Source organism: Vibrio sp. 99-70-13A1 (genome assembly GCF_013114625.1).
Lineage (GTDB): Bacteria > Pseudomonadota > Gammaproteobacteria > Enterobacterales > Vibrionaceae > Vibrio.
In genome coordinates this window covers 1-51161 of the sequence record NZ_VTXD01000036.1, presented here as the reverse complement: position 1 = coordinate 51161, position 51161 = coordinate 1, and the positions used below count along the sequence as shown (strand labels likewise).

The 51161-nt window shown below is 41.3% G+C and carries 48 protein-coding genes and 5 tRNA genes; 34 read left to right on the top strand and 19 right to left on the bottom strand.

Going from position 1 to position 51161, the window contains the following annotated elements; all coding sequences use genetic code 11:
* Positions 1-259: 259 nt before the first annotated feature.
* Together flgP and F0226_RS18735 are read right to left on the bottom strand one after the other, a co-directional pair.
* Positions 260-691 (bottom strand): flagellar assembly lipoprotein FlgP, encoded by a 432-nt coding sequence (flgP, locus tag F0226_RS18740; RefSeq protein WP_171737058.1) that lies wholly within the window; start codon positions 689-691, stop codon positions 260-262.
* A 9-nt stretch (positions 692-700) separates the two neighbouring features.
* On the bottom strand, positions 701-1336 hold the full coding sequence (locus F0226_RS18735; RefSeq protein ID WP_137374818.1) for a FlgO family outer membrane protein: 636 nt from the start codon (positions 1334-1336) through the stop codon (positions 701-703).
* A gap of 193 nt (positions 1337-1529) precedes the next feature.
* On the opposite strand from F0226_RS18735, the gene F0226_RS18730 reads away from it, so the two are divergent.
* Positions 1530-2663 (top strand): flagellar assembly protein FlgT, encoded by a 1134-nt coding sequence (locus tag F0226_RS18730; RefSeq protein ID WP_171737057.1) that lies wholly within the window; start codon positions 1530-1532, stop codon positions 2661-2663.
* 175 nt (positions 2664-2838) lie between these two features.
* Positions 2839-3345, top strand: coding sequence for a Fe3+-citrate ABC transporter substrate-binding protein (locus F0226_RS18725; protein ID WP_137374820.1), 507 nt, complete (start codon positions 2839-2841; stop codon positions 3343-3345).
* Positions 3346-3500: 155 nt separating this feature from the next.
* Here F0226_RS18725 and F0226_RS18720 read toward each other — a convergent pair whose 3' ends face one another.
* The 3 genes from F0226_RS18720 to F0226_RS18710 all read right to left on the bottom strand — a co-directional run bounded on the left by F0226_RS18720 (position 3501) and on the right by F0226_RS18710 (position 6305).
* A complete protein-coding gene (locus F0226_RS18720; RefSeq protein WP_171737056.1) occupies positions 3501-4751 on the bottom strand; it encodes an NAD(P)/FAD-dependent oxidoreductase in 1251 nt (416 codons plus the stop codon).
* Between the two features lie 61 nt (positions 4752-4812).
* Positions 4813-5892: a methyltransferase gene (locus F0226_RS18715; RefSeq protein WP_171737062.1), complete on the bottom strand. Its 1080-nt coding sequence runs from the start codon at positions 5890-5892 to the stop codon at positions 4813-4815.
* 23 nt (positions 5893-5915) lie between these two features.
* On the bottom strand, positions 5916-6305 hold the full coding sequence (locus F0226_RS18710) for a hypothetical protein (protein WP_171737055.1): 390 nt from the start codon (positions 6303-6305) through the stop codon (positions 5916-5918).
* 70 nt (positions 6306-6375) lie between these two features.
* Between F0226_RS18710 and F0226_RS18705 the strand changes: the two genes are divergently transcribed.
* The 17 genes from F0226_RS18705 to F0226_RS18625 all read left to right on the top strand — a co-directional run bounded on the left by F0226_RS18705 (position 6376) and on the right by F0226_RS18625 (position 22227).
* The gene (locus tag F0226_RS18705) at positions 6376-7227 is read left to right on the top strand and encodes a beta-ketoacyl synthase chain length factor (RefSeq protein WP_171737054.1); all 852 of its coding nucleotides are present in this window, start codon (positions 6376-6378) and stop codon (positions 7225-7227) included.
* Positions 7227-8045 (top strand): lysophospholipid acyltransferase family protein, encoded by an 819-nt coding sequence (locus F0226_RS18700; protein ID WP_171737053.1) that lies wholly within the window; start codon positions 7227-7229, stop codon positions 8043-8045. The genes F0226_RS18705 and F0226_RS18700 overlap by 1 nt, the downstream gene beginning before the upstream one ends.
* A 65-nt stretch (positions 8046-8110) precedes the next feature.
* Positions 8111-8371 carry a phosphopantetheine-binding protein gene (locus F0226_RS18695; protein WP_137374826.1) on the top strand — a complete coding sequence of 87 codons (261 nt, stop codon included), beginning with the start codon at positions 8111-8113 and terminating at the stop codon, positions 8369-8371.
* Positions 8372-8383: 12 nt separating this feature from the next.
* Complete coding sequence (locus tag F0226_RS18690) at positions 8384-8641, top strand: acyl carrier protein (protein WP_171737052.1); 258 nt, start codon at positions 8384-8386, stop codon at positions 8639-8641.
* Entirely contained in the window at positions 8642-9199 is a 558-nt protein-coding gene (locus F0226_RS18685) for a septation protein IspZ (protein WP_171737051.1), read from the top strand.
* 6 nt (positions 9200-9205) lie between these two features.
* On the top strand, positions 9206-10600 hold the full coding sequence (locus tag F0226_RS18680; protein ID WP_171737050.1) for an AMP-binding protein: 1395 nt from the start codon (positions 9206-9208) through the stop codon (positions 10598-10600).
* 72 nt (positions 10601-10672) lie between these two features.
* Positions 10673-11035, top strand: coding sequence for a 3-hydroxyacyl-ACP dehydratase (locus F0226_RS18675; RefSeq protein WP_171737049.1), 363 nt, complete (start codon positions 10673-10675; stop codon positions 11033-11035).
* A 25-nt stretch (positions 11036-11060) separates the two neighbouring features.
* The gene (locus F0226_RS18670; protein WP_171737061.1) at positions 11061-12878 is read left to right on the top strand and encodes a glycosyltransferase family 2 protein; all 1818 of its coding nucleotides are present in this window, start codon (positions 11061-11063) and stop codon (positions 12876-12878) included.
* Entirely contained in the window at positions 12856-14400 is a 1545-nt protein-coding gene (locus F0226_RS18665; RefSeq protein ID WP_171737048.1) for an aromatic amino acid ammonia-lyase, read from the top strand. Before F0226_RS18670 ends, F0226_RS18665 begins: the two co-directional genes overlap by 23 nt.
* A gap of 86 nt (positions 14401-14486) precedes the next feature.
* Positions 14487-14951 (top strand): acyl-CoA thioesterase, encoded by a 465-nt coding sequence (locus F0226_RS18660; RefSeq protein ID WP_171737047.1) that lies wholly within the window; start codon positions 14487-14489, stop codon positions 14949-14951.
* Position 14952: 1 nt separating this feature from the next.
* Positions 14953-15615 (top strand): outer membrane lipoprotein carrier protein LolA, encoded by a 663-nt coding sequence (locus F0226_RS18655; protein ID WP_171737060.1) that lies wholly within the window; start codon positions 14953-14955, stop codon positions 15613-15615.
* On the top strand, positions 15587-17944 hold the full coding sequence (locus F0226_RS18650; RefSeq protein ID WP_171737046.1) for an MMPL family transporter: 2358 nt from the start codon (positions 15587-15589) through the stop codon (positions 17942-17944). Before F0226_RS18655 ends, F0226_RS18650 begins: the two co-directional genes overlap by 29 nt.
* 74 nt (positions 17945-18018) lie before the next feature.
* Positions 18019-18627, top strand: a complete 609-nt coding sequence (locus F0226_RS18645; RefSeq protein WP_171737059.1) for a DUF3261 domain-containing protein — start codon at positions 18019-18021, stop codon at positions 18625-18627.
* 13 nt (positions 18628-18640) lie between these two features.
* The gene (locus tag F0226_RS18640) at positions 18641-19828 is read left to right on the top strand and encodes a beta-ketoacyl-[acyl-carrier-protein] synthase family protein (RefSeq protein ID WP_171737045.1); all 1188 of its coding nucleotides are present in this window, start codon (positions 18641-18643) and stop codon (positions 19826-19828) included.
* Positions 19821-20285: a hotdog family protein gene (locus F0226_RS18635; RefSeq protein WP_171737044.1), complete on the top strand. Its 465-nt coding sequence runs from the start codon at positions 19821-19823 to the stop codon at positions 20283-20285. The genes F0226_RS18640 and F0226_RS18635 overlap by 8 nt, the downstream gene beginning before the upstream one ends.
* On the top strand, positions 20282-21007 hold the full coding sequence (locus F0226_RS18630; RefSeq protein ID WP_171737043.1) for a 3-ketoacyl-ACP reductase FabG2: 726 nt from the start codon (positions 20282-20284) through the stop codon (positions 21005-21007). Before F0226_RS18635 ends, F0226_RS18630 begins: the two co-directional genes overlap by 4 nt.
* Complete coding sequence (locus F0226_RS18625; RefSeq protein WP_171737042.1) at positions 21004-22227, top strand: beta-ketoacyl-ACP synthase; 1224 nt, start codon at positions 21004-21006, stop codon at positions 22225-22227. The genes F0226_RS18630 and F0226_RS18625 overlap by 4 nt, the downstream gene beginning before the upstream one ends.
* A 146-nt stretch (positions 22228-22373) precedes the next feature.
* Here F0226_RS18625 and gltX read toward each other — a convergent pair whose 3' ends face one another.
* From gltX to chiP, 3 genes are all read right to left on the bottom strand, one after another.
* Positions 22374-23801, bottom strand: a complete 1428-nt coding sequence (gene gltX / locus F0226_RS18620) for a glutamate--tRNA ligase (RefSeq protein WP_171737041.1) — start codon at positions 23799-23801, stop codon at positions 22374-22376.
* A 110-nt stretch (positions 23802-23911) separates the two neighbouring features.
* On the bottom strand, positions 23912-24526 hold the full coding sequence (locus tag F0226_RS18615; protein WP_171737040.1) for a DUF2057 domain-containing protein: 615 nt from the start codon (positions 24524-24526) through the stop codon (positions 23912-23914).
* Positions 24527-24626: 100 nt separating this feature from the next.
* Positions 24627-25742 (bottom strand): chitoporin, encoded by a 1116-nt coding sequence (gene chiP / locus F0226_RS18610; protein WP_171737039.1) that lies wholly within the window; start codon positions 25740-25742, stop codon positions 24627-24629.
* Positions 25743-26203: 461 nt separating this feature from the next.
* Between chiP and F0226_RS18605 the strand changes: the two genes are divergently transcribed.
* Positions 26204-28975 (top strand): heavy metal translocating P-type ATPase, encoded by a 2772-nt coding sequence (locus tag F0226_RS18605; RefSeq protein WP_171737038.1) that lies wholly within the window; start codon positions 26204-26206, stop codon positions 28973-28975.
* Positions 28976-29019: 44 nt separating this feature from the next.
* Positions 29020-29472: a DUF411 domain-containing protein gene (locus tag F0226_RS18600; RefSeq protein WP_171737037.1), complete on the top strand. Its 453-nt coding sequence runs from the start codon at positions 29020-29022 to the stop codon at positions 29470-29472.
* 167 nt (positions 29473-29639) lie between these two features.
* Here F0226_RS18600 and F0226_RS18595 read toward each other — a convergent pair whose 3' ends face one another.
* Both F0226_RS18595 and F0226_RS18590 read right to left on the bottom strand, forming a co-directional pair.
* Positions 29640-30296: an oligogalacturonate-specific porin KdgM family protein gene (locus tag F0226_RS18595; protein WP_171737036.1), complete on the bottom strand. Its 657-nt coding sequence runs from the start codon at positions 30294-30296 to the stop codon at positions 29640-29642.
* 451 nt (positions 30297-30747) lie between these two features.
* Positions 30748-33402 carry a beta-N-acetylhexosaminidase gene (locus tag F0226_RS18590; protein WP_171737035.1) on the bottom strand — a complete coding sequence of 885 codons (2655 nt, stop codon included), beginning with the start codon at positions 33400-33402 and terminating at the stop codon, positions 30748-30750.
* A 410-nt stretch (positions 33403-33812) separates the two neighbouring features.
* On the opposite strand from F0226_RS18590, the gene F0226_RS18585 reads away from it, so the two are divergent.
* Positions 33813-34691, top strand: a complete 879-nt coding sequence (locus F0226_RS18585; protein ID WP_345776532.1) for a TraB/GumN family protein — start codon at positions 33813-33815, stop codon at positions 34689-34691.
* Between the two features lie 298 nt (positions 34692-34989).
* Here the strand turns inward: F0226_RS18585 and F0226_RS18580 are convergent.
* Positions 34990-35066 (bottom strand) — tRNA-Pro (locus F0226_RS18580).
* A gap of 253 nt (positions 35067-35319) precedes the next feature.
* Between F0226_RS18580 and F0226_RS18575 the strand changes: the two genes are divergently transcribed.
* The 3 genes from F0226_RS18575 to rluF all read left to right on the top strand — a co-directional run bounded on the left by F0226_RS18575 (position 35320) and on the right by rluF (position 37473).
* On the top strand, positions 35320-35457 hold the full coding sequence (locus tag F0226_RS18575; protein ID WP_171737033.1) for a DUF3149 domain-containing protein: 138 nt from the start codon (positions 35320-35322) through the stop codon (positions 35455-35457).
* A gap of 200 nt (positions 35458-35657) precedes the next feature.
* Positions 35658-36242: a DNA endonuclease SmrA gene (gene smrA, locus F0226_RS18570; RefSeq protein WP_171737032.1), complete on the top strand. Its 585-nt coding sequence runs from the start codon at positions 35658-35660 to the stop codon at positions 36240-36242.
* A 178-nt stretch (positions 36243-36420) separates the two neighbouring features.
* On the top strand, positions 36421-37473 hold the full coding sequence (rluF, locus tag F0226_RS18565) for a 23S rRNA pseudouridine(2604) synthase RluF (RefSeq protein WP_171737031.1): 1053 nt from the start codon (positions 36421-36423) through the stop codon (positions 37471-37473).
* A 152-nt stretch (positions 37474-37625) separates the two neighbouring features.
* Here rluF and ybaK read toward each other — a convergent pair whose 3' ends face one another.
* The 8 genes from ybaK to hemA all read right to left on the bottom strand — a co-directional run bounded on the left by ybaK (position 37626) and on the right by hemA (position 45690).
* Entirely contained in the window at positions 37626-38099 is a 474-nt protein-coding gene (gene ybaK, locus F0226_RS18560; protein WP_171737030.1) for a Cys-tRNA(Pro) deacylase, read from the bottom strand.
* A gap of 175 nt (positions 38100-38274) precedes the next feature.
* A complete protein-coding gene (ushA, locus tag F0226_RS18555; RefSeq protein ID WP_171737029.1) occupies positions 38275-39936 on the bottom strand; it encodes a bifunctional UDP-sugar hydrolase/5'-nucleotidase UshA in 1662 nt (553 codons plus the stop codon).
* Between the two features lie 353 nt (positions 39937-40289).
* Complete coding sequence (gene kdsA / locus F0226_RS18550) at positions 40290-41141, bottom strand: 3-deoxy-8-phosphooctulonate synthase (protein ID WP_137374853.1); 852 nt, start codon at positions 41139-41141, stop codon at positions 40290-40292.
* A 25-nt stretch (positions 41142-41166) separates the two neighbouring features.
* Positions 41167-41976 (bottom strand): SirB1 family protein, encoded by an 810-nt coding sequence (locus F0226_RS18545; RefSeq protein ID WP_171737028.1) that lies wholly within the window; start codon positions 41974-41976, stop codon positions 41167-41169.
* 6 nt (positions 41977-41982) lie between these two features.
* Positions 41983-42366 carry a SirB2 family protein gene (locus F0226_RS18540; RefSeq protein ID WP_137374855.1) on the bottom strand — a complete coding sequence of 128 codons (384 nt, stop codon included), beginning with the start codon at positions 42364-42366 and terminating at the stop codon, positions 41983-41985.
* A gap of 68 nt (positions 42367-42434) precedes the next feature.
* A complete protein-coding gene (gene prmC, locus F0226_RS18535; protein WP_171737027.1) occupies positions 42435-43307 on the bottom strand; it encodes a peptide chain release factor N(5)-glutamine methyltransferase in 873 nt (290 codons plus the stop codon).
* A gap of 4 nt (positions 43308-43311) precedes the next feature.
* Entirely contained in the window at positions 43312-44400 is a 1089-nt protein-coding gene (gene prfA, locus F0226_RS18530) for a peptide chain release factor 1 (protein WP_171737026.1), read from the bottom strand.
* Positions 44401-44430: 30 nt separating this feature from the next.
* A complete protein-coding gene (gene hemA, locus F0226_RS18525) occupies positions 44431-45690 on the bottom strand; it encodes a glutamyl-tRNA reductase (protein ID WP_171737025.1) in 1260 nt (419 codons plus the stop codon).
* Positions 45691-45850: 160 nt separating this feature from the next.
* Here hemA and lolB point away from each other — a divergent pair, with 160 nt between their 5' ends.
* The 9 genes from lolB to F0226_RS18480 all read left to right on the top strand — a co-directional run bounded on the left by lolB (position 45851) and on the right by F0226_RS18480 (position 51046).
* Complete coding sequence (gene lolB / locus F0226_RS18520; RefSeq protein WP_171737024.1) at positions 45851-46507, top strand: lipoprotein insertase outer membrane protein LolB; 657 nt, start codon at positions 45851-45853, stop codon at positions 46505-46507.
* Positions 46504-47406 carry a 4-(cytidine 5'-diphospho)-2-C-methyl-D-erythritol kinase gene (gene ispE / locus F0226_RS18515; protein ID WP_171737023.1) on the top strand — a complete coding sequence of 301 codons (903 nt, stop codon included), beginning with the start codon at positions 46504-46506 and terminating at the stop codon, positions 47404-47406. The genes lolB and ispE overlap by 4 nt, the downstream gene beginning before the upstream one ends.
* A gap of 27 nt (positions 47407-47433) precedes the next feature.
* A complete protein-coding gene (locus F0226_RS18510; protein WP_012603389.1) occupies positions 47434-48378 on the top strand; it encodes a ribose-phosphate pyrophosphokinase in 945 nt (314 codons plus the stop codon).
* Between the two features lie 203 nt (positions 48379-48581).
* Positions 48582-49172 (top strand): aminoacyl-tRNA hydrolase, encoded by a 591-nt coding sequence (pth, locus tag F0226_RS18505; protein WP_171737022.1) that lies wholly within the window; start codon positions 48582-48584, stop codon positions 49170-49172.
* A gap of 10 nt (positions 49173-49182) precedes the next feature.
* Positions 49183-50274 carry a redox-regulated ATPase YchF gene (gene ychF, locus F0226_RS18500; protein ID WP_137374862.1) on the top strand — a complete coding sequence of 364 codons (1092 nt, stop codon included), beginning with the start codon at positions 49183-49185 and terminating at the stop codon, positions 50272-50274.
* A gap of 284 nt (positions 50275-50558) precedes the next feature.
* A tRNA-Met gene (locus F0226_RS18495) sits at positions 50559-50635 on the top strand.
* Between the two features lie 68 nt (positions 50636-50703).
* Positions 50704-50788: transfer RNA gene (locus F0226_RS18490), tRNA-Leu, on the top strand.
* A gap of 29 nt (positions 50789-50817) precedes the next feature.
* Positions 50818-50892 (top strand) — tRNA-Gln (locus F0226_RS18485).
* 77 nt (positions 50893-50969) lie between these two features.
* Positions 50970-51046, top strand: a tRNA-Met gene (locus F0226_RS18480).
* The last annotated feature ends 115 nt before the right edge of the window (positions 51047-51161 follow it).

Here is a 51161-nt window from a genome sequence, read left to right as displayed (position 1 = left end):
TATCTTCTTATCTTCTTATCTTCTTATCTTCTTATCTTCTTATCTTCTTATCTTCTTATCTTCTTATCTTCTTATCTTCTTATCTTCTTATCTTCTTATCTTCTAGAGAAAGCCTAACCCTATTTTTACCACCATCAACGTATCACACATAAAAAAGCGGCAAGTATGTGAAATACTTGCCGCTTAATATCAAATCAATACTTAAATGAATATCTATAGGGCTCAATACCTGGAAACCAAACCCCATCAGATTAACGCTTTAAAATAGAGTTTGTTGTCTTTTCTCTGGTACAGGTTGAACTTCACCGTAATCGCGTAGTTTTTCCATCTTACGGATATCTAGCTGCAATTCAGTTACATAACTATCACCAACAGGGTAACTACGAACCACTTCAGCACCACGAATCACACCATCAACTGCGCCAGAAGTTCGTTCTGTACCAAGGCGTTGATCTTCTAACTCAGCACGTCCACTGACACGCATACCATAAACTTGCTCAGCAAGCTCTCGGTAAGCATCTATCTTTGATGCACGCATCGCTCGAATTCGTTTCTCTTCATCGTTGCGTCCAGCTTGCTCACTAATACTTGCATAGCCCACTGCAACTAAGAAATCGTCAGATCTCATGCTTTGTAATGGCTGGCAGCCTACTAATAATAATGCCGCTAAAGCAAATATAACCGTCTTCATTGTGAGCTCCTAAGGACGAAGAATTACAGTATAAGGTTGAGTCATCGTTGGATCAGAACGGATAATAACGCCATCTTGAGTTCGAATGCTATTCAATGTATCCAAATCGCGACCTATACGGTCTGCAGGTAAGAAGCCTTGAGCAGACGCGACAACAACACGAGTTTGCATGCCAACCACACGAGCATTAACTAGCACCCCCCCCTCTTGGCGAAGCATCGTCCCTGTTAATACGTATTGAACATCTTGCTCTTGAGCGAGGTCTTTCCAATCACGGCTAATTGCAAAGTCACCTTGTTGAGTAACTTGAATTGAGCCCGTCGTTTTAAAATCAATAACCTTGAAGCCACGGCGTTGGAATTGATGAATAAAACCTTCCGAAACTGAATTACCAAGCCAGTTTGTGGCATCCATATTCTGTAGGTCAACAAATGATGTCACTGCAATCGGTGTTCTTGCTGACACACTGGTATTAGAGATCATAAGGTCTTCAGTCATACTCTCGACAAAAAAGTCCATAGTATGGCGAGGGCTATCCATCAGCATAAACTGGCTGCCAGAATACTCAGACTTACCATTATAGATGGGTGAATAGGCGCATGATGTCAGTAACATCACACTCATCGCTACAAGCCATTTTTTCATTGTCTTAATCTCCAGGTATATTTAGTGCTTACTACGCCAACTTGTTCTCTACATTACTTTCGTTGATGGATTACAATGTTGGAACGGTCCTTGCTTTTCGTTAATTGTTTAGATTTGAAAAGCAGCGCCTAAATTAGCTTTATGCTTATGGATTATTTATAAGCAATATTTATACCCAACTGGTAACAATCAAATGAAAAAAATAATTTCTATTTTATTTTCAATAAGTTTATTGATAACGGCATCTTTCAATGCTCATGCGTCTTGGTATGAGGTTACCGGGGTTGCCACTATTGTTTCGTCAGAAGATACCGCCAGAGTACATGCGCTTGAAGACGCCGTTTATAAAGCGGTTCAATTCTCAGGAGCAGACATTGGTAGCATTAGTAACTTAAGACCTTACTTAGAGTCTTCAAAAAAAGAATACCAATTCACCAACCACGAAGTGCGTTATATCTTGATAGATAAAGAGCGAACTCGTGGAAATAATATGATGATCACCGCTCGTGTCGACATCTACCCTTCGGCAAATGCTTGCCATGAAAGCCAATATAAAAAGACATTTTTGGTCGGTAACATTGATGTTGCCTCCCCTCAGCAAGCTGTTATGGGGAAAATATACAAAATTGGTGATGACTTCAGCCACGTAGTGAACAGACAATTATCGCAAGAGTCTCGTAGCTTTGTTTCCGTAGGTACTACTGACTATGAAATCGATAAACGTCGACCTGAAATGTTAAAGATGATTGCTCAAGATACAGGCGCTCAATACATTATCGGCGGAGTTATTTCTGATTTAACGGCAACAATCGAATCTAAACTTCTCAGAGATGACATCATCAACCGACAATTCGCTCTAGAGATGCAAGTGTTTGACGGTAAAACAGGGCACGAAGTCTACAGCCGCAGTTACCGAGAAGTGGCTAAATGGCCATTCCCTAAAACCAGTGAGGTAGATACTCGCAGTGCCCGGTTCTGGGCTTCTACATACGGCAGTATGATGCTACGTGTAAGCCGAAATATCATGCTCGACTTAGAATCAGAAGTGTCATGTAAAATCACGTTACCTGAAGTAGCGGCTGTTTTCGGAAATACGGTCACTATGGATCTTGGACGTTTGCATGGCGTGCAAGAAGGCGATAAACTTCAGTTATGGCACACCGGCTCGTTTATCGACCAAAACGGTCTGCCTCGTAATAAAGTCTCCCAAAGTGAAATGACACTGACAGTTTCTCGCGTTTATGAAAATGAAGCAGAGCTAACAGTCGATCAACCCAACCTTGCCAACAGTATTCAAATTGGCGATGTAATGAATAAAATTTTATAGCCAAAATAGTCTACTCTAAGTAATAGAGCCTTGGCATTTGGCTAAGGCTTTACCTCTTTTATCAACAAACACGTATCTTCAAAGCACTTCTTTATCATTTTTTAGCACTGTGTGTTTTAGTTTTTTGATAATTGTCGTAATCTTACTATTAACATAACTATCATTTATCAAACTTATGAGTCAGAACAATTTAATTGGTGCAACTGGCCACCGTTTTATCTCCAAAGGTAAAACTGCTTTCAAAATCCATATACACACACCTGACGATACGGTGATTCACCGTTCAGTTGGTTTTGTTCGTATGGGTGAAGAAAAGGCTCTCAAAAAAACACTGAAGTTACGCAATGAATTAGGCAAACAGTTGTGGGGAAAATTTTGGGGGAAAATCCTTAAAGATCCGTACTTGATGACACGTCTGCCACACAGTTTAGAACCAAAGATTGTTTTCAAACCTAACCCCACTCTTGCGGATCCTGAGCATAGAGATGAATGTTATATAGCTAAATGGCGAGTATTCTCAGAAACAGGGGAATATAAATACAAGACGAAAGTATGTTCCATAAAAAGACATGGAAGACTTTCAGCCTATACTCAAACCAAGCGAGTTCTTTTAGATGCGCATAAAGATGTAATAGACATACTTATCTTTATGGGAAGATTGAACAGCATCGACCTGAAGTAACGCTGTTTTGATTAAATAATTCTACTTTTGGCTTAAGCCGTTGTTGTCGTGCTTTCATTACTTCTGATTAAAATAAGCTATGCAAACGATTCGTTGTTTACATAGCTTTTTATTTGCGTAATTTATTTAACGTTTAACACTATATCAACGCTTTATTAATCTGCATCTATCCTGCAAATTTCAGCCAATGTAGACAGCCTTCTTTGCGACTCTTTTACATATGGGTTAGTCGTATCCCATGCGTATCCAGCTAAAATCGAACACACCATCTGTTTTATCTTAGGGTTTGGGGACTGATGAAAAATCACATCTTGAAGCTCACCTGAATACCAAGCCTCAACATATGTTCTAAATGTATCCACTCCCACCATCAGTGGCTTTTCATACTCTTCCTGCCAATCGACAAGGTTGTTATTCAATTTCTTTTCAATACATTCCACGGCGAATTGTGCTGACTTCATCGCAATAGTCACACCAGAAGAAAACACAGGGTCTAAAAACTCACCAGCGTTTCCTAATAAAGCATAACGATCGGTTGCTAAATGCTTCACGTTTGCCGAATACCCGCCAATTTCACCAGCAGGTTTTGAGAACATCGCTTGGCTCAAAATCTTAGCTAAGCCCGGCTCTTCGCTAGAAAGTTGTTTAAGTAATACAATTTTATCTTCAGGGTAGCCATCAAAAAAGTCAGGCTCTCCCACCACACCGAAAGAAGATGTCCCATTACTAAAAGGAATCAACCAATACCACACATCTGGATTAGTGGGATGGACAGAAATTAGAATCTTACTTCTGTCGTATTCACAATCATGATTCGAGGCTGAAATATTGTCTTCGATATGGGTGAATATCGCCTTTCTTGGTGGAAGACATGAAGGCTCTTCAAGGTTAAGCATTTTAGGCAAAACTCGACCAAACCCACTCCCATCTAGTACAAAGTCAGCCTCAATTTGATACTTTTCTCCACCATCAATTTGTACATCTAAAATAGATGAATGTTCAGTGAACTGAATCGCCGTTAATTCATGCTTATAATAAATATTCACGCCCTGCTGCTCAGCTGAATCAGCTAAAACTTTATCAAAGCTTCCTCTCTGAACTTGAAAAGTTGTTCCGGGGCCTGTGGAAAATTTGTCTTCAAAATCGAATGCTGTATACACTCCATTTTTACGAAAGGCTGCTCCATCTTTGTACTGAAAATGGCTATCCTGAACCGCATCAAGCATTCCAGCTTGCTCGACCACTTCCATACAAGCTGGAAGTAAACTTTCACCAATTGAAAATCGAGGAAATTCACTCTTCTCAATAACCAGTACATCAATGCCTTTACTGTGCAGTAAAGAAGCAGCGATTGAACCCGAAGGACCAGCACCAATGACAACAACTTGAGTTGATAGTTTTTTCATTTATTTAAGCCACACTGCTCTTTATTACTACTCAATTTTATTACCACTTAAAGTGGGCTAATTATCCAGCTTTCAGCTCTAGTAACGTATGCCCAAGCCCAATATCATCGGTTCGAGTCACGACTTCAAATCCAGCTTCTTCGACAATTTCTAAGAAATCTTCACTGCGATAAAATCGGCTATTGCCATTAGCTAAACACGTGAAGTACAAAGACGTCGCATTCAAGCTATAAGATGCTGCATCATACTTTTGAGAATCCCAAAACAGTTCTAAAATATACACCGTCGCATCTTCAGACATATGAGAACGAACACGCTTCAAAATACTTAGGATTTCCATTGGTGAAAAACAATCTAGGAATTGGCTCATCCACCAAACATCCGCGCCTTGAGGCAGTGATTGGTTCTTATCCAGCATATTTGCAGGGAAAGGGGTGACACGGCTTTCGAAGCCATGTTCTTGAGCGTTCTTCATCGCCATTTCAAGTTGCTGAGGTAAATCGACAATAGTGACTTGCACATCATTATCATAACCACAACATTGCATTGCCCACTTACCGGTATTGCCACCAATATCGACTAATGTTTTAGGTTTCTTTTGAAAAACTCTTTCCAACAGAACAGGAAATGAACGGTCTGAATAGAAGTGATCGAAATTAAACCAGCTTTGCTTTGCTTGCTCAGGTAATTGGGACAAACCTTGATAGATCGTCTCCCAATCTCCAAGCTCTTTTAATCCAGCAGGAGTGCCTTCTTTAATCGCTTCCGTTAAGTGCATCATCGCGGCGTAGCAAACATCGGCTGTAAAATCTAAATTCGCCTTTGTCATGCCATCATGCTGTAGGAAAAAACCTAAATTAGCTAATCGATAATTAGGTTTGTCCCATAAAACAATATTGGCACTTAATGCCATATCAAGCAGTACTTTCACCCCGTACTCTGAAACACCAGTCACTTTAGATATTTCTTCCGCGGATAAGCCAGTACTTCCAGCATCATCCAATGCTTTCAAAATGTCGAGATCACGTAATGTTCTTGCTGTGTGGAAAACGATTGGAGCAAACGAAAGCTTTTGAGCTTCTGTCTTTGCCTCTAACGCATTAAACGGGTCGATATTATATTGCAAAACAAAAAACCTAATTTATTGAATGTGTAAGTGACTTATTACTGAGCAGCCATGACCGCAAGCTTTCGCTTGATATCTACATTGAGATTATTGATCCAGCGGTTATAGTTACGATGAATTTTCCCATCGGAATATTTCAGATTATCTGACTCAACATACAAAATTGAATAAAATTTATCACTGTATGGAATTTCGATTACTGCGTGGTGAGAACGAACATAAAGTTCAGCGCGAAGAAGACCTGGTTTAATCTCAGACACTAACCAACCACGGTCAGTAGCCGAATCGTAAATAGCTGTTTTAACCTGTTTACTTTGAAGATTTAAAGCAACTGGAGTATCCTCGACATTCATCACTGGCTGAACTCGTCCACAACCTGCAAGAATTAAGACAAATAATAGTGAGATGACTATTTTTAGTGATTTCATGGAAAATTCCTTATTCATGTTTGGAAAATGCCCTTAGTATTTAGTGAGACCCAACGCAAATCAATACTCTATGTCAAATCCATCTAAAATAATGTCGTTTAATATTGAGAAATGGGCTGCACACGCACCTGGGCTCAACACACAGGAAGAGTGGCAATGTTGGGCTACCGCTATAAATAGCTCAAACAATGACGAAAGTTGCTCGGATAATGACGAATGTAGCCAGAACAAGAGTGTGACAGAATTCAAAGCCATTCCAGCGATGATGCGCCGAAGAATGAGCGTTCAAAGCAAACTTGCCGTTCAAACAGCCCTTTCCCTTTTACAAACACCTTCGTCAACTAGTGCTGATGAGAATTCTTCAACTAATAATGGTATTGATTACCTTATTTTTGCTAGTCGCCATGGGGAGCTTCACAGAACAGTCGGTCTCATTCAAAGTATTTTAGAAGGTGAAGATGCCTCACCAATGGCTTTTTCTCAGTCTGTTCACAATACAGCTGCAGGCTTAACGACCATTGCCGCCAAAGCGCCTATCCCCCTGACTTCTATATCGTCAGGGCAAGATACTTTTCATAATGCGCTTATTGAAGCCGCCATTTATTTACACGAACAACCAAACCATAAGATTCTGGTTATCGACTTTGACCAACCATTACCCGCCATCTATTCAGAGTTTGAAGATCAAGAATTTTCTGATTACGCATTCGGGTTAATACTCTCTTCTGGCGAACAGTTTCATTTATCTCGCTCTGTAAATCGGTCGATTAAACACTCGAACATCGACTCTAAAATCCAAAGTGCACCCGAAGAGGCGAAGCCAAAACCTCAAGGCATTCAGGTACTGCAGAAAATTCTATCTAATAGCGAGGGTTGGAGTATCTCAGGTAAAGATCAAGCTTGGTATTGGACAAAGAATTAATGAGTATCCGCTCTTCAAACACAAAAAAAACTAACCATGAATCACTACCCTCACGGTTTTTAAAAAGAACAAACCAATATTGGCGAGTCTTTGCTACTGGTCTCTGCTTCACTATTTTCGGACTTGGAGGGCTTCTCCTTAGCTTTTTAATCGTCCCTATTATCGCGACTACCTCTTCAAGTATCACCGAAAGAGAATTAAAAGTTCAGCGGCTTATTCGCTTTTCTTTCAATAGTTTTTGCCGAGTGATGAAGTTCACAGGTGCGATTGATTACGAGTTCGTCGGCACAGAGTTACTGCAACAAGACAGAAATTGTTTGATCGTTGCCAACCACCCAAGTCTAATCGACTATGTTCTGATAGCTTCTCAACTTCCACAATGCGACTGCCTTGTCAAAGCTGCGGTTTGGGCAAACCCATTCATGAAAAGAATCGTTCGAGCCGCAGGTTATATACCAAACCATTCACCAGAAGATCTACTTGAACGATGTGAAGAACGTTTTCAACGTGGTAATGTGCTGCTGGTTTTCCCTGAAGGAACACGCACAACCCCCGGTATAGAGCCATCACTTCAACGTGGCGCAGCTCAAATTGCAACGAGAACTCAAACAGATTTACGGGTAATACACATTACCGTTTCACCAAGCTTCTTAACGAAAGAAAAAAAATGGTATCACGTACCGGACACGAAACCCTTTTTTCATGTTGAAGTGAAAGGTAAAATAGAAATTACTCCTTTTATTGAGGATGCGAACAACCTGACATCTTCGGCTAGGCAACTTAACCGACACTTGTCAGAAACAATATTCCCTCAATAAAACATTTTTAGAAGTTCAGTATTGAATTAAATATTATAACGATTAAATAAAAGAAGTAGGCAAAAGTGGAAACATTACACAACGAACTCAAACAGTTGATTATTGATGCGCTAAACCTTGAAGATATGAGCATTGATGAAATTGAAACACAAGCACCTTTGTTTGGTGATGGTCTAGGGTTAGATTCCATTGATGCATTAGAACTAGGTCTAGCGATCAAGAAAAAGTACAACATCATGATCGATGCTGATGACACAAATACTCGCCAGCACTTTGCTTCTGTAGAAAACTTAGCAAACTACATTTCATCTCAAGCAAACAACTAGACAGAATTTGTTATGACAGAAATAAACAAACAAGAAGTCTTTGCCCAAGTAAAAGACGCACTCATTGAGTTATTCGAATTAGAAGCCGATGACATTACAGGTGAAGCGCACCTTTACCAAGATTTAGACTTAGACAGCATTGATGCCGTTGATCTTGTTGTGCACTTACAAAAAGTGACAGGCAAAAAAATCAAGCCAGAAGAGTTCAAAGCCGTACGTACTGTAAACGATGTGGTTGAATCTGTAGCTAATCTATTAAAGGACGCATAAATGCGTTCTGTGCTGACTGCTCTGTCGGCAATTATTCTATTTACCTATCCAATTGCTGTGTATTTCGGACTCAATAAGTTTGGTTTACAGGCTGTTGGATTGGTTTTAGTCGTTATGTTTGTATTGCGGATAGCAACAGGAAGCCAAGCAAAAATCAAAGAGCTAAAACATTTAGCTTGGATAAGCGGTTGTGCCGGTATTGCCCTACTCTCTCTTGGTGTTCTGTTCAAACAACATGGCTGGCTGACCTTCTACCCAGTTATTGTCAATATCTGTATGTTAGTGGTATTTGCTCTTAGCCTTTGGCAACCGCAAACCATTATTGAACGTCTAGCAAGATTGCAAGAGCCTGACTTGCCTCAAAGTGGTATTGATTACACTCGTAACGTGACCAAAATTTGGTGCTTGTTCTTTGTAGTCAATGGATCGATCGCACTTTATACCTGCTTCCAACCTCTCGAAGTATGGACACTGTATAACGGTTTAATCAGTTACCTACTTGCTGGGTCTTTATTCGCTATAGAGTTTTTTATTCGACAACGTCTTCGCAAGAGTTAACCTGTTATGCCAACTTCTTCTCATTACTGCTCTTTGAGTGAACTTGCTCGAACTTCCAGAGCGCCTGATTTCGCTGTCTGTTTTGATGATAACCACACTCAGACTTGGCAAGATCTAACTCAAGATACTCAAGCTTTGATTGGCTTTCTTAAGCAAACTCACTATCAAAAAATTGCCATTTGCACACAAGATAGTTACCTATTCACGTGCATGTTTTTAGCAAGTGTCGTCACTCAAAAACACGTTATTTTGCCGGGAAATGTTCAACCTTCAGCTCTAGACGAACTATCCGATCAGTTCGATTGCTTGATGGTAGATCAAAGTATTACCACGTTATCGAACAAGAAATTAGGCATCTTCAATATTTCATCCCTACTGGAAGAAAAAGCATTCGCTAATACAGAATCTTTTCCACTCAACAGGGAGATGGAGCTGGATTCAGTTAAACTGACTTTATTTACCTCAGGCTCTAGTGGTACGCCCAAAGCCATCCAGAAAACGTTGGAACACATTGAAAACGAGATCAATGAGCTAGAGACAACTTGGGGAAAGCTTCTCGATAATTCCAAAGTCCATAGTACCGTTTCACATCAGCATATTTATGGCTTATTGTTTCGCGTACTTTGGCCCTTATGTGCAGGAAGAGCGTTTGCCCGTCATAATTTGGACTATCCAGAACAAATCATGACTCACGCAACCAAGGAAACCACTTTAATTAGTAGCCCTGCACTTTTAAAGCGCATGACAACTGAGTATTCTCCAAAACATATTCGTTGCGTATTTTCTTCAGGTGGTCCATTAAGCTTTGATTCTGCTCAGCAATCTAATCAGCTTTTAGGCTCGTTACCTGTTGAAGTCTATGGCAGTACAGAAACCGGCGGCATTGCCTTTCGTCAGCAATGGGACACCTCCACACCATGGCAGCTTTTTGATTGTATTGAAGCGACTTTAAACAGTGAGAAGTGCATAAAATTACTCTCGCCTTATATCGATAAGTTTAATTGGTACCAAACCGCCGATGAGTGTGAAATGGTGAGTGATAACCAATTTATTCTGAAAGGCAGAACCGATAGAGTCATTAAGATTGAAGAAAAGAGAGTTTCTTTAGTTGAAGTCGAAAAACGATTAGAACAATTACCTTGGATCGACGAATGCGTTGTGATCCCTTTTGAAGAACCAGAGCGTTTAATTTTAGCTTCGGTTATCGTACTTTCTAATGAAGGACGAGCAAAACTTGATACAATAAGCAAAGGCAAGTTCTGGTTGTTGTTACGCTCTGAGCTAAGAAATTGGTTAGAACCCATTGCCATTCCTAGGCGTTATAGAATCCTCGATGAGATTCCACTTAATAGCCAAGGAAAGCGTTTAATATCAGAAATAGAACAACACATAAAACAGTAAACAGTAAACTGACTCAGCTTTACCGAACTCGCTCAGTATCAACATCAGCTTCAAAGGCATAACAGCAAAATTATGGATAAAAGAAAGCCGGCAATCATTGCCACTAACACTGCAGACCAACAATCAACATTAACTCTGCATGTTGCCCATGATCTTCAAGACTTTGAAGGTCACTTCAAGCACTTCCCTATTTTGCCTGGCGTTACCCAAATCGACTGGGCGCTTTTTTATGCCATTCAAGAATTAGACGTTCCACCTAAATTCAAAGGTATGGAAGTCATTAAATTTCAAGAGCCTATTCTACCTGATTCAACCATCACTTTGTCTTTGTCTTGGGATACCAGTAAGCAGAAGTTGGCTTTTCGCTACACTTCCAATAATGGTGAACAGACTCATTCATCAGGAAAAATGAAGCTTGGTGAGAAAAGTGAATAACTCTACTCCCAATGGCGAAGCTGCCATACCAAGTGACCAAGCTACTATAATAGATACTTTAGAGTCTTACCGAGCCTGCTTTCTGATTCCTTGTTATAACCATGGCTCAACTGTTTCTGGCGTGTTGGAATCCTTAGGTGGCTTTAATCTGCCCGTTATTCTTGTTGATGATGGAAGCGAAGTTCACACCAAAAACATTCTGCAAGAAGCTTCCCAACCAGCACATATTTCTCTTGTTACTTTAAGCGAGAACCAAGGGAAAGGCGGAGCTGTAAAAGCTGGGATCCAAAAAGCGCATGAATTAGGGTTTACTCATGCCATCCAAATCGATGCTGATGGTCAACATGATCTGGATGCTTTGCCCAAGCTACTGCAATTATCACAAGCCCACCCTGAGCATTTGATCTCAGGTAAACCGATTTATGATGATACTGTACCTAAAGCCCGTTTATACGGCCGTTACATGACCCACATCTGGGTATGGATAGAAACCCTATCTCTATCAATCAAAGACAGCATGTGTGGCTTTCGAGCCTACCCAATAGAAAAAACTCAGCACGTTCTAAGTAAGTACGATATCGGTTCAAGAATGGATTTCGATATCGAGATCTTAGTGCGTTTGTATTGGGAAGACTGCGAAATAGACTTCATCGATACCAAAGTCATTTATCCTGAAGGCGGAGTTTCTCATTTTGATGCCTTGTGGGATAACGTCAAAATTAGCTGGATGCACACTCGCCTATTCTTTGGCATGCTTCCACGTGCACCAAAGCTTATTGCTCGCCACTTTAAGAAGCCATCGACATCTAGCGCTACTGCAAATAAACATAAGACGAGCAATACTAACACTGCAATTTCTTCTGAAGACTCGAAAGGCAACGAGCCTCATTGGTCAAGAACACAAGAACGTGGAACTGTGCTTGGTATTAAGCTATTGCTTGCCATTTATACCCTACTAGGTCGTAAAGTATTTAACGTCATTCTGCGTTTAGTCATGCGTTATTACCACCTAACTGGCACGCGCGCACGTACTGCTTCTGAGCAATATCTATTTCAGTTAAAAGCGTACGCTGAACAACAAAATATAGAGCTTCCAAAAGATCTGACTAGCTACAACCATCTGCTGTCTTTCGGTCATACCATGCTTGATAAATTAGCGGCATGGAAAGGTGATTTCTCTGTCGATAACTTATCTATCCATGGACAAGATCAGTTTGAATCCATGGTTGAAAATAAGCAGGGAGTTCTGATTTTAGGATCTCACCTAGGCAATATTGAATTGTGTCGCGCTCTGGGTAGAAGGCATTCAGATATAAAGATCAATGCTCTTGTCTTTACTGAACATGCCGAGCGCTTCAATTCTGTAATGAAAGCCGTCAATCCTAGCTCTGACTTAAACCTTATCCAAGTCAGTTCTATGGGACCAGATACCGCCATTATCTTGCAGCAGAAACTTGAGCAAGGAGAATGGATTGTAATTGTCGGTGACAGAACATCCACCAGCAAAGAAAGCCGTTCTGTTTGGGCTAATTTCTTAGGCAAAGAGGCCCCTTTCCCACAAGGTCCTTTCATGCTGGCTTCCGTACTCAAAGCGCCTGTTTTTCTGCTCTTTGGGTTACGTGATGACAATAAAACAAAACCTCACTTCAACGTCTATTTTGAGCATTTTAGCGATAAGATCGTATTGCCGAGAAAGACTCGAGAACAATCATTGCAAGAAGTGGTTCAGCAATATGCAAACCGACTTCAACACTACACTTTAAAAGCCCCATTGCAGTGGTATAACTTTTTTAACTTTTGGACATTAAGCAGCCAGCACCATGACAACAAAGACACCAAATAACATCATTTTCGGTGCAGAGCGCCTGACTATTGAAGACGTTGTAGCAATCTCTCAAGGCGCTACCGCGAGCATGAACAACAGCCAAGAATTCACTTCAAAGATCGACCGAGGTGTGGCTTTTCTTGAGCGTCTGCTAAAAGAAGAGGGCGTGATTTATGGCGTAACAACGGGCTATGGTGATTCTTGCACTGTTGCTATACCACCTAACTTAGTTGATGAACTGCCATTGCACCTGACTCGCTTTCACGGCTGCGGTTTAGGTGAAATACTCAGCCATGAACAAGCTCGTGCAGTACTGGCAACTCGCTTATGCTCACTATCTCAAGGTGTATCCGGAGTCACTCACGACTTGCTGAACCAGATAGTCACTTTGATTAATAAAGACATTTCACCGCGCATCCCTCAAGAAGGATCTGTTGGTGCCAGTGGCGACTTAACGCCTCTTTCTTATTTAGCTGCTGCTTTAATTGGCGAGCGTGACGTGATTTACAAAGGGGAAGTTCGCCCAACAAATGACGTTTACCTCGAACTGGGCATCTCACCAATTAAGCTCAAGCCAAAAGAAGGCTTAGCGCTAATGAACGGCACTTCAGTGATGACAGCTCTCGCTTGTATCGCTTATAAACGTGCTGAATACCTTGCCCAGTTGTCTACCAAGATCACGGCAATGGTTTCTGTTGGTATGCAAGGTAATGATTTCCACTTTGATGAAGCTTTATTCGCGGTAAAACCACACCCAGGGCAACAGCAAGTTGCGGCTTGGTTACGTGATGATTTACAAGCTGAACGCCCACCAAGAAACAGTGACCGCTTACAAGATCGCTATTCACTTCGTTGTGCTCCTCATGTCATTGGTGTCGTACAAGACTCTCTGCCGTGGTTACGTCAGATGATTGAAAACGAATTAAACAGCGCGAATGACAACCCAATTATTGATGGCGATAATGAACGTGTACTGCACGGTGGTCACTTCTATGGCGGCCACATTGCAATGGCAATGGATACCCTAAAAACAGCAGTAGCTAACCTTGCCGATTTACTAGATCGTCAAATGGCGCAATTAATGGATTACAAATTCAACAATGGGCTACCTTTCAACCTAACGGGTGCAGAAGGCGAAAGAAAGCCGATTAACCATGGTTTTAAAGCGGTACAAATCGGTATTTCTGCTTGGACAGCTGAAGCTTTAAAACACACGATGCCCGCGAGCGTTTTCTCACGCTCTACTGAGTGCCATAACCAAGATAAAGTCAGCATGGGCACCATTGCAGCTCGTGATTGTTTACGTGTTTTAGAGTTAACAGAGCAAGTTGCTGCCGCCTCTTTATTAGCGGGTACTCAAGCGCTTGAACTGCGTAAGCGTCATAATGAATTAGATGAGCATCACATGAGTGAAAACCTAAAGCACATTCGAGATGAAGTGTTAAAAGAGTTTTCATTTGTTGTGGAAGATCGACCACTTGAAGGTGATCTTCGCCACTTTATTGGGCGAATCCAAAGCCAACATTGGTCGCTGTATTAAGCTAACGTACTATTTATGAATATTCCATTAGCCAATATTTCATTAATGAACATTCTATTAACGAGCCTTAGGAATTGAGAGTTCATATGTCTGAGATCCTTCATCCACTTGAAGCTGAAGTGACCATAGTGACATCTTTTCAAGATGCGGACCCTATGGGCGTTATCTACCATGGTAATTACTTTCGATTTTTTGAAGAAGTAAGGCGCATCATGATGGATCAACTTCAGTATAACTATCTAGAGATGAAGGACTCTGGCTACATGTGGCCAATCATTGATACACGAGTAAAGTACGTAAAGGCGATCCCTTTTCACCATAAGATAAAAGTCTCTGGTCGATTAACAGAATGGGAAAACCGTCTACGTATTGATTATGAGATTCACGATGCTGAAACCGGAGCTCGTATGACTCGCGCTCATACTATGCAAGTCGCGGTTGATATCGAAAGTGAAGAGATGTGTTTTGCATCCCCTTCAATTTTCATCGATAAAGTAAATTGTTGGCATCAAAACGGCTTTGTGGAAAATAAACAGAATGACGATGCGTAGAATGAACATTAAAGAAAGCATACCGACTCGCTTGCTATCATTATGCTTACTTGTCTGTGCCCTATTTAGCTCTTTAGCGACGGCTCAAGAATCTGAAATAACGTCTCTAGAGCAATTACAAACAACGTTAAGCAAGCAAAATATTGTTCGTGGTCACTTTGAACAAATCCGTGAAGTCGCAATGTTCGATCAGCCGCTTTCCTCGCAAGGCGAATTTGTTTTAGATAAAGACAACGGGTTAGTGTGGGATCAAACCATTCCTTTTCCCGTAAAGCTGATTCTTACAGATAATAAGCTCAGCCAGAGATTTGCAGACCAACCCGCTCAAATCATCACAGATCAAGATAACCCAATGGCGTTTTATTTTAGCCATATCTTTCTAGCCGTATTCCATGGTGATACAGAGCAACTTAAAGAACAATTTGAACTCACTTTTACGCCTATGAATAACTCAGAAGATGGCAGTCTATGGAAGCTTGAACTGACTCCTAAAAGCGCGCCATTAAACGCCGTGTTTCGACGTATTGCATTGTCAGGCTCACAAGATATTCAATCTATCGCTCTTGAAGAAATTAGAGGGGATAGCACTACAATTCACTTTAGTCAGTTGACTCATCAGCCAGCAAGGTTAACCGATGCCGAATCGCAACAATTTAAGTTCTAAGCTCGCCTTACTCTGGCTGATCGTCGTTGTCTTCTTTGGCGGATTGTTGATAAAGCAATTCGCTTTTTCACCTTCTGTTCCTATTGAAACCAATATTCTTAGATTGCTTCCTCAAAACCAGCAAGATCCAATTGCTGAACAGGCTTTTCAACAAATCTCATCTTCAATGAGCAATCAAGTCGTGTTTATGATCAGTGGTGCTTCTGAAGAAACCACTATTGCGGCAGTCAAACAATTCGAACGAAATCTCCACCAGCTCAATCACCGCATCAAAAAGCCTTTGTTTGAAGACATACAAGGGAAAATCAGCCAGCAAACACAAGCGAAATGGGCTGACTTTTATTTTCAGCACCGATCTCAATTGCTCACACCATCTCAACAAAAAATGCTTGAGCAATCTCCAAGCCAACAAACACAATATGTAATTCAGTCACTCTATAACCCATTTTCAGGAGTCACCGCCACTGAACTTGCTAGTGACCCATTCTTATTATTTCGGGACTACCTAAGTGAAGTCGGTTCTCAATCGAGTAATTTTACTTTCAAGAACGGTTATTTAACCGTGAACAAAGACGACCAATTTTACATCTTGGTCACTGCTACACTTAAACAATCACCTTATAGCTTGCAAACTCAAAGCCACCTTCCTGAATTAATAGAGCTTGAGAAACAAGTCGAAGGTCAATTTGATGTTGATATTTTGCATACCGGAGTCGTGTTCTACGCAGACTACGGGACACAAAGTGCAAAATCAGAGATCAGCACCATAGGTATTGGTTCATTAATCGGCGTAATTTTGCTGGTTTGGTTCACCTTCCGCAGTGCACTTCCGCTCGGATTAGCGTTACTTTCCATTAGCACAGGATTGTTGGTTGCTTTAGCCAGTACTGTCGCCATCTTTGGACAAGTACACCTTTTTAGCCTTGTTTTTGGGGCAAGCTTGATTGGTGTTTCGATTGATTATGCATTCCACTATCTAACCGATAGATTAGCGGCAGGGTCGTCATGGAATAGCCAAAGAGGCTTAAAGCACATACTCATCGCTATAACCCTTGGTCTAGCAACAAGCCTTATTGGTTACCTTGGCTTGCTAGCCGCCCCCTTCCCTGGTTTGCAGCAACTTGCCTTGTTCTCATCAATTGGCTTGATTGCTGCCTACGTGAGCGTTGTATGCTGGTATCCCGTTCTGGCTGAAAAACCAAGTGCCGATACGCCTTTGCCATTAACCAAGATCTGGGCGATGTGGTTTTCGCTGTGGGATAAGCCCAAATTCAAGGTCATCTTGCCCTCTGCTTTATTCGTATTAAGCTTGGTTACTCTTACCCAAATAAGTTACAACGATGACATTCGTCAGTTGCAAGCCATGCCTGATTCCCTTAAGCATCAAGAAGAGTTGATTGCCTCTTTGTCTGGGGTTAGTCAGTCTCAAGATATGCTATTAATCACGGAAGAAAATGCTCAATTACTGCTGTCTAAAATTTCTCATGTCTCAAAAGAATTAGATGCACTGATTGAGCAAGAAGTGATCTCGGGCTATCAAAGTATCCATCAATACTTACCGACTATTGAAGAGCAAAAGCAAAACCATCAACTGGTTCAGCAATTGTATCTATCACAGCAAGCCTCACTTCAATCAACACTAGGCTGGAAGCAGTTTCCTGAGATAACACCATTTAATCCATTTAATGCCCAAGATTTTTTAGATTCACCCGTTTCAAAACCCGTAAAGTCGCTTTGGCTAAACCCGATAGATGATCTCTCAGCTTCCATAGTGTTAATTCAAAACATCCGAAATCCTAAAGCATTTACAAGCTGGTTAGCATCAAAAAAAACACATCAAGATTCAGAAGATAGCCAAATCAGATATTTGAACAAGGCGAATGAAATCTCTGATTTATTTACTCAATATCGTACAAAAATCACTGAGCTTCTCATCATCGCACTGGTTGTGATTTTAGCAGTACTGTCTGTTCGTTATGGTTTCAGACAGAGTGTACTTATGGTCATTCCATCACTAATTGCGGGAGTCGCAGGTTTAGCCATAACTGCGCTATTAGGTTCATCACTAAACTTGTTTAATTTACTTGGGCTTATCTTGATTTTAGGAATAGGAATTGATTACACATTATTTTTTGCTGAACAGAAAAAGAGCCAAAGTACCTTATTAGCCATCACCTTATCTTGCTTAACGACACTGCTGTCATTTGGGCTACTTTCTCTAAGTAATACTCATGCTATCCATAGTTTTGGCATTACTGTGTTAACCGGAATTTTTGTTGCTTGGCTATTATCCCCTATGGCGTTACGGCGCCCTCGACCATCTGTATGAAAGCATAGGAACTAAGACTCGTGAATTTTAAGATAAAAGACATAAAGACCTGGCGTTTGATTCACTTCAGTTTAATGACTTGCATTACGCTGCTTCTAAGCGCCTGCTCGATGAATGCTTTGCCGCCGAAAGAATCATCCGTCACTATAGAACCTGGCGTTGACCTTACTTTACCTCAGCCTCATGAGTTAGGTTATTCAGTCACGGCTAGCCAACTGATCAGTGCGACATGGGAAGACAAAACACATCAGTTACCCGTTCAGCTTCAAGTCGATGCAGATAAAGTCATTCTTGCAGGATTTTCTTCATGGGGAACAAGAATTCTCTCTTTGAAATATCAAGATAATCAAATAGACACCGATATTCTGACCGGGTTAGATCAAACCTTGCCTCAACCAGAGCAGATCTTATTCAACTTAATGATTACACTTTGGCCAATAGATGCGTGGCAGCAACCATTGCAAGCGATTGGGTGGTATATGGTAGAAACGAATAATACTCGAAAGATATTCGATGAGAACGACCAAGCCATTATAGAAATCACTTACCAATACTCGGAAGAAGTAAAACCAAGTGAGACCCAATCTGCCAAGTTAGCTAAACAAGTGACCTTTGAGCACCTCACTCAAGACTATAAGATTCAGATTCAAACCCTAAATTCAACCATCTCTAAACGCCAATAAAGAACGAGTAACTATGCCAATTTATATTCATGACTGTGGTTTCCATTCTGCCCTTGGGTCTCAGAACACAGAGATACACCGTTGTTTAACAAGTGGTCACAACCCAAATATGGTTGAAGACTTACAGATTTTAAATGACGGAAAAGCGACGGTTGTTGGTAGGGTTTCGCAGTTATTACCTAGCCTTCCTGAGCATTTACTAGAATTTAATACTCGTAATAACTGCCTGGCACTTTCAGCGTTGAAGCAAATAGAGCCAACTATTGAGTCGATGAAAAAACAATACGGCTCAAATCGTATTGCTATCGTCGTAGGCACCAGTACCTCTGGCATTGCTGATGGTGAAACTGCTTTTAAGCACAAATTAGACAATGGGCAATTCCCTAATGACTTCAACTATTCGCAGCAAGAGTTAGGCAACATCACAGACTTCATCAGTCAGTATTACGATATTCATGGTCCTCACTATGCGATTTCTACCGCTTGTTCTTCAAGTGGGCGAGCTTTCTTAACTGCGCAACGCTTATTAAATTCTGGAATGGTCGATGCGGTATTAGTCGGCGGAGCAGATACCTTATGTAAGCTTACATTGAATGGGTTCCATGGTCTTGAAGCGCTGTCATCCACTTTATGCCAACCATTCAGTTCCAAAAGAAATGGCATAAATATCGGTGAAGCGGCAGCCTTTATGTTGCTGAGCAAAGATAAACCAGTAAGTGATAGCAAGCCAACTCTTGCATTGCTAGGCGCGGGTGACAGCTCCGATGCTCATCATATTTCAGCGCCCCACCCTGAAGGTAATGGAGCCGAACAAGCAATGAAAAAAGCATTGCATGCCGCTCAGTTATCTCCACAAGATATTGGCTATATTAATGCTCATGGTACTGCGACCCCATTAAATGATTCGATGGAAAGCAAAGCGATACACAGAGTATTTGGGGCTGACGTGCCAGTTAGTTCCACTAAACCGATTACAGGGCATACTTTGGGGGCAGCAAGTGCAGTCGAAGCCGCTATTGCATGGCATGTGCTGAAGCACAACTTACCGCTTCCCTTACAAAAATGTCAGGATAAAGCTGATGACATCGACATTGATTTGATAAACTGCCCACAACAAATAAAAAAAACAAATATCTTAAGCAACTCGTTTGCTTTTGGTGGTAACAACATTAGCCTTATTTTTGGTGTCGTAAATGACTGATATCCCTTCCATTAATGTATTACTTCCTCACGATGATCCAATGATATTCATCGATAAAGCCATCAAGGTTGAAGAAGAATCAATCCATTGCCAAGTCACGATTAGTGAGCAGAACTTATTTTTTGATGAAGAGACCCAATCCATTCCTGCTTACGTAGGAATTGAATTTATGGCGCAATCTATTGCGGCTTGGTCGGGCTACCATGCTCATCAAAAAGGAAATGAAGCACCTATTGGCTTTTTACTAGGTTCTCGTCGCTATCAAGCGCAGTGCGATGAATTTGCGGTTGGACAAACCCTCGATATTTTTGCAGAGCAATTGATGGAAGATAATGGCATGGCAGTTTTCACAGCTAGCATTGAACTTACAGGTGAATCCTTGGCTCAATGTCAGTTAAATGTGTACGTCCCAACTCAAGAAAAATTACAAGAAATGAAAACTAGGAGCCAGTCATGACTCGTCAAGTACTCGTCACGGGTGCCAGCAAAGGCATCGGCAAAGCAATCGCCATTCAACTGGCAAAAGATGGATTTGATATCGCCGTTCATTACATGGGCGACAAAGCAGGTGCGCAGGCGACACTTGAATCAATTAAAGAACTAGGCGGTTCAGGTCGCTTAATTCAATTTGATATCAGCAACCGAGCCCAGTGCCGTGAAACCTTAGAAGCCGATATTGAACAACATGGCGCTTACTACGGTGTTGTGAATAATGCCGGCATTACCAGAGATACCGCTTTCCCAGCCATGACTGAAGAAGAATGGGATGGCGTGATTCATACCAATCTAGATAGCTTCTATAACGTACTTCACCCTTGCGTAATGCCTATGGTTCAAAAACGTAAAGGCGGGCGAATTGTTACGCTAGCTTCTGTTTCAGGGATCATGGGAAACCGCGGTCAAACCAACTATTCAGCCGCGAAAGCAGGTGTGATCGGCGCAACCAAATCGCTTGCTCTGGAACTGGCTAAGCGAAAAATCACAGTAAACTGTGTGGCTCCTGGACTCATTGATACCGGCATGGTTGATGAGCATGTAAAAGAACACGCTTTACCACAAGTTCCGCTCCGCCGTATGGGCGAGCCAGAAGAAGTGGCAGGGCTTGTCAGCTACTTGATGTCTGATATTGCTGGCTATGTTACCCGACAAGTAATTTCAGTGAATGGAGGCTTAGTATGACCCGCCGAGTAGTAGTCACTGGAATGTCAGGTGTCACCGCTTTTGGTAATGATTGGCAGCAAATCGAACCTAAACTTAAAGCTTGCGAAAATGCTACGCAGTACATGCCAAGTTTTGAGCAATATGATGGTTTGAACACTAAGCTTGCCGCCCCAATTGATGGTTTTGAGCTGCCAAAGCACTACAAGCGCAAACAAGTTAGAGGCATGGGACGAGTATCTCGCCTTGCTACTGTTGCAACTGAAAATGCTTTAGAGCAAGCCGGTTTAATCGGTCACGATATTCTCACTAATGGTGAAACGGGCATTGCTTACGGATCTTCAACAGGTAGTACAGACGCAGTTGGTGCATTTGGTGTAATGCTAAATGAAAAATCAACACGCGCAATCACAGCGACTACCTATGTTCAAATGATGCCGCATACCGCAGCCGTCAATGTCGGTCTGTTTTTTGGTTTGAAAGGCAGAGTCATTCCAACCAGCAGCGCATGTACATCTGGTAGCCAAGCCATTGGTTATGCCTATGAAGCGATCAAGCACGGTTACCAAACCGTTATGGTTGCTGGTGGTGGAGAAGAACTTTGCCCGACAGAATCAGCCGTATTCGACACTTTATTTGCCACCAGCCTAAAAAATGACAACCCGAAAACATCCCCTAGCCCGTACGACAAAGATCGAGATGGGTTAGTTATCGGTGAAGGTGCTGGTACGTTAATTCTTGAAGAATACGATCACGCTGTGGCTCGCGGTGCCAAAATCTATGCAGAAATCATTGGGTTTGCGAGCAATTGCGATGCTGCGCATGTCACGCAACCTCAAATGGAAACCATGCAAATTTGTATGGAGAAAGCACTAAAAGACGCCAAGCTGCCAGCGAAGAAAATTGGGTTTGTATCTGCTCATGGCACGGCAACAGACAAAGGTGACATTGCCGAAAGTAATGCAACGGCCAATATCTTTGGTGAAGTACCCATTAGCTCTTTAAAAAGCTACTTCGGACATACCTTAGGTGCATGTGGCGCGATTGAAGCGTGGCTAAGTTTAGAAATGATGCACTCAGGCTGGTTTAGCCCAACTCTGAACTTAGAAAATATAGATGAAAATTGCGGAAAACTGGATTACATCACAGGTACTGGTCGCGAACTGGAAGTCGAGTACTTAATGAGTAACAACTTTGCTTTTGGTGGAATTAATACGTCTATTATTTTCAAGAGAATCTAATACGCCAAACTATTTATTAGTAAACAAGAATACTATTAGTAGCCAAGAACGATTCTTAACTGACAAGAATCGTTATTAACAGGCAAGAACAAAAAAGGGGCAGTAACCGAAGTTACTGCCCCTTTTTATTTTTGAATCATCGCAGATTAAGCGTTAACTTCACGCTCAGCAATGAATTCTAGAGCCATCTTGATACGAGCAACAACGCGCTCTTTACCAACAAGTTCCATTACTGCGTCAACAGAAGGAGACTGACCGCCACCTGTTACTGCTACGCGAAGTGGCATGCCGATTTTACCCATGCCGATCTCTAGTTCTTCACATACTGCAGCAATCACACCGTCTTTGATGCTTGCTGTTGTGAAGTCTTCAAGTGCTTCAGCTTTAGCCAAGGCTAACTCTAATGGACCTTTTGCTACGCCACGTAAGTGCTTCTTAGCTGCGCCCGCTTCAAACTCAGAGAAATCTTCGTAGAAGTAACGAGATTGCTCAGCAAGTTCGATAAGCGTGTTACAACGCTCGCCAACTAGCTTGATCACTTCAGTGATTGCAGGGCCATTCGTTGTATCAATCTTCTGCTCATCTAGGTGCCATTGCAGGTATTTTGCAACGTACTCAGGCTCAGAAGTTTTAATGTAGTGGTTGTTCAACCAAAGTAGCTTATCAGTGTTGAATGCAGATGCAGACTTGCTGATCGCATTTAGGCTGAATAAATTAATCATCTCTTCTTGAGAGAAAATTTCTTGATCACCATTAGACCAGCCTAAACGCACTAGGTAGTTGTTTAGAGCATTTGGCAGGTAACCTTCATCGCGGTATTGCATTACAGAAACAGCACCGTGACGCTTAGAAAGTTTTGCACCGTCATCACCAAGAATCATTGCACAGTGAGCGAAAGTTGGAACTGGCGCGCCTAGTGCTTCATAGATGTTGATTTGACGAGGTGTGTTGTTGATGTGGTCTTCACCACGAACAACGTGTGTAATGCCCATGTCCCAGTCATCCACTACAACAACGAAGTTGTATGTTGGAGCACCGTCTGTACGGCGAATAATTAGGTCATCAAGTTGGCTGTTAGAAATTTCGATACGACCACGAATTTGGTCATCAAAAACTACGCTGCCTTCTTTTGGGTTACGGAAACGAATAACACATGCATCACCTTCTTTTGCTGCTTCGTTTGCTGCAACAATTTTAGGGTGGTTAGCATCGTAACGAGCCATTTCTTTGTTTGCTTCTTGCTCTTCACGAATTTCGTCAAGCAGCTCTTTAGATGCATAACATTTGAATGCTTTGTCTGCAGCAAGAAGCTTATCAACCATTTCGTTATAACGATCAAAACGCTTAGATTGGTAGTAAGGACCTTCATCCCACTCCATACCCATCCATTGCATGCCTTCTAAGATCGCATCTACTGCTTCTTGAGAGTTACGCTCTAAGTCAGTGTCTTCAATACGAAGAACAAATTCACCACCTTGGTTTTTAGCAAAAAGCCAAGAGTAAAGTGCAGTACGTGCACCACCAACGTGAAGATAGCCAGTAGGGCTAGGAGCAAAACGAGTTTTAACCGTCATTTAAATACCTTAGAGATGGATGTGCAGCGATATCATCAATACCAACTGCGGATACATGGGTAAAAGTGGCGACATTTTACCACCCTAAGGCAAATCTACAATGCTAGAAATTACTTTAAATTACGCATCGCCCATTGCATGAATTCTTGCTGTTGCTCATCATCTAATTTGGAAAAATCACCTTGCAGTGTCGCAACAGTTTTTATTTCTGACATTGGCACTGTTTTCTTCACTTTACCTGATATTTCATTACCAGATTTCTGATTATATTCAGCGACTTCTCTTTCAAAATCTCTAAAACCTTGTAAACCGCCTTTGTTCAAACGATCAATTTCATACTTAATTGCTTCGCCATTTTCCGCGGTCAGTGTAATCACAGGCGAACGTTCAAATTTTTTAGCGTCTTCTATCGTGCGAAATGTTGGATAGTTAATAGATAAAACTTGATCTGTCTGTGCCTCAAAACTTAATAGAATTGGTTGTGAGTCATATTTTCTACGCTTTCCATCTTCAAAAACAATTTGTCCAACCGTTAATGCCAATTGATTTTTTCCATCTTCCAATTGGATAGTGTTTTGAGCGGTAAAGTGAGAAGCCGCAATAGCTTCACCATTGAGTACTTGAGGAACCATCTCTTTTTGCAATGTTAATGTTCCGCTAGCCAAAGCTAGGGAAGAGAAAAGAAACGGAATAGCACCAAGCAATAAAGATTTTTTTACAGTCATAATAATTACCAATTTAACGAGGAAAGGGTATGACATGCATACCCTTATTTAGCTTCAAATCAATCTACAATGTTTCTCATAAACATTCGTCAATTGTTCGTTAGAAGTAGTACTCAACGCCCACAGATAACTCATCGTAGTCTGCTGATTTCCAACGTTCGCCAGTGTTATCAATCATTTCAGCGCCATCACCGAAATCTAGAGTACGAGCACGAACATAAAGAACAGCTGATGGATCTACAAAGTACATCACTTGCGCAGAAATCACGTTGTCGTCGGTGTTATCAATCGTTTTACCATTACGCTCAAGCTCGAAGTTTGCCGCGTAACCCAACTTGTATTGCCAATCTCCAGTCGTGTACATCAAGCCAGCAGACATTGCGTCTTGCTTCTCATCAGTACTGCCTGCAGATGCTTCCATCATTTTGTATTGTGCGAAGAATGAAATACCGTTATCAAACCAACCTTGCATACCAACTAAGTAAGTATCATTCGACCAATTTGCTCCTTCAGAAGCAATATTGCGGTTCGCTTCATACGCCGCATCGAATTGGATTGGACCTAATTTGTAATGTGCCGCTAAACCACTCCAGTAATCATCCCCTTCACCTAAGCCAGCTTTATCACCAGCACCTACCGCAACGTCAAATGACAATGCATCGTTGTACATTGGGCTATCCCAACGAATGGTATTAGACTGACGGTCTTGGTACTTAGCACCACCAATAGCGCCACCCCAGTCATACACATCACCCAAGCCTGGGTTAGATGCAGGCCAATCGACTAGCTCATACATAGGTGTTAAAACACGACCTAAACGAACTTGACCTAATGATTCACTTTCAAAACCAACGAACGTATCACGCTCACCAAGACCAGCACCTTCACCACCGAAGCTTGGGTCTACATAACCACCTTCAATTTGCCAAATGAACGTTGGGCCAAAGTTAGCGAAATCTTTCTTACCACGGAAACCAATACGAGATTCATTATTGAGCTGTGCACCACCTAGATTGTCATCCGTTGCACTCACACCTGAATCGTAATCACGGTAAGCCGCTTGCATTGCGATGATGCCGTACACTTCATAAGAAAAAGAATCTTTCGTTAAATAATTTTTTGCTGCATCGCTGTTTGCGCCATCGGCGAATGCTGCCCCACTGAACATCAGCGTTGAAACTGCCGCGCCTAGTAATGTCTTTTTAAAAGTAGACATAAGATTAACCCCTATACATTTTTTAATTTTTATCGTTTATCACTTATTTGAAGGAAACCATCCTTGAAAATCAGTGTCTTAAACGAGCGTTCTATTTATGGACGAGGCAAATATGACAAACTTTTTTTTTGTAGAAAAACATTCAAAGACCAAATCAGATCTGCATCAAAATGCAATTTTCTAAAAAAACAAAAATCCTTTAAATACTTTGTTTGGAAGGTTTTTTATAAAAACAAAAGACGTTAAATAATTTTTGACGAGTGAGGTTGATCACTAAAAAATCAAAATAATTAGAAATTTGAGGTTTGATATCACGTAAAAAAAATTGTTATTCAGGGAACTTTATAATCATTGAGAAGGAATTTTGAAGTCACTCGCAATGCTAAATCCAGCAAAAACGGGGTTCCAGTGGATTTTGACGTTTATTTTCAGTCACTCATTTGGTAAATATCGATACGGATATGTTTGACCTTCCCCTAAGGGTAAGGTTTAAGCTATGCCTAAATGAGGTCTGGAGTATCAAGATGAATCACTATGTAACGATATTAAATGGGCTTAGCTGCATGGGCTGTGTGGGTAAACTGCGAACACACTTAGAAAAGCTATCGACAGTCACTATCAACTCAATCACCGTTGATAATATTGATGTTTCAACCTCATTAAGCTTTGCTGAACTCTCAGATGAAGTGAACTCTCTTGGTTATCAACTAGGTCACTCATGGCATTTAACACTGTCTGGTTTGAATTGTGGTAAGTGCGTCAATAAACTCAAGAACGCCTTTGATTCAGAAAACTCAATTTATGATTTGAGCATCTCGACCACAGAGTTAATGGTTAAAACCTCCCTATCCGAATCTGACATTATTTCCAAAGTAAAAAGTGTCGGCTTCACTGCAGTCACTTATTTCGAGCAAGATGAAAAGCTTACTTCTAATGAGAAGAATGATGGTAAGCCTGATGAAAAGTTCGACCTTCCGAAGGGTGACACTCAAAGTTTTCACCTTTTACTTCAGGGAATGACGTGTGCGAGTTGTGTATCTTCCGTTGAAAAGTCAATTTTAGCGGTATCAGATATTAGCAAAGTTCAAGTTAACCTTGCAGAGCAAACTGCTCTCATATTCACTTCAAAAAACAGAACTGAAATAGAAGATCTTGTAGTGAATGCAGTTTCAACGGCAGGCTATCAAGCTCAGTTTGTTGACGACGCACTAACCCAGCAACAGAAACAAAAAGAACAACAAGCTTTGGTTCAGTCTGCATTTTACAAGAATGCTATATTTGCCTTAATACTTGGTGCTCCCCTCATGCTTTGGGGAGTATTTGGCGGAAATATGATGATAAGAAACCCAACAGACCAAATCGTTTGGGGAATTATCGGGTTACTTTGTTTCATTCTTCTTGCAACGTCAGGACGCAGCTTTTTTAGCAATGCACTTAAATCTTTACGCCATAAGCGTGCCACTATGGACACTTTAGTTGCGCTAGGCACTGGTGCTGCTTGGGTTTATTCCATGTTGGTCGTGGTTTTTCCTTTTTGGTTTCCAGAAGCCTCTCGTCATGTCTACTTTGAAGCCAGTGCGATGATCATTGGTTTAATTTCCCTTGGGCACTACATTGAAGCGAAAGCGAAAGCGCAAACCACTCAATCGTTGCAAGCGCTCATCAACCTTCAACCTCAAAAAGCCACAGTTATCATTGATGACCAAGAACAAGTCGTTCCGTTAGAAGCGATTCAGCTTGGCATGACACTTAGAATTAAACCGGGTGAGAAAATTCCGGTTGATGGAAAAGTTCTCACTGGTGAATCTTATGTTGATGAGTCCATGCTGACAGGTGAACCTTTACCAAGTGTGAAAAAGGTTGGAGATTCTATTTCAGCGGGGACCATAAATAACGATGGCAGCTTAATTATTGAAGCTGTTGGTGTTGGTTCAAGCACTATGCTGGCTCGAATCATTCAAATGGTTCGCCAAGCACAAAGCAGTAAACCAGCAATAGCCAAGTTAGCCGATTCTATTTCAGCCGTTTTTGTACCAGTGGTTGTCGCTATCGCACTTTTCTCTGCTTTCATCTGGTTTATTTTTGGTCCACAGCCAAGTGCAAGTTACATGCTAGTAGTCTCTACGACTGTTTTAATCATCGCCTGCCCGTGTGCTCTGGGTTTAGCGACTCCACTTTCAATTACAGTCGGTGTTGGTAAAGCAGCAGAACTAGGCATTTTGATAAAAGATGCCGATGTATTGCAATCAGCAAGCAAAGTTGAAGCGGTTGTCTTTGATAAAACGGGGACATTAACTCAGGGTAAACCGACTATTCAGAAAGTATTCCCTTTTGGTATTTCCGAATCAGAATTAATGACCATGGCTTATTCAGCAGAAGTTGCTTCCGAACATCCTTTAGCAAAAGCGATCTGTCAGTATGCGCAGAGTCTGGACCTAGCATTATTGCCCGCTCAAAACTTTTCAAATGAACGTGGGAAAGGGTTGCATGTCATTATTGATGACCAATCAGTGAATGTCGGATCTTTCAATTATTTGAATCAGTTAAACATTGCCATGGACCATGCTAAGCCAGCAATCAGTGAATGTGACCAGTCTGCTTGGAGCCCGATATTCGTTGCCGTTGATAACCAACTAATAGGCGTTATTGGTATCTCAGATGCTTTAAAAGAAGAGAGTAAAGTTGCGATTAAACAATTAAAAACGTTAGGCATCCATTCCGTCTTATTAACTGGCGATAACTCAACCGTCGCTAAGGCAATAGGTAATGAATTAGGGATAGATGAGATTATTGCTGGCGTTTTACCAGAACAAAAAGCCGAACATATCATTCGCTTACAAGAAGAGTTCCAACATGTCGCAATGGTTGGCGACGGTATCAATGACGCCCCAGCCCTTGCTCAAGCCGATATCGGTATCGCAATGGGAAGCGGCAGTGACGTAGCCATTGAAAGTGCTCAAATGACTTTACTCAATTCTTCACCACTTGCGGTTATCAATGCTATTGAACTTTCGCAGACAACGGTTAAAAATATGAAGCAAAATTTATTTGGTGCTTTTGTCTACAACTCTTTAGGAATCCCTATTGCTGCGGGTGTGCTTTATCCATTTTTCGGATTTTTGCTTAGCCCTGTTTTTGCTGGCGCAGCAATGGCGCTCTCTTCTATTACTGTAGTTACCAACGCAAACCGGTTGCGATTATTTAAACCAACAAACAATCATTCAAAATCATAACGTTAACCGTATTTATAAAACTTAAACAAAATGATTTACCTTTAATGAGGCTCACTATGAAAATTAAAGCTCTTTCAATTGTAGCGCTTGCGGTCGTTTCTCAACATGCACTTGCAACCGATGTTCTTAACCATAAATCACCTTATTGTGGCTGCTGTACTGAATGGACAGAACATATGAAAGAAGCAGGGTTTCACGTAGAAGAACATTTACATGAAAATATGAACCCAATTAAAGAAAAGTTAGGTGTAACTCCTAAGCTTGCGTCATGCCATACAGCAGAGATCGATGGGTATGTATTTGAAGGGCATATTCCAGCAAAAGACATCAAAGCTTTCTTGGACAATCCACCTCGCAATGCAAAAGGCTTAGCCGTGCCTGGTATGCCGATGGGCTCACCAGGGATGGAGTATGGGGATCAGCAAGATGAATACGCAGTATATGCATTTAATGAACATGGACAAACTTTTGAATATCGACTTTATCAGCCCAAATAATTAAGTCTGATTGATAGCAGATAAGTAAATTAATCGGTCGAATTTACAAAGAAAAAAAGAGCCCAGTCAAATCTGTAATCAGGCAGGTGACTGGGCTCTTTGCTTTGGACAGTAAAGCAATTGGGTGCTTTAACTATAAATTTAATTTACAGCATTTTAATTACAGCTTAGAAACCGTAAGAAGCACCGAATACGAAAGCATTGTTTTCGTTATCGGCTTGGTTACGGAACTCAAAGTAAGGTTGAACACCTTGACGAGTCCATGTAGCACGAAGCTCGTGATCCATCGTGTTGTTTGCATCGCTGATAACATAAACATTGTTGTAGCTTAATGCTACGTCTTCATTTACAGAGTAGCCAATGCGGTTGTCAAAACGAGTTTGATCGTCTGCTTTGCTGTCTTCCATTGAATGGTAGCGAGTACGGTTGCTGATAGAAATACCGTTATCAAAGTTGTATCCAATCTTCACAAGTGGACGGTATTGTACTGTTTCACCGTTGTTTAGTAGGTGGTGGTAACCAGCAGCAACCCATAGATTGTCGTTGATGTTGTACATCTGCTCTACACCTAGAGTGATGTATGGCGAGTTACCTTTACCACTATCTTGAATAGTACTGTCATCGTATTTACCTAAAGAAATACCGTCAAACTCAGTCAGTAGCGTAGTACCAGAGTCAAATGTATGACCAGCTTCTAGAGTAGAAGATACCGATGGATCAAAATCAGAGTGGAATTGAACATTACCTGTTACGTAAGAAGAACCAGCAAAAGCACTAGAAGCAAAAGCAAGAGAAAGTGCACTTAGAGCGATAATTTTTTTCATAATAACTGCCTTATTTTTATATTTAGCGGTATGTCGTCGGTAATTCATTCACCTTCACCACTTGATTAATTGGTGCCTCCTTGGCATGCGATGCATCTTGCATTAATTAATTCGGTACGCAAAATAAAAGAATTATTTTGGTGATCCCAATCACACCAGGAAAAGACAAAAACAAAAATATTAATATTAATCAGTATCTTACATAAAAACAAACATTCAATTTAAAAATAAAAACTTAATTCGCAGTGATAATGATCACGATTACATATAATAAATAGGTGTTTTTCTGCTTCGATATCACACTAGATTTAGAGGTTTTTATTTGGACCTTATTTTTCGTTGCAAACAATGTGATCGCCGTCACCAAGGGGGAAGCTGAAATGAATGATATACTTTCAATAAAACGAAAAAAGCCTCCCAAATTTGGGAGGCTTAGGCTTTAAATTTATGATTAACGAAGTGTCGTAACTCGACTTACTCTTTCTCCACTTGCCGAAATTGAGCGAATAGAGATTTCACCGCTTACCGCTGGGCGTTGATCATCTTCATAAGTTAGCCAGTTTTCACCATCAACAGAATATTGAAGTTCAACACCTGGGAACTGAACGTTCATAGCCAGTTTTCCGTCTTCAATTTTCGCTCCTGGTACAGGTAAGCGATAATCAATGCCCGCTTTTTCCAATTTAGCTAATTCACGCTGACCAAGAATGCTAGCAAAACGGTTATAGTCTGAATCCAGACCATCTTGGTCAACTAAGTTGGTCTCTTGAGAGTACTCGACTCCTACTTTGTAGTCATTCTCCCAACCCGCTCTGTGCCATGCTCTTTCTGCAGCTGCTAATACTCGTGGGAATACCATGTATTCATATTGTTCATCGGTACGAACCGTTTCTGACCATAGCTGCGCTGATAGTCCGTAGAATGGTTTTGCCTCTATTTCACCTTTACCAGTGAAGCCATTTCCGTCACGGTCTAATGATGTTTCAGCATTTTGAGGCATGTTTTCTGGTGCGAAGCCAAACATTTTACGAGTGTCAGTTGCGCGAGTTGCCCAGTAATAGCCACGTTCTTTAGCATCTACTTCATATGGCATATCCATGTACACATAGTCTGGGTTTGAAACGATAACGTCATATCCCTTCTTAGACCAATCATAAACTGATGATGTGCCACCCCAGTAAAGAACATCCCAGAAGTTAACGCGGGTTGTTTCTGTTGCGAAGACTTCAGCGCCCTCTTCTACGTATTTCAATCCATCTTGCCAAGCTTGGAAGTGAGGAATACCTTTTTCAGCGACAATTTTCGATACTTCTTGAGCAAAGTAGCCAGGTAAATGACCAAAATCGCTTACTTCGCCACTTGCCACTAGGCTTTGACACTGAGGTGATTGTGCAAAAGGTTTATCTTGTTTAGATAGGTCAATGTCCCCTTTCCACGCCACTTTTTCTTTCGAATCTAGATCTTGGAAACCAGCACCAAGTTTAATGTTTTTCGCTTCATCGCCACCGAAGTGCCAAGTCGTTAATGGCATACCCGCTTCATTATGCATCGCCGCCACTTCAGACACGACTTTGTCTACAAAGCGAGTTGATGACTCTAAGCATGGGTTAATGAAGCTCTTTTTGTCGTAAAATTGAATCGTTGTAACGTTCGAAGTGTCTTGTGGATCCATCAAGCGATATTCGCTCGCTTCTGCTTCTTTTCCTTCTTCCATCAAGCGAGAGTAACGTGCTTCCATTGATACAACAGCAGATCTTGCGTGGGCTGGCATATCAATTTCTGGAATAACTTCAATTTCACGCGCTTTTGCGTATTTTAGAATCTCAACGTAGTCTGCTTTGCTAAAGAATCCAGAACCGAAGTTATCAGTCGTTGGTCCAGAGCCAAGCTGAGGCAGTAAACAGCTTCTCTCATCTAAATCGAAACAACGATTTGAACCAACGTCTGTTAACTCTGGTAAATCAGAGATCTCTAAACGCCAACCTTCATCATCTGTTAAGTGAAGGTGCAGTTTGTTCATCTTGTACGCTGCCATTTGATCCAGCGTTGCAAGAATGGCTTCTTTTGAGTGGAAGTTACGAGCAACGTCCACCATCACACCACGGTAATCAAAGCGAGGTGCATCTTTAATAGAAAGAAGTGGTAGAGACTCAACATTTTCGCTATCTACCAGACCAAAGATAGACTGCACCGCATAAAACGCACCGGCTGTATCGAAGGCTTTAATCGCGATGCCATTTGCTTCGATGTCTAGCTGATAAGCTCCCGTTCTAGCAAGCTCACCAGTGAAGTCAGTAGGAACAACAGTGATTTCAACAGGTAAATCACCACCAACATTCACACCTACCACATCAGAGCGGCTCTCAAGGGCTGAAAACTGCTCTTCATTAAAAATAGCTTCTGGTAGGGCAATACCATCAGCAATACTTACAGACCCTTTACCCACTTCAACAGACATTGGCGTTGGAAGTAGAGTTGTTGTCACATCCAGTGATTTTAGATCTTCATTCTTTTCAAAACGGCTTACTGCAGTTGCCATGACATTATTGTCATCAGGAGTACGCTTTAAGTTGTTACCTTCCAGACCACGAACAAACGATGCGGTATCTTCCGTGTTCAACGAAGCAATCATCTTTGGTTCAGCGTTAGGTGATGCAACAAAAGCTCCTGGCATAAAGTCAGTTTCAAATAACTGCCAGTATTCGCTTGTAAGAGGAAGGGACACTTCTTCTCCAGCAGCAAAACCATCAAACTTATCGGTAGGCTCTAGTTTATGCAGGTCACCCGTCAGGCGAGTAATTTTGAACTGCTCATTATCAACATCTAATATGAGACGGATACTATGGAAGTAAATCGCCCAGTCTTTCGAGTCAACTGCTTCACCTTGGTTAACTAGCGTCATGTTTACTTTATTACATGATGCCCATTCAGCGCCTAAGTCCTGGCATTTAAATCCTTCAGTTGCACCATGGTTAGTCATCACTTCGTATTGAATATCTAAGTTATCAGCAAGTGAGTTAACAACCAGTTGCTCTGTCGTTTGTGTCGCGGCACAGCCAGTCAAACCTGCAAGTACAGAAACTGCGATTAGATGTCTCTTTAACATATTTACCTACCCATAAAAGTTTAAATCTAGCGTGAAACGTAAAAGGTTCGTTTCAAAGTTGAATAAACTATAGGTCGTTATTTTTTAGCGTGAATTAAATCAGTATCGAAAAGTGATCCGCTTCAAACCATCAAAAACATAAAAAGTAATTAGCATTTAAAATCATAAGGTTACAAATTACGATCATTCCGTCATTTTTATTTTGACGGAATTATTGAGATTTAAGTCACAATAAATAACGAGAAAGTAGTCTTTTTTTATTCAACAAGTCACTGTTGATTTTTCAGAGCTAATTTCACAATCCATCTTTGCTTTATAGAATGTGAAATCACTCCCAAAAAAAACGTCAAAACTGACTCGGTAAAATAGTTTTTGACGTCATTTTCACTCGATTAACTAGGATGCCCTCTGTGCGACTACTTGCCTTATTTTCAAAGTCCCTTTGTATTATTGCTTATCTAACTGCCACCGTTTCTGCAGAACCACTCTATTGGTCAGCTAAAAAAGACAATAAAGAATTCCTGATCTTTGGATCTGTACATATCGGCACTTCTGAGATGTATCCTTTGCCTCAAACAGTCACCGACTATTTAAGTTCAAGTGATGGTTTGATATTAGAAACAGACGTGAGAAAAGAATCCGATATTCGCTATCCTCAGAATCAAATCACCACCAAGAGTATCTTAACCACCGAGCAGAAGACTCAACTTACCCATATTAGCCGGTCGTTAAAACTTAACAGTAAGCAAATGCTCAATGCTGCGCCTTGGGTAACCGCATTAACAGTGCAATTAAAACGATTTGAACAACTTGGGTATGACAGTCAATACGGCATTGATAACTACTTGGGCATACAAGCAACATTGAAGGATAAACCTGTGCTGTCACTTGAGCCTATGCAGTTTCAAATTGATCTCATCAGCCAACTTAATAATGATGGGCAAGAATTACTGCTTAGTGCCTTAAATGAATGGGAACACTCTGAAAGTAATACTCACTGTCTTTTTGACAGCTGGGAGTCTGGCGATAAGCAAAACTTACAGGAAATGGGCGGAAGCTCTGAGATGAGTGATGAAATGATCGAGCGCTTTGTTTTTAATCGTAATCACGATTGGGCTCAACAGTTAGACGGTAATGGACTGGTTGGAAGTAATAGCAAACATTTGATGGTCGTTGGTGCTCTTCACTTAGTAGGAGAACAAAACCTTATACAATTGCTAAAAGATAAAGGATTTACCGTTAAGCAATTATCGACAAGTAAAAAAGCACCTTGTGCCTTTGTCCATTAATAGCTTTATCATAAATAGCATATACCTATTAATAGCTTAACCACCTAGTCGTAGCGAACCAGTTACGGCTGGGTTATCATTTGTTTTAAACTGGCAAGCAGTTTCAAAGCCATTTCAAATTCCACCCCGAATCCATTTCTAATAGATACAAGTTTAAAGCTATAAAAATCAAAACCACTCAGTTTACTGCTTTTTATTGTTGTGCTTTGTTCAAGCGAAGCTTTATTTAGGTAAACGAAAACTTTGTTTAGCTCAAACGAAAAAGGCTCTGCATAAATGCAGAGCCTTTTTCTTAATATGGTCGGTGAAGAGGGATTCGAACCCCCGACCCTCTGGTCCCAAACCAGATGCGCTACCAAGCTGCGCTATTCACCGAGATATCTAACTGGCTTATTGCCTGTCGATGGAGCGTATAATACGGATTCTGAACTTATGCGCAAGCGGTTTTCTTCGATTTTTTTAAATAAAAAATCATTCGAACAAAACTCATACAATTAAATAAAATTGTGATTAAAAACACAGCTAAGGAAACATATAGTTAACTTATGCAACAAGCTTGATCCAGATCAGGGAGGTTATTGCTCTAATGAATAAACTCAATTTTGTCATCTAACTTTGAGGTAAACACATGGACTTTTGGCTTGATCTCCTATTTGGAAACGCGGTAGGGCTGTCATCAATGATAGTTATCTTCGCAGCACTTGGTCTTATGATGTTTTATGGAGGCTTCTTCATCTACAAAGTTATGACTGACACTCCTCACTAAAATCGCCAAGCCTTTATCATTCATCGTAAGAGTGGATGATAATTCATAGCTTAGCACCGGAGTTGATATTTATTGTCGCCTCCGGTTTTTTACTTTCTGCTTATACCTTAACCACGATTTCCTTAGATTCACTTTCCTCTTTTAGTCCTATTTCATACAATAGCTTCAACATGCAACATAGCAGACTTGAGGTGAACGATATGTCTCATGATAACGATCTAGACTTATTCCAACAAATGATGGGGGATGTGAAGCGTATTGACCAAGATACCGCTGAGTACCAAAAGGTTCATCGCGTCACTGACGCACAACTAGCGAAACGCGAAGCCGCGATGTGGTTGTCTGATGATGACCAAGATTATTTGTCCCTCGATTACTGCCCTATGATCAAACCTGACGATATCATCGAATATAAAAAAGACGGTGTGCAAGATGGTGTTTATAAAAAATTACGTCTAGGAAAATACCCAATTCAAGCCAAACTGGACCTACACAGAAAAACTCTGAAAGATGCCAGAAATGACATTCTTTCGTTTTTACGTAAGTGCCTAGCAATGGACATTCGAACGGTGTTAATCGTTCATGGAAAGGGTGAACGCTCTAATCCACCCGCAATGATGAAAAGCTATGTCGCGAACTGGATGACACAAATTAACGATGTGCAATGTGTCCATTCTGCTCAAGCCTTCCATGGCGGCAGTGGCGCTGTGTACGTTATGCTCCGTAAAAGCAATAACAAGAAGCTAGAGAATAGAGAGAAGCACCAAAAGCGGATGAGTCAGTAACCTTATAAGCTGATTCTCTCTTTAAAACAATGAGTTGCCTGAAGCTAGCTAGTGCCCCTTAAGATAGTTAATGCTGAACACTAGTGTTGGTGCTAAAATCACGTTATCACTAAGCAACTACCTTGTAGTTGCTTTTTATTTTCAAATAAATCCGTTGTGAAACGCTAAAGAGAAGATCATGTCACAAGATTCCCAAGCTAAACGTCTCAATAAATACATCAGTGAAACTGGTTTTTGCTCACGCCGTGAAGCAGACAAACTTATCGATGCTGGACGCGTCACTATCAATGGCAAAATCCCTGAGATGGGAACTAAAGTAGTGCCTGGTGATGATGTAGAAATCGATAACAAGCCAGTTCGTTCAAAAGAAAAGCCTGTTTATATCGCTTTGAATAAACCAACGGGTATTACTTGTACAACTGAGCGCGACATCCCTGGGAATATCGTTGACTTCATTGGTCACCATAAACGTATATTTCCTATTGGACGTTTAGATAAACCTTCTGATGGCTTGATTTTCCTAACGAATGATGGCGACATTGTTAATAAGATCCTTCGTGCTGGTAATAACCACGAAAAAGAATATGTTGTTCGTGTTGATAAGCCTATCACTGGTGAGTTTCTGAAGAAGATGGCAGCAGGCGTGCCAATTTTAGATACCATAACGCTTCCTTGCCACGTTGAAAAAGAAACCAAGTTCTCTTTCCGAATCACTTTAACCCAAGGTTTAAACCGCCAAATTCGCCGTATGTGTGAAGCACTTGGCTATGAAGTATTTAAGTTACGCCGTGTTCGTATTATGAATATTTCTTTAGACGGCATTCCAAACGGAAAATGGCGTTATTTAAGTGATTATGAAGTCACTGAAATCCTTTCAATGTGTGATGATTCAAGTAGTACAGAAGAAGCATCAAAACTAGACGCTAAAGGTCGCCATATAAATAAAGCAACCGATGCTAAACTTTACGATAGCCGTGAAGAAAACCAATCTTCAATCGCGCGTCGTAATCAAAAAGAAAACCGCCCACGTACTTTCCGCGGAAATAATGCGGACGAATTCAGACATGCCCCTAATTCAAAACGCGGTCGCTCACGTACAAGTGATGAAAATGGTTCAGGGCAAAATCGTAAGAAAGAGGGAGGATGGAACTCAAACTCTCGCCCAAATCAATCAAGCTCGAATAAACCCGCATCCAAGCGCACTGGCGGAACGTTAAGTTTAAAGAAATAATAAAAGCGAACTGCTACTAGATATTCGTTTCTATAAACGCCGACCATAATGACTTGGTCGGCGTTTTGGTTTTGGTTTTGGTTTTGGTAAAAGAAAACTATAGATCGCGCGTATATTCTTAGTTTAACTCCGCCCTTCCCCAAACATGCTAATTAAAGGCATAAACCAAAAAACTTTGCCCTTGTTAATGCTGCTAAGTCATCAGGAGTAAGTTCAATCTCTAATCCCCTCTTCCCGGCACTCACACAAACGGTTTCTAGTTCTTTTGCACTTTCATGAATAAAAGTAGGCAATGATTTCTTTTGTCCGAGAGGGCTAATACCACCCACGACATACCCTGTTGTCTTTTGTGCAATATCAGGGTTAGCCATTTCTGCCTTTTTCCCGCCACCAGCTTTTGCTGCAAGTTTTAAATTCAGTTTCTGATCTACAGGAATAACAGCTACTGCTAAGTTCTTTGGTTCACCATTGAGGCAAAACAATAACGTCTTAAATACTCGCTTTGGATCTTGCCCAAGCGCTTCAACCGCCTCTAGCCCGTAACTATCGTGGCTTGGATCATGATCGTATTGATGCACTTTATGAGAAATTTTCTTCTTCTTCGCTAGGTTAATCGCAGGGGTCATTCTAAGCCTATGATGAAATAGATAAATATTGAAAGGGATACATGTCTCTTAAGCTAAATGTGCAAACTGACTAAATATGGCTGAAGATAAAGTAACACCAATAAAAAAGCGATGCCGGAGCATCGCTTTAGTTAAATTTATCGAAATGTAATAGTCAAACTATTCTTCAATCAATTTACTTGTAAACCATTTCACCTGAAGGTGCATACTTATTTACGTCTATTGGGCTGTTTGCTTCTAGGTACTCTTTTAGTACTTCAGCATCTACAAAACCAGTATTAACGAAGCCAGGGTGGCCTGTTAGTTTTGGATAACCGTCACCACCTGCAGCATTGAAGCTTGGGATAGTGAAACGATACGTTTCGTCTAAACGTAACTGCTTACCGCCAATGAATACGTTAGATACTTCACCATTTGCAACTGTCATTGAGATACCAGAGAATTGAGCGTAAGCACCAGAATCAATTGGTTTAGTTGCAACTACGTTTAAGTAATCCATCACTTCTTTACCAGACATATCTGTGTAAGTCAGGATGTTTGCAAAAGGCTGGACAGTCAGTACATCTTTGTATGTTACTTCGCCACCTTCAATAGAGTCACGTACACCACCAGAGTTCATTACACCGAAGTCAGCTTTCGCACGCTCTTTATGAGCGGTTGCAATTAAACGACCCAGGTTAGTCTGTTGGAAGCGAACAACATTACGGTCACCTTCAAGTTTACCATTAGTGTCTGCAATTTTAACTTCTAGCTGCGCTTGACCTTGTTCTTGGAATGGGCGAAGGAATTCAAGCAGCTCTGCATCTTGTGCAATTTCTTCTTCGATAAGTACACGTGTCTTCTTACCGTCAACCTTCACTTTCTTCTTAAGGTTAACAGGAACTAAATCGTAACTTACCATTTCTAGTTCACCATTACGGAACTCATAATCAGCACGACCCACGTATTTGCCCCACTCGTGAGCTTGTACGATGTAAGTACCATTTTGTACGTCAGGTTTACATTCGTCACCTGGCTTAAATGTTTTGCTGATTACGTTTGGCGCTTCCATACATACAGGTTCTTGTGAGTGACCACCTACGATCATATCAAGAGAACCTTCGTCTAGGTAACGTGCAAGAGCAACATCACCTGGAGCATTTACACCACGCTGACCATTCTCATAGTGACCCATGTGCGTTACAGCAAAGATAAGATCTGGCTTTTCAGTTTCCTTAAGTTCAGCAATCAATTCTTTTGCTTCTTCTTTAGGATCTCGGAAATCAATGCTTCCGATAAATTCTGGGTTACCAATTTTTGCTGTGTCTTCTGTTGTTAGACCAATAACAGCAATCTTGATACCTTGCTTTTCAAACATCTCGTAAGCTTGGAACTTACGTTCACCTGTCGCTTTATCGTAGATGTTTGCTGAAAGCATTGGGAAATTAGCCCAATCAATTTGTTTATCAAGCACTTCAAGAGAGTTGTCAAACTCGTGGTTACCTAATGCCATTGCATCGTAACCAATCTTGTTCATGCCTTTAAAGTCAGGTTCTGCATCTTGCAGATCAGATTCAGGAACACCAGTGTTTACATCACCACCAGATAAAAGCAGTACGCTACCGCCTTCGGCACGAATTTCGGCACGAAGTTCATCAATTAGCGTCTTACGAGCAGCCATGCCGTACTCGCCATATTTATTCTGCCAAAAACGACCATGGTTATCATTTGTGTGTAGAACAGTCAGTTTGTAAGTTGTGTCTTCATTCCAATCTTGAGTTGCTTGTGTTGCACAACCAGAAAGAGTGGCAAGAATAGCAGCACTTAGCGCTGTTTTTAGAATAAGGCGTTGCTTCATTGTCATACCTTTGAACTTTGTGGGATCCACTACTGAAAATTTAGGTCCATATCATGTACTTGTGACACGCTTAAAACCTGCAAAACTAGATCTAGTTTAAATTAACAAACCAAATGAGACATTAAGATTTCATGTTTATGTCGAATTGATCACCTTAATTGCCTTCATAAGCTGCAACAAACACCAAGCTTTGCATGAGTCATTTCAAATGATCACAGGCAAACGTTTTACTGTGATTTCACGTCACTTGGTTTTTATTGAGAAGTGACTCAATAAATAAACAGTTTCAGAGCACATCTCGACATTATAGGCACAAAAAAGCCGGCTTATATGCCGGCTTATCAAGTTCGATATTATTTGATATCGATATGGTCGAAACCTTTAATTAAATCATCCAGCGCTTTCATTTGCGCTAGGAATGGTTCTAATTTATCTAGCGGTAATGCCGACGGTCCATCACAACGCGCTTGATCTGGATTAGGGTGTGCTTCGATAAACAGACCCGCAATACCCGTCGCTAAACCTGCTTTTGCCAGTTCAACGGTTTGCTCACGACGACCACCAGAAGCAGCGCCTGATGGGTCGCGCATTTGAAGCGCGTGAGTCACATCAAAAATGATTGGGCTGCCGTTCGATGATTTCTTCATCACACCAAAACCAAGCATATCAACCACAAGGTTGTCGTAACCCATACAAGCCCCACGCTCACAAAGGATAATATTGTCGTTGCCGCACTCAGCAAACTTATCAACAATATTACCCACTTGATTTGGGCTCATGAATTGAGGTTTCTTAACGTTAATTACTGCGCCTGTTTTTGCCATTGCTTCAACCAAATCTGTTTGGCGAGCAAGGAAAGCAGGAAGTTGAATTACGTCTACAACGTCCGCTACAGGCTGAGCTTGAGCTTCTGTATGAATATCAGTAATAATTTTAACGCCAAAAGTATCTTTCAATTCTTGGAAAATTTTCAGACCTTCTTCCATACCTGGACCACGGTATGAGTGAACAGAGCTACGGTTAGCTTTATCAAAAGATGCTTTGAATACGTAAGGGATACCCAGCTTTTCAGTCACTTTTACGTAATGTTCACAGATCTGCATGGCAAGATCACGAGATTCAAGTACATTCATACCAGCAAATAGCGTAAATGGCTTGTCGTTTGCGATTGGCATATCGCCAATATGAACTATTTTCTGTTCCATCTTGTTCTCTCTAAATAATTATAAATTAGTGAACGATCACTGAGGTTTCATTCATTGCGTTCACTTGAGATTTCAGCAATTCAGATGCAGGGTCATCAGGGCATTGATCAATAAAGTATTGATAATCCGACGCTGCAACTTGATGGCAATCGAGCTGTTGGTAAATAAAACCACGATCGCGAATTTCATATGGATCGTCTGGTACAAACGTTAGTGCAAGATCGGTGCATTTTAAAGCCAGCGTGTAGCGCTCTTCACGCAATAAAGCACTTTTTAGCAACGCTAACCATTTACCAATGACCATTGGGTTATCTGCACTTTCTAAATGTTCACTCTTCAACTTAGCTAATGGACCATCATGCCCAATTAACCAGGCACTTAACGTTTGCACGCCAACGTATTCACCATTAAATGGGTTGATGTATACAGGTGCTTGTTCAAACCAATTTACTTTGATTAAAAATTGCGTTGGAAATGAAACGCCTTCAACAGGAAAACCAAGCTTGCGACCTAAGAAAAGAAATACAGCCCCTAAACTGACCGGTATGCCTTTACGTCGTTCCAATACTTTATCTATAAAAGCATTTTCAGATGAGAAGTAAGCATCTTTATCACCGCTAAAGCCCCATTCATGGAAAAATAAGCGTAAGAAAGATTCAAACTTTTGCTGTTCATCTTGCTCATTAACTAAAGCAAACTCAGCTTCATCAAATAATCTGATTAGCTCTTGTTCAGCCCAGTGTTCTTGAGTTTCTGGGTTAACCGCTTTATTTAATAAAAGAGCACCTTGAGCAAGCTCTAGTTGGTCAAGGTCCTCATCAAAGAATTCATACATGTGACATTAACCAAAAAAGGTAGGAGTTTTTGTGATTGCGATTTTTCCTGCCATCGCTAACCAACCTAGTGCACCAAAAAATGAAAAGGTTCTGATCAGCTTGTTTTTTCCGAATTTTAAAGCAAAGAATCCAAGACCAATAAATGCCATTACACACGTTAGCTTTTCAGTTAGCCAAGGCGCTGAAGGAGTAAAAGGAATAAACCCTGTAATGTAAATCAAGCCAAAACCAGACAATAGTAATAATGAATCATTAATGTGTGGAAAACGCTGTAAGAAAGGGTGTTTCAGCATTGGGGAATTCGCCATCATTAATGCGTAGCGAACAGACAACAGTAAAGCACTCAAACCAACTGTTAATAAATGAAAATGTTTCAAACCTTCGTACATGGATTCCCTCTAAAACTTCCAGTTTTACTCAATGAGTAATTATGTATGCAATTTATTATAAACGAGCCTTACGGCAAGTAACGACCTAATGTGACCCTATCATTGCCACCATAGTCTTTTTCTGTAATCACGTCTAAATAGCCTGACGCTTGCATGATCTCTCTCACGGCAAGACCTTGGTCATAACCATGTTCAAATGCCAGCCAGCCATCACTTTCAAGGAAATTAACGGCATGTTTAGCTATATATTTGATATCGGCTAAGCCCTTTTCTTCAGCCACTAATGCCGTTATCGGTTCAAAACGAACATCACCCAGCTCAAGGTGCGGATCGTCTTTTTCAATATATGGCGGATTCGATACGATCAAAGCAAACTTTGTACCAATAATCTTTGAATCTTCAGCGACAAGCGGTTCGAACCAGCTGCCTTGGTAAAAACCAACATTCTTAATGTTCAAGTTTGCGGCATTTTCCGTCGCTAATTGCTGGGCTTCAGGGCGTAAATCAATACCTATTATCTGCCTATTAGGCATTTCAGATGCAAGAGCAAGTGCTATCGCGCCAGTGCCCGTGCCCAAATCAAGAATATTGCCAGTTTTACCATGAGTTTTATCTAACGCCACTTCCACTAAACGCTCAGTATCTGGGCGAGGGATTAATGTCGACGGAGATACCTTTAAAGGTAAAGACCAAAACTCACGTTCACCCACAATATAAGCCACTGGTTCACCAATTAAACGGCGATCCAACAAAGCAAAAAATTGAGATTCTTGATCTAACGTGAGGAATTTTTCAGGCCAGGTAAGCAGGAATGATCGTGGCTTATCTAATGCATGGCAAAGTAGTACAGCAGCATCAATTGAGGGCGATGTATTATCGCCCTCTTGAAGCTGTACGATTGCTGACTTTAATGCACTTTCAACCGTAAATGTTGACAACATATGCTTAGTTATTTTCAGCCAGTGCTGCTAACTGATCCGCTTGGTGCTCTTGAAGAACAGGATCTAATAAGCTTTGTAGGTCGCCTTCTAAGACTTCATTCAAACGGTAAAGCGTTAAGTTGATGCGGTGATCAGATACTCGACCTTGTGGGTAGTTATAAGTACGAATACGGTCACTACGATCACCAGAACCTAGTAAGTTACGGCGTGTGTCAGAAATAGCAGCAGCGCGGCGTTCTTCTTCAGCTTGAACGATTCGAGCGGCAAGTACTGCCATCGCTTTCGCTTTGTTTTTATGTTGAGAACGCTCATCTTGACACTCTACTACTGTACCTGTTGGTAAGTGAGTAATACGGATTGCTGAATCCGTCGTGTTAACGTGCTGACCACCCGCACCAGAAGCACGGAATGTATCAATTTTTAGATCTGCCGATTTAATTTCTGGTAAATCCGCTTCTGGGATTTCAGGCATGATGGCAACAGTACAAGCTGAAGTATGCACTCGACCTTGAGATTCGGTTTCAGGTACACGCTGAACACGGTGACCGCCTGACTCAAACTTCATTGTGCCGTATACACTTTCACCGCTAATTTTAGCGATCATTTCTTTGTAACCGCCTTGCTCTGAAGCATTACTGCTCATCACTTCAACACGCCAACCTTTTTTCTCTGCAAATCTAGAATACATACGGAAAAGGTTACCAGCGAAGATACCGGCTTCATCACCACCCGCACCCGCACGAATTTCTAAGAAACAGTTGCGCTCATCATTCGGGTCTTTTGGCAGTAATAGAATTTGTAGATCGTCAGTCAAACGCTCAATGGCTTCTTTTGCTTCTTTGATCTCTTCTTGAGCCATTTCACGCATTTCAGCGTCATCTTCATTTGCCATATCTTCAGCAGCTTCTAAATCTTCTTGTGCTTGCTGGTAGGCCTGAAAACACATAGTCACTTCTTCTAGCTGTGAATATTCACGAGAAAGAGCGCGGAATTTATCTTGATTCCCAATAACATCAGGGTCACCAAGCAGGTGTTGAACTTCTTCATAACGTTCAACAAGTGTTTCAAGCTTTACTAGAATCGAGGCGTTCATAATTTCTTATCTTGTTGGAGGTCTATAATATTATTGAGGGTCTTCAAGGCCCAAACTCTGTCTAATGACCGTTAATTTTGCAGGTTCTCCTTGCTCTGCGGCACTTTGTAGCGCACGCGTAGGAGCATGGATCAATTTATTGGTGAGCTTATTACTAAGCTCGAGTAAAACTTTTTCAGGGTCACCGCCGGCGGCAAGAGCCTGTAAACTTTTACTAAGTAATTCTTCTTTTATTTCATTTGATGACTGTCGGTATTCACGAATACTGTCGACAGCTTGTAATGATCGCATCCAACTCATGAATGCCGCGCTTTCTTCACTGACAATCGCTTCAGCTTGAATCGCTTCTACTTTACGTTGCTCAATATTACTATCCACAATCGACTGTAGATCATCCACAGTATAGAGATAGGCATCGTTCAGATCACCAACTTGCGACTCTACATCTCTTGGGACAGCGATATCGACTAAAAGCATAGGTTGGTGTTTTCTTTGCTTAAGCGCAGTTTCAACCATACCTTTACCAATAATTGGCAATGGGCTTGCTGTTGAACTAATAACAATATCCGCTCTGGATAAATGGTCAGGAATCTCATTTAAGCTGATGACTTCCGCGCCAAACTCTTCTGCTAATCCTAATGCACGTTCGCGTGTTCGGTTAGCAACAATCATTTTTGTACAACCATTTGCTGAAAGGTGCTTAGCGACAAGCTCTATTGTCTCACCAGCACCAACGAGTAAAACGGTAGATTCTTCAATAGATTCGAAGATATGTTTTGCAAGCGTACAAGCAGCATAAGCCACTGAAACAGCACTTCCACCGATTTCAGTTTCTGTTCGAACACGCTTAGCAACCGAAAAGGATTTCTGGAAAAGCTTTTCCATGGCTGCATCTACAGATTTATGATCACGTGAATCTGTATAAGCTTGTTTAACTTGCCCTAATATTTGAGGTTCACCCAAAATCAATGAATCTAATCCACAAGCAACACGCATAAGGTGTTTTATCGCCGCTTGCTCTTCATGGATATATAAACTTGGTTTTAATTCTTCGGGGCTTACTTGATGGAAAACCGACAGCCAGTCGATCAGCTTACTTTTCGCAGCGCCTTTAACGTCACAATAAATTTCAGTGCGGTTACAGGTTGAAAGTATGACACTTCCATTCACGTGTGCATTTGCGCCAAGCTGCTCTAGAGCCCCAGATAGTTTATCTGGACCAAAAGCGACTTTTTCTCGCAATTCAACCGACGCTGTATTGTGATTGATACCTACGGCAAGCAAAGACATGTATCAGAAGTTCTCGATCAAGGATTAGAAATTAGGACGCGAATTTTACTTGATGCATGGCTCTATTTAAAGAGCAAGCGGGATTTGTTTTCCAGAGTTCGTGAGTTCAATGCTATAGTAATTGTGATTTTCCCAAAAAATTGAATAAGTTGTGAGCAAAATGGATAAGTTTCATAGAATTACTTCTCTCTTTTTTATCGCCCTGTTTATGGTCGGTTGTACGTCAATTACAGAACAACCCACTAGCGTAGAATGGCAAGCTCATTCATATCAACTCTCTCAAATTCAAAGTTACCGAGCTTCAGGCAAGCTCGGTTATATATCCCCAGAACAAAGACAAAGTTTAAATTTCACTTGGACACACTCCGAATCGAGCAGTCAACTCAGACTTACAACTTTCCTTGGACAAACAGCTCTCAACCTAACAGTTAGTAAAAACGGTGCCAAAGTTGTCACTTATGACGACCAAGTGTTCACACACAAAAGTGCCACAGTATTAGTGAAGCAGTTAACAGGGCTTCAGATTCCTGTTCAACACTTGCCAAAGTGGTTATTGGCACTGCCTGAACAAGCCGATACATACCAATTGAATGACATCACCAACACACTAGACTCGCTAACTAAACAAGTGAATGGAGATACTTGGACGATAGATTTCAGCAAATACCAAGACATTGAACTGCCAAAGAAAATAATTGAAAGTAGCCTAAGCAATAATAAGGATGTAACAACAATCCCACTACCATCCCGGCTATCTTTCCAGCAAAACAGCAACAAGATCAACATTGTTATTTCTAAGTGGACGCTCACGAAATGATTTTAAGCACGACTCACTGGCCATCTCCGGCCAAGCTCAATTTATTCTTGTACATTACAGGTCGAAGAGACAATGGCTACCATGAACTGCAAACGCTTTTCCAGTTTGTTGAATTTAGTGACAAGCTCTCGGTGACCGCTCATGAACGTTCCAATGAAATTACCATCACTCCTGAGATCCCAGGAGTAGCAACCCAAGATAATTTAATTTGGAAAGCCGCAACTGCCCTTCAAGAGTACCATCAGCAAGGAAACAACCAACAGCGCACTTCTCAATTATTGGGAGCAGATATTTCCCTTGAGAAAGTTCTCCCTATGGGTGGTGGTATTGGAGGGGGCTCCTCGAATGCTGCAACCGTATTGGTTGCACTTAACTATCTCTGGCAACTCAGCCTATCGGATGATCAGCTTGCAGAGATCGGCTTGAAGCTCGGCGCTGACGTTCCTGTCTTTGTTAAAGGCTTTGCTGCCTTTGCTGAAGGGGTTGGAGAACAGCTGCAGCCAGCTAATCCGGATGAAAAGTGGTATCTGGTTGTAAAACCTCAAGTGAGCATAGCAACTGTAGACATATTCACACATTCTGAATTAACTCGAAATACACCAAAACGAGCGCTATCAACGCTTCTAGAGCAAGAATACGTAAACGATTGCGAAAAAATTGTGCGAATGCTGTACCCAGAGGTTGATAAGCAACTTTCATGGCTGCTACAATACGCGCCGTCGAGATTGACTGGCACTGGTTCATGCGTTTTTGCTGAATTTAACAGCAAAAAAGAAGCAGAATCGGTTCTGAGAAAACTACCTGACACTGTTTCTGCATTTATTGCCAAAGGTCGTAACACTTCACCTTTAAAAGAAACTTTGGCTGAATACCAATCAGCCCACACACAATCTATTTAAAACTGGACGCAACCCGAGGTTTCCACCGTGCCTGATATGAAGCTATTTGCTGGTAACGCAACACCTGAACTAGCCCAACGTATTGCTGATCGTCTATACATCTCTCTTGGCGATGCTACTGTAGACCGTTTTTCTGATGGCGAAGTCGCTGTACAAATCAATGAAAACGTTCGCGGTAGTGATGTATTCCTGATTCAATCAACTTGTGCACCAACCAATGACAACCTTATGGAATTGGTGGTAATGATTGACGCAATGCGCCGTGCTTCTGCTGGCCGTATTACTGCTGTAATCCCTTACTTCGGTTATGCCCGTCAAGATCGTCGTGTACGTTCTGCTCGTGTGCCAATCACTGCAAAAGTTGTTGCAGATTTCCTTTCTAACGTTGGTGTTGACCGCGTTCTTACTATCGACCTACACGCAGAGCAAATCCAAGGCTTCTTCGATGTACCTGTTGATAACATCTTCGGCACTCCAGTTCTTCTAGAAGATATGGCTAACCGTGGTCTAGAAAATCCAGTCGTGGTTTCTCCAGATCTTGGTGGTGTTGTACGTGCTCGTGCAACAGCTAAAGCGCTAGGCGATGTTGATATCGCTATCGTTGATAAGCGTCGTCCACGTGCTAACGTTTCTGAAGTAATGAACCTAATCGGTGATGTTGAAGGTCGCGACTGTGTGATCGTTGATGACATGATCGATACGGGTGGCACGCTATGTAAAGCAGCTGAAGCTCTAAAAGAGCGTGGTGCTAAGCGTGTATTCGCTTACGCAACTCACGCTGTTTTCTCTGGTACTGCTGCAGAAAACATCCGCAACTCAGTTCTAGACCAAGTTATTGTTACTGATTCAATCAAGCTTTCTCCAGAGATGGCTGCGACAGGTAAAGTTACTGAACTAAGCCTTTCTCGCATGCTTGCTGAAGCGATTCGCCGCATCAGCAACGAAGAATCAATCTCTGCAATGTTTAACTAATCAAAGTCTCACCACTTTACTTTAAACATTTACAGTGAGAAAAATATTAAGCACTTCATTTATTGAAGTGCTTTTTTATGCCTGATGCCTATTGAAATTGTTTATCCAGCAAAGAACTGTTGAGTTATTCAGCTAGCTCGCACCTTTTTAATAAACTGTGATATCATACGGCGCTTTTTGAAATCCCAAGAGAGATCCTTACCTTGAGCCAACAAATAAAACTTCTCGTTGGACTGGCTAATCCAGGTCCAGAATACGCCAAAACTCGCCATAATGCTGGGGCTTGGATCGTTGAAGAATTAGCACGAGTACATAATGTTACCTTGAAAAATGAAGCAAAGTTTTTCGGATTAACAGGTCGTATTATGGTTCACGGGGAAGATCTTCGTTTACTGATCCCAACTACATTTATGAATTTATCAGGAAAAGCCGTTGCTGCTCTTGCTAAGTTCTATCAGATAAAACCAGAAGAAATTATGGTTGCCCATGATGAACTAGACCTACCTCCAGGTATTGGTAAGTTCAAAAAAGGCGGTGGTCATGGTGGACACAATGGTCTGAAAGACATCATCAGTAAGCAAGGTAACAATAAAGAATTTTATCGTCTCAGGTTAGGCATAGGTCACCCAGGGCATAAAGATAAAGTTGCAGGTTATGTATTAGGGAAAGCTCCTACTAAAGAACAAGAGTGTATTGAAGCCGTCGTTGACGAATCAGTACGCAGCCTAGACATCTTATTAAAAGATGGTCTACCAAAAGCACAAAATCGCTTACATACGTTCAAAGCAGAATAAGGTTTATATCATGGGTTTTAAATGTGGCATCGTTGGTCTACCAAACGTAGGCAAGTCAACTCTGTTTAACGCACTGACTAAAGCGGGCATCGAAGCAGCAAACTTTCCGTTTTGTACTATCGAACCAAACACAGGCATCGTTCCTGTTCCAGATCTTCGTTTAGATGCATTAGCGAAAATTGTTAATCCACAAAAGATCCTTCCAACGACAATGGAATTTGTGGATATCGCAGGTCTAGTTGCTGGCGCTTCAAAAGGTGAAGGTCTAGGTAACAAATTCCTAGCTAACATCCGCGAAACTGACGCTATCGGTCACGTTGTTCGCTGCTTTGAAAATGAAAACATTGTTCATGTTTCTGGCAAAGTATCTCCAATTGAAGATATCGAAGTTATTAACCTTGAACTGGCTCTTGCTGACTTAGACAGCTGTGAGCGTGCTATTCAACGTAATGCTAAAAAAGCAAAAGGCGGCGACAAAGACGCTAAATTTGAAATTACGGTCCTTGAAAAGCTGCTACCAATTCTTACAGAAGGTGGCATGGCTCGTACTGTTGAACTGGCTAAAGAAGAATTAGCAGCAATTGACTACCTAAACTTCTTAACTCTAAAACCAACAATGTACATTGCAAACGTTAGTGAAGAAGGTTTTGAGAACAACCCTTACCTAGATGCAGTTCGTGAATACGCAGAGAACGAAAACAACGTTGTTGTTGCGGTTTGTGCTGCAATCGAATCAGAGCTTTCTGAGTTAGATGATGAAGACCGTGAAGAGTTCCTAGCAGACATGGGCATTGAAGAACCAGGTCTTAACCGAGTAATCCGCTCTGGTTACGAACTACTTACTCTTCAAACATACTTCACTGCTGGTGTAAAAGAAGTACGTGCTTGGACTATCCCTGTTGGTGCAACAGCACCTCAAGCAGCTGGTAAGATCCACACAGATTTCGAAAAAGGCTTCATCCGTGCAGAAGTTGTTGGTTTCGATCATTTCATCGAGTTTAACGGTGAAAGTGGAGCTAAAGACGCAGGTAAATGGCGCTTAGAAGGTAAAGAATACATCGTGAAAGACGGCGATGTGGTTCATTTCCGTTTCAACGTATAATCCTTTATTTAAAATAACCTAAAAAGGTCAACGATTACGTTGACCTTTTTTATTTTTATTCCCCCTCTCTTTCTGCTTATTGGTAAAATTAACTCTTCCTATACTCGACTTTTTCACCTACGTTTCTGATGACAAATACGCCTCTTTGACTAAAAAGGAATCGAACAGATGTTTATTCGTGATTTATTCAAAAAAAAAGTTGACGGGTTTCACTCAACTACGCATAATGCGCCCCGTTCACAGCAAAGCGGCAACGTTTAAAAGTGAGCAAGAAAATTGGAAATGGCTACTTAGCTCAGTTGGTTAGAGCACATCACTCATAATGATGGGGTCGCAGGTTCGAATCCCGCAGTAGCCACCATTTCCTAAGCGCTTTATTTGTTATTAAACATATGAATATTAACAACAAAGAGTTTTTAGGAAAGTAAAGCGGTCGTGGCGGAATTGGTAGACGCACCAGATTTAGGTTCTGGCGCCGAGAGGTGTGAGAGTTCAAGTCTCTCCGACCGCACCATATTGAGGTATCTTAATTGATATCGTTGTTGGGCTATCGCCAAGCGGTAAGGCACTGGCTTTTGATGCCAGCATTCCCTGGTTCGAATCCAGGTAGCCCAGCCATATTATTAAGTGTAATTATCTGTCAAAAGATAATGGCATTGAAAGCAAGATTATATTATATTGTCTCGCTCTCAGATGGCTACTTAGCTCAGTTGGTTAGAGCACATCACTCATAATGATGGGGTCGCAGGTTCGAATCCCGCAGTAGCCACCATACAACGTTATTTAGACAAACCATAAGTCTTCTTAACTATACTCTTCGCTAGAGTAAAAGCTTTGCTGCGGTCGTGGCGGAATTGGTAGACGCACCAGATTTAGGTTCTGGCGCC

Coding starts and splice junctions, on each gene's coding strand:
- F0226_RS18540 (WP_137374855.1), bottom strand. CDS start 42,366: ATGTACGAAGGTTTGAAACATTTTCATTTATTAACAGTTGGTTTGAGT.
- ychF (WP_137374862.1), top strand. CDS start 49,183: ATGGGTTTTAAATGTGGCATCGTTGGTCTACCAAACGTAGGCAAGTCA.
- F0226_RS18640 (WP_171737045.1), top strand. CDS start 18,641: ATGCCAATTTATATTCATGACTGTGGTTTCCATTCTGCCCTTGGGTCT.
- lolB (WP_171737024.1), top strand. CDS start 45,851: ATGGATAAGTTTCATAGAATTACTTCTCTCTTTTTTATCGCCCTGTTT.
- prfA (WP_171737026.1), bottom strand. CDS start 44,400: ATGAACGCCTCGATTCTAGTAAAGCTTGAAACACTTGTTGAACGTTAT.
- F0226_RS18635 (WP_171737044.1), top strand. CDS start 19,821: ATGACTGATATCCCTTCCATTAATGTATTACTTCCTCACGATGATCCA.
- smrA (WP_171737032.1), top strand. CDS start 35,658: ATGTCTCATGATAACGATCTAGACTTATTCCAACAAATGATGGGGGAT.
- flgP (WP_171737058.1), bottom strand. CDS start 691: ATGAAGACGGTTATATTTGCTTTAGCGGCATTATTATTAGTAGGCTGC.
- F0226_RS18625 (WP_171737042.1), top strand. CDS start 21,004: ATGACCCGCCGAGTAGTAGTCACTGGAATGTCAGGTGTCACCGCTTTT.
- prmC (WP_171737027.1), bottom strand. CDS start 43,307: ATGTTGTCAACATTTACGGTTGAAAGTGCATTAAAGTCAGCAATCGTA.
- F0226_RS18680 (WP_171737050.1), top strand. CDS start 9,206: ATGCCAACTTCTTCTCATTACTGCTCTTTGAGTGAACTTGCTCGAACT.
- ybaK (WP_171737030.1), bottom strand. CDS start 38,099: ATGACCCCTGCGATTAACCTAGCGAAGAAGAAGAAAATTTCTCATAAA.
- ushA (WP_171737029.1), bottom strand. CDS start 39,936: ATGAAGCAACGCCTTATTCTAAAAACAGCGCTAAGTGCTGCTATTCTT.
- F0226_RS18575 (WP_171737033.1), top strand. CDS start 35,320: ATGGACTTTTGGCTTGATCTCCTATTTGGAAACGCGGTAGGGCTGTCA.
- F0226_RS18650 (WP_171737046.1), top strand. CDS start 15,587: ATGCCGAATCGCAACAATTTAAGTTCTAAGCTCGCCTTACTCTGGCTG.
- rluF (WP_171737031.1), top strand. CDS start 36,421: ATGTCACAAGATTCCCAAGCTAAACGTCTCAATAAATACATCAGTGAA.
- F0226_RS18615 (WP_171737040.1), bottom strand. CDS start 24,526: ATGACTGTAAAAAAATCTTTATTGCTTGGTGCTATTCCGTTTCTTTTC.
- F0226_RS18675 (WP_171737049.1), top strand. CDS start 10,673: ATGGATAAAAGAAAGCCGGCAATCATTGCCACTAACACTGCAGACCAA.
- chiP (WP_171737039.1), bottom strand. CDS start 25,742: ATGTCTACTTTTAAAAAGACATTACTAGGCGCGGCAGTTTCAACGCTG.
- F0226_RS18600 (WP_171737037.1), top strand. CDS start 29,020: ATGAGGCTCACTATGAAAATTAAAGCTCTTTCAATTGTAGCGCTTGCG.
- F0226_RS18705 (WP_171737054.1), top strand. CDS start 6,376: ATGTCAAATCCATCTAAAATAATGTCGTTTAATATTGAGAAATGGGCT.
- F0226_RS18545 (WP_171737028.1), bottom strand. CDS start 41,976: ATGTATGAATTCTTTGATGAGGACCTTGACCAACTAGAGCTTGCTCAA.
- hemA (WP_171737025.1), bottom strand. CDS start 45,690: ATGTCTTTGCTTGCCGTAGGTATCAATCACAATACAGCGTCGGTTGAA.
- F0226_RS18735 (WP_137374818.1), bottom strand. CDS start 1,336: ATGAAAAAATGGCTTGTAGCGATGAGTGTGATGTTACTGACATCATGC.
- F0226_RS18605 (WP_171737038.1), top strand. CDS start 26,204: ATGTTTGACCTTCCCCTAAGGGTAAGGTTTAAGCTATGCCTAAATGAG.
- gltX (WP_171737041.1), bottom strand. CDS start 23,801: ATGACGGTTAAAACTCGTTTTGCTCCTAGCCCTACTGGCTATCTTCAC.
- F0226_RS18685 (WP_171737051.1), top strand. CDS start 8,642: ATGCGTTCTGTGCTGACTGCTCTGTCGGCAATTATTCTATTTACCTAT.
- ispE (WP_171737023.1), top strand. CDS start 46,504: ATGATTTTAAGCACGACTCACTGGCCATCTCCGGCCAAGCTCAATTTA.
- F0226_RS18660 (WP_171737047.1), top strand. CDS start 14,487: ATGTCTGAGATCCTTCATCCACTTGAAGCTGAAGTGACCATAGTGACA.
- F0226_RS18710 (WP_171737055.1), bottom strand. CDS start 6,305: ATGAAATCACTAAAAATAGTCATCTCACTATTATTTGTCTTAATTCTT.
- F0226_RS18590 (WP_171737035.1), bottom strand. CDS start 33,402: ATGTTAAAGAGACATCTAATCGCAGTTTCTGTACTTGCAGGTTTGACT.
- F0226_RS18630 (WP_171737043.1), top strand. CDS start 20,282: ATGACTCGTCAAGTACTCGTCACGGGTGCCAGCAAAGGCATCGGCAAA.
- F0226_RS18725 (WP_137374820.1), top strand. CDS start 2,839: ATGAGTCAGAACAATTTAATTGGTGCAACTGGCCACCGTTTTATCTCC.
- F0226_RS18655 (WP_171737060.1), top strand. CDS start 14,953: ATGAACATTAAAGAAAGCATACCGACTCGCTTGCTATCATTATGCTTA.
- F0226_RS18690 (WP_171737052.1), top strand. CDS start 8,384: ATGACAGAAATAAACAAACAAGAAGTCTTTGCCCAAGTAAAAGACGCA.
- F0226_RS18720 (WP_171737056.1), bottom strand. CDS start 4,751: ATGAAAAAACTATCAACTCAAGTTGTTGTCATTGGTGCTGGTCCTTCG.
- F0226_RS18645 (WP_171737059.1), top strand. CDS start 18,019: ATGACTTGCATTACGCTGCTTCTAAGCGCCTGCTCGATGAATGCTTTG.
- F0226_RS18665 (WP_171737048.1), top strand. CDS start 12,856: ATGACAACAAAGACACCAAATAACATCATTTTCGGTGCAGAGCGCCTG.
- kdsA (WP_137374853.1), bottom strand. CDS start 41,141: ATGGAACAGAAAATAGTTCATATTGGCGATATGCCAATCGCAAACGAC.
- F0226_RS18595 (WP_171737036.1), bottom strand. CDS start 30,296: ATGAAAAAAATTATCGCTCTAAGTGCACTTTCTCTTGCTTTTGCTTCT.
- F0226_RS18730 (WP_171737057.1), top strand. CDS start 1,530: ATGAAAAAAATAATTTCTATTTTATTTTCAATAAGTTTATTGATAACG.
- F0226_RS18700 (WP_171737053.1), top strand. CDS start 7,227: ATGAGTATCCGCTCTTCAAACACAAAAAAAACTAACCATGAATCACTA.